The 56291-nt window shown below is 72.5% G+C and carries 53 protein-coding genes, 1 tRNA gene and 8 pseudogenes (1 of these 62 running past the window's edge); 27 read left to right on the top strand and 35 right to left on the bottom strand.

Annotated elements, in window-relative coordinates; translation table 11 throughout:
* On the bottom strand, positions 1-116 hold the 5' end (the start) of the coding sequence (locus BJF79_RS10680; protein WP_262401826.1) for a DUF998 domain-containing protein. 688 nt of this gene lie to the left of the window's left edge; the window shows 116 of its 804 coding nt (coding positions 1-116); the start codon lies at positions 114-116; the stop codon falls past the left edge of the window.
* A 416-nt stretch (positions 117-532) separates the two neighbouring features.
* On the opposite strand from BJF79_RS10680, the pseudogene BJF79_RS59320 reads away from it, so the two are divergent.
* A pseudogene (locus tag BJF79_RS59320) lies at positions 533-1817 on the top strand (KamA family radical SAM protein).
* Positions 1818-1906: 89 nt separating this feature from the next.
* Here the strand turns inward: BJF79_RS59320 and BJF79_RS10670 are convergent.
* From BJF79_RS10670 to BJF79_RS10650, 6 genes are all read right to left on the bottom strand, one after another.
* Complete coding sequence (locus BJF79_RS10670) at positions 1907-3121, bottom strand: tetratricopeptide repeat protein (RefSeq protein ID WP_075896697.1); 1215 nt, start codon at positions 3119-3121, stop codon at positions 1907-1909.
* Between the two features lie 116 nt (positions 3122-3237).
* Positions 3238-3462, bottom strand: coding sequence for a helix-turn-helix domain-containing protein (locus tag BJF79_RS59315; RefSeq protein WP_262401825.1), 225 nt, complete (start codon positions 3460-3462; stop codon positions 3238-3240).
* Positions 3459-4007 carry a hypothetical protein gene (locus BJF79_RS10665; RefSeq protein WP_262401824.1) on the bottom strand — a complete coding sequence of 183 codons (549 nt, stop codon included), beginning with the start codon at positions 4005-4007 and terminating at the stop codon, positions 3459-3461. Before BJF79_RS10665 ends, BJF79_RS59315 begins: the two co-directional genes overlap by 4 nt.
* A 135-nt stretch (positions 4008-4142) precedes the next feature.
* A complete protein-coding gene (locus BJF79_RS10660; RefSeq protein ID WP_075896695.1) occupies positions 4143-4664 on the bottom strand; it encodes a YbhB/YbcL family Raf kinase inhibitor-like protein in 522 nt (173 codons plus the stop codon).
* Between the two features lie 94 nt (positions 4665-4758).
* On the bottom strand, positions 4759-5550 hold the full coding sequence (locus tag BJF79_RS10655) for an ABC transporter ATP-binding protein (RefSeq protein WP_075896693.1): 792 nt from the start codon (positions 5548-5550) through the stop codon (positions 4759-4761).
* The gene (locus BJF79_RS10650; RefSeq protein ID WP_083733325.1) at positions 5543-6514 is read right to left on the bottom strand and encodes an ABC transporter permease; all 972 of its coding nucleotides are present in this window, start codon (positions 6512-6514) and stop codon (positions 5543-5545) included. Before BJF79_RS10650 ends, BJF79_RS10655 begins: the two co-directional genes overlap by 8 nt.
* Before the next feature lie 228 nt (positions 6515-6742).
* On the opposite strand from BJF79_RS10650, the pseudogene BJF79_RS65435 reads away from it, so the two are divergent.
* From BJF79_RS65435 to BJF79_RS10635, 4 genes and pseudogenes are all read left to right on the top strand, one after another.
* Positions 6743-7216: pseudogene (locus tag BJF79_RS65435) on the top strand (hypothetical protein); the annotation flags it as partial.
* 193 nt (positions 7217-7409) lie between these two features.
* A complete protein-coding gene (locus tag BJF79_RS59305; RefSeq protein WP_262401832.1) occupies positions 7410-8285 on the top strand; it encodes a diacylglycerol/lipid kinase family protein in 876 nt (291 codons plus the stop codon).
* A gap of 12 nt (positions 8286-8297) precedes the next feature.
* Entirely contained in the window at positions 8298-8519 is a 222-nt protein-coding gene (locus BJF79_RS10640) for a DUF6158 family protein (protein ID WP_075896691.1), read from the top strand.
* Positions 8520-8694: 175 nt separating this feature from the next.
* The gene (locus BJF79_RS10635) at positions 8695-9558 is read left to right on the top strand and encodes a VanW family protein (RefSeq protein ID WP_075896689.1); all 864 of its coding nucleotides are present in this window, start codon (positions 8695-8697) and stop codon (positions 9556-9558) included.
* Here BJF79_RS10635 and BJF79_RS10630 read toward each other — a convergent pair.
* Positions 9545-10087: a TetR/AcrR family transcriptional regulator gene (locus BJF79_RS10630; RefSeq protein ID WP_075896687.1), complete on the bottom strand. Its 543-nt coding sequence runs from the start codon at positions 10085-10087 to the stop codon at positions 9545-9547. The two genes, BJF79_RS10635 and BJF79_RS10630, sit on opposite strands and share 14 nt — an antisense overlap.
* A 75-nt stretch (positions 10088-10162) precedes the next feature.
* On the opposite strand from BJF79_RS10630, the gene BJF79_RS10625 reads away from it, so the two are divergent.
* Positions 10163-10573, top strand: a complete 411-nt coding sequence (locus tag BJF79_RS10625) for a nuclear transport factor 2 family protein (protein ID WP_075896685.1) — start codon at positions 10163-10165, stop codon at positions 10571-10573.
* 24 nt (positions 10574-10597) lie between these two features.
* On the opposite strand, the gene BJF79_RS55325 is transcribed toward BJF79_RS10625, so the two are convergent.
* Positions 10598-10744 carry a hypothetical protein gene (locus BJF79_RS55325; RefSeq protein ID WP_158079149.1) on the bottom strand — a complete coding sequence of 49 codons (147 nt, stop codon included), beginning with the start codon at positions 10742-10744 and terminating at the stop codon, positions 10598-10600.
* Positions 10741-12330 (bottom strand): serine/threonine-protein kinase, encoded by a 1590-nt coding sequence (locus BJF79_RS59300; RefSeq protein ID WP_075896683.1) that lies wholly within the window; start codon positions 12328-12330, stop codon positions 10741-10743. Before BJF79_RS59300 ends, BJF79_RS55325 begins: the two co-directional genes overlap by 4 nt.
* A 338-nt stretch (positions 12331-12668) precedes the next feature.
* Here BJF79_RS59300 and BJF79_RS10615 point away from each other — a divergent pair, with 338 nt between their 5' ends.
* From BJF79_RS10615 to BJF79_RS10605, 4 genes are all read left to right on the top strand, one after another.
* Positions 12669-13538 carry a hypothetical protein gene (locus BJF79_RS10615; RefSeq protein WP_075896681.1) on the top strand — a complete coding sequence of 290 codons (870 nt, stop codon included), beginning with the start codon at positions 12669-12671 and terminating at the stop codon, positions 13536-13538.
* 205 nt (positions 13539-13743) lie between these two features.
* Positions 13744-15051, top strand: a complete 1308-nt coding sequence (locus BJF79_RS10610) for an FAD-binding oxidoreductase (protein ID WP_262401823.1) — start codon at positions 13744-13746, stop codon at positions 15049-15051.
* Positions 15030-15113: a BBE domain-containing protein gene (locus BJF79_RS59295; protein WP_262401831.1), complete on the top strand. Its 84-nt coding sequence runs from the start codon at positions 15030-15032 to the stop codon at positions 15111-15113. The genes BJF79_RS10610 and BJF79_RS59295 overlap by 22 nt, the downstream gene beginning before the upstream one ends.
* A 27-nt stretch (positions 15114-15140) precedes the next feature.
* Entirely contained in the window at positions 15141-16514 is a 1374-nt protein-coding gene (locus BJF79_RS10605) for an FAD-binding oxidoreductase (RefSeq protein WP_075896717.1), read from the top strand.
* Here the strand turns inward: BJF79_RS10605 and BJF79_RS10600 are convergent.
* Both BJF79_RS10600 and BJF79_RS10595 read right to left on the bottom strand, forming a co-directional pair.
* Complete coding sequence (locus BJF79_RS10600; protein ID WP_075896679.1) at positions 16504-17931, bottom strand: cellulase family glycosylhydrolase; 1428 nt, start codon at positions 17929-17931, stop codon at positions 16504-16506. The two genes, BJF79_RS10605 and BJF79_RS10600, sit on opposite strands and share 11 nt — an antisense overlap.
* Before the next feature lie 150 nt (positions 17932-18081).
* Positions 18082-19125 carry an RDD family protein gene (locus BJF79_RS10595; protein ID WP_075896677.1) on the bottom strand — a complete coding sequence of 348 codons (1044 nt, stop codon included), beginning with the start codon at positions 19123-19125 and terminating at the stop codon, positions 18082-18084.
* A gap of 70 nt (positions 19126-19195) precedes the next feature.
* Between BJF79_RS10595 and BJF79_RS10590 the strand changes: the two are divergent.
* A pseudogene (locus BJF79_RS10590) lies at positions 19196-20189 on the top strand (stage II sporulation protein M).
* A gap of 108 nt (positions 20190-20297) precedes the next feature.
* On the opposite strand, the pseudogene BJF79_RS10585 reads toward BJF79_RS10590, so the two are convergent.
* The 4 genes and pseudogenes from BJF79_RS10585 to BJF79_RS66695 form a co-directional block, all read right to left on the bottom strand.
* Positions 20298-21592 (bottom strand): annotated as a pseudogene (locus BJF79_RS10585) (DUF58 domain-containing protein).
* Complete coding sequence (locus BJF79_RS10580; RefSeq protein WP_075896715.1) at positions 21592-22545, bottom strand: AAA family ATPase; 954 nt, start codon at positions 22543-22545, stop codon at positions 21592-21594. The pseudogene BJF79_RS10585 and the gene BJF79_RS10580 overlap by 1 nt, the downstream one beginning before the upstream one ends.
* 186 nt (positions 22546-22731) lie before the next feature.
* Positions 22732-23883, bottom strand: a complete 1152-nt coding sequence (locus BJF79_RS10575; RefSeq protein WP_083733324.1) for a DUF4350 domain-containing protein — start codon at positions 23881-23883, stop codon at positions 22732-22734.
* Positions 23877-24200, bottom strand: coding sequence for a DUF4129 domain-containing protein (locus tag BJF79_RS66695; protein ID WP_075896675.1), 324 nt, complete (start codon positions 24198-24200; stop codon positions 23877-23879). The genes BJF79_RS10575 and BJF79_RS66695 overlap by 7 nt, the downstream gene beginning before the upstream one ends.
* Between BJF79_RS66695 and BJF79_RS57160 the strand changes: the two genes are divergently transcribed.
* Positions 24114-24491, top strand: a complete 378-nt coding sequence (locus tag BJF79_RS57160; protein ID WP_187356983.1) for a hypothetical protein — start codon at positions 24114-24116, stop codon at positions 24489-24491. The two genes, BJF79_RS66695 and BJF79_RS57160, sit on opposite strands and share 87 nt — an antisense overlap.
* Positions 24492-24570: 79 nt before the next feature.
* Here the strand turns inward: BJF79_RS57160 and BJF79_RS10560 are convergent, their stop codons facing one another.
* Positions 24571-25653, bottom strand: a complete 1083-nt coding sequence (locus BJF79_RS10560; protein ID WP_075896671.1) for a glycerophosphoryl diester phosphodiesterase membrane domain-containing protein — start codon at positions 25651-25653, stop codon at positions 24571-24573.
* 484 nt (positions 25654-26137) lie between these two features.
* Here BJF79_RS10560 and mtrA point away from each other — a divergent pair, with 484 nt between their 5' ends.
* The 4 genes and pseudogenes from mtrA to BJF79_RS59280 all read left to right on the top strand — a co-directional run bounded on the left by mtrA (position 26138) and on the right by BJF79_RS59280 (position 30361).
* Positions 26138-26815 carry an MtrAB system response regulator MtrA gene (mtrA, locus tag BJF79_RS10555; protein WP_075896669.1) on the top strand — a complete coding sequence of 226 codons (678 nt, stop codon included), beginning with the start codon at positions 26138-26140 and terminating at the stop codon, positions 26813-26815.
* Between the two features lie 135 nt (positions 26816-26950).
* Positions 26951-28587, top strand: a pseudogene (gene mtrB / locus BJF79_RS10550) (MtrAB system histidine kinase MtrB).
* Positions 28584-29408 (top strand): annotated as a pseudogene (locus BJF79_RS65430) (GerMN domain-containing protein); the annotation flags it as partial. The pseudogenes mtrB and BJF79_RS65430, both read left to right, overlap by 4 nt.
* Positions 29405-30361, top strand: coding sequence for an LpqB family beta-propeller domain-containing protein (locus BJF79_RS59280; RefSeq protein WP_262401830.1), 957 nt, complete (start codon positions 29405-29407; stop codon positions 30359-30361). The pseudogene BJF79_RS65430 and the gene BJF79_RS59280, both read left to right, overlap by 4 nt.
* Positions 30362-30469: 108 nt before the next feature.
* Here BJF79_RS59280 and BJF79_RS10540 read toward each other — a convergent pair whose 3' ends face one another.
* From BJF79_RS10540 to BJF79_RS10530, 4 genes are all read right to left on the bottom strand, one after another.
* Entirely contained in the window at positions 30470-30673 is a 204-nt protein-coding gene (locus BJF79_RS10540; RefSeq protein ID WP_075896667.1) for a DUF397 domain-containing protein, read from the bottom strand.
* Positions 30674-30697: 24 nt separating this feature from the next.
* Positions 30698-30817, bottom strand: a complete 120-nt coding sequence (locus tag BJF79_RS66690) for a Scr1 family TA system antitoxin-like transcriptional regulator (protein ID WP_410050071.1) — start codon at positions 30815-30817, stop codon at positions 30698-30700.
* Positions 30818-30831: 14 nt separating this feature from the next.
* Positions 30832-31716, bottom strand: coding sequence for a helix-turn-helix domain-containing protein (locus tag BJF79_RS10535; RefSeq protein ID WP_083733322.1), 885 nt, complete (start codon positions 31714-31716; stop codon positions 30832-30834).
* Positions 31717-32167: 451 nt separating this feature from the next.
* Entirely contained in the window at positions 32168-32374 is a 207-nt protein-coding gene (locus BJF79_RS10530) for a DUF397 domain-containing protein (RefSeq protein ID WP_075896665.1), read from the bottom strand.
* A 606-nt stretch (positions 32375-32980) separates the two neighbouring features.
* On the opposite strand from BJF79_RS10530, the gene BJF79_RS59275 reads away from it, so the two are divergent.
* From BJF79_RS59275 to BJF79_RS10515, 3 genes are all read left to right on the top strand, one after another.
* The gene (locus tag BJF79_RS59275) at positions 32981-33343 is read left to right on the top strand and encodes a ComF family protein (protein WP_262401821.1); all 363 of its coding nucleotides are present in this window, start codon (positions 32981-32983) and stop codon (positions 33341-33343) included.
* Positions 33344-34033: 690 nt separating this feature from the next.
* The gene (hpf, locus tag BJF79_RS10520) at positions 34034-34693 is read left to right on the top strand and encodes a ribosome hibernation-promoting factor, HPF/YfiA family (protein WP_075896663.1); all 660 of its coding nucleotides are present in this window, start codon (positions 34034-34036) and stop codon (positions 34691-34693) included.
* 585 nt (positions 34694-35278) lie between these two features.
* Complete coding sequence (locus tag BJF79_RS10515) at positions 35279-35935, top strand: response regulator transcription factor (RefSeq protein WP_316043318.1); 657 nt, start codon at positions 35279-35281, stop codon at positions 35933-35935.
* Here BJF79_RS10515 and BJF79_RS59270 read toward each other — a convergent pair.
* The 11 genes and pseudogenes from BJF79_RS59270 to BJF79_RS10465 all read right to left on the bottom strand — a co-directional run bounded on the left by BJF79_RS59270 (position 35921) and on the right by BJF79_RS10465 (position 45432).
* A complete protein-coding gene (locus tag BJF79_RS59270) occupies positions 35921-36424 on the bottom strand; it encodes a phytoene desaturase family protein (protein ID WP_262401819.1) in 504 nt (167 codons plus the stop codon). The two genes, BJF79_RS10515 and BJF79_RS59270, sit on opposite strands and share 15 nt — an antisense overlap.
* A 61-nt stretch (positions 36425-36485) precedes the next feature.
* Complete coding sequence (locus BJF79_RS59265; protein WP_262401829.1) at positions 36486-37235, bottom strand: SDR family NAD(P)-dependent oxidoreductase; 750 nt, start codon at positions 37233-37235, stop codon at positions 36486-36488.
* Between the two features lie 226 nt (positions 37236-37461).
* Positions 37462-38244, bottom strand: a pseudogene (locus BJF79_RS59260) (alpha/beta fold hydrolase); the annotation flags it as partial.
* Positions 38241-39086 carry a M24 family metallopeptidase gene (locus BJF79_RS10500; RefSeq protein WP_410050070.1) on the bottom strand — a complete coding sequence of 282 codons (846 nt, stop codon included), beginning with the start codon at positions 39084-39086 and terminating at the stop codon, positions 38241-38243. The pseudogene BJF79_RS59260 and the gene BJF79_RS10500, both read right to left, overlap by 4 nt.
* A gap of 83 nt (positions 39087-39169) precedes the next feature.
* Positions 39170-40105: a metal-dependent hydrolase gene (locus BJF79_RS10495; RefSeq protein WP_075896657.1), complete on the bottom strand. Its 936-nt coding sequence runs from the start codon at positions 40103-40105 to the stop codon at positions 39170-39172.
* 178 nt (positions 40106-40283) lie between these two features.
* Positions 40284-41097 (bottom strand): annotated as a pseudogene (gene fdhD / locus BJF79_RS10490) (formate dehydrogenase accessory sulfurtransferase FdhD).
* A gap of 11 nt (positions 41098-41108) precedes the next feature.
* A complete protein-coding gene (locus tag BJF79_RS10485; protein ID WP_262401818.1) occupies positions 41109-41960 on the bottom strand; it encodes a hypothetical protein in 852 nt (283 codons plus the stop codon).
* Positions 41961-42423: 463 nt separating this feature from the next.
* Positions 42424-43200: a trimeric intracellular cation channel family protein gene (locus BJF79_RS10480; protein ID WP_316043317.1), complete on the bottom strand. Its 777-nt coding sequence runs from the start codon at positions 43198-43200 to the stop codon at positions 42424-42426.
* Positions 43197-43421: a DUF3099 domain-containing protein gene (locus BJF79_RS10475; protein ID WP_075896653.1), complete on the bottom strand. Its 225-nt coding sequence runs from the start codon at positions 43419-43421 to the stop codon at positions 43197-43199. Before BJF79_RS10475 ends, BJF79_RS10480 begins: the two co-directional genes overlap by 4 nt.
* A 43-nt stretch (positions 43422-43464) precedes the next feature.
* A tRNA-Sec gene (locus BJF79_RS10470) sits at positions 43465-43560 on the bottom strand.
* A 27-nt stretch (positions 43561-43587) separates the two neighbouring features.
* Positions 43588-45432: an AMP-dependent synthetase/ligase gene (locus tag BJF79_RS10465; protein WP_075896651.1), complete on the bottom strand. Its 1845-nt coding sequence runs from the start codon at positions 45430-45432 to the stop codon at positions 43588-43590.
* Positions 45433-45637: 205 nt separating this feature from the next.
* On the opposite strand from BJF79_RS10465, the gene selD reads away from it, so the two are divergent.
* Genes selD through BJF79_RS10450 form a run of 4 tightly spaced genes read left to right on the top strand, consistent with a single transcriptional unit; the run spans position 45638 to position 48438 of the window.
* Positions 45638-46630: a selenide, water dikinase SelD gene (selD, locus tag BJF79_RS10460; protein WP_075896649.1), complete on the top strand. Its 993-nt coding sequence runs from the start codon at positions 45638-45640 to the stop codon at positions 46628-46630.
* Positions 46631-46679: 49 nt separating this feature from the next.
* A complete protein-coding gene (locus BJF79_RS59255) occupies positions 46680-47042 on the top strand; it encodes a hypothetical protein (RefSeq protein ID WP_262401817.1) in 363 nt (120 codons plus the stop codon).
* A complete protein-coding gene (locus BJF79_RS10455) occupies positions 46958-48172 on the top strand; it encodes a peptide MFS transporter (protein WP_262401816.1) in 1215 nt (404 codons plus the stop codon). The genes BJF79_RS59255 and BJF79_RS10455 overlap by 85 nt, the downstream gene beginning before the upstream one ends.
* Entirely contained in the window at positions 48169-48438 is a 270-nt protein-coding gene (locus tag BJF79_RS10450; RefSeq protein ID WP_075896647.1) for a hypothetical protein, read from the top strand. The genes BJF79_RS10455 and BJF79_RS10450 overlap by 4 nt, the downstream gene beginning before the upstream one ends.
* 13 nt (positions 48439-48451) lie before the next feature.
* Here the strand turns inward: BJF79_RS10450 and BJF79_RS10445 are convergent, their stop codons facing one another.
* From BJF79_RS10445 to BJF79_RS10440, 3 genes are all read right to left on the bottom strand, one after another.
* Complete coding sequence (locus tag BJF79_RS10445) at positions 48452-50338, bottom strand: propionyl-CoA synthetase (protein WP_075896645.1); 1887 nt, start codon at positions 50336-50338, stop codon at positions 48452-48454.
* A 153-nt stretch (positions 50339-50491) separates the two neighbouring features.
* Entirely contained in the window at positions 50492-50905 is a 414-nt protein-coding gene (locus BJF79_RS59250) for a hypothetical protein (protein WP_262401815.1), read from the bottom strand.
* Positions 50854-51945: an MFS transporter gene (locus tag BJF79_RS10440; protein WP_262401814.1), complete on the bottom strand. Its 1092-nt coding sequence runs from the start codon at positions 51943-51945 to the stop codon at positions 50854-50856. Before BJF79_RS10440 ends, BJF79_RS59250 begins: the two co-directional genes overlap by 52 nt.
* A 261-nt stretch (positions 51946-52206) precedes the next feature.
* Between BJF79_RS10440 and BJF79_RS59245 the strand changes: the two genes are divergently transcribed.
* The 4 genes from BJF79_RS59245 to BJF79_RS10415 form a co-directional block, all read left to right on the top strand.
* Positions 52207-53031: a GTP-binding protein gene (locus BJF79_RS59245; RefSeq protein ID WP_075896643.1), complete on the top strand. Its 825-nt coding sequence runs from the start codon at positions 52207-52209 to the stop codon at positions 53029-53031.
* Complete coding sequence (locus BJF79_RS59240) at positions 52977-54179, top strand: SelB C-terminal domain-containing protein (RefSeq protein WP_262401813.1); 1203 nt, start codon at positions 52977-52979, stop codon at positions 54177-54179. Before BJF79_RS59245 ends, BJF79_RS59240 begins: the two co-directional genes overlap by 55 nt.
* An 88-nt stretch (positions 54180-54267) precedes the next feature.
* Positions 54268-55461: an RtcB family protein gene (locus BJF79_RS10420; protein ID WP_075896637.1), complete on the top strand. Its 1194-nt coding sequence runs from the start codon at positions 54268-54270 to the stop codon at positions 55459-55461.
* Positions 55462-55569: 108 nt separating this feature from the next.
* Positions 55570-56291, top strand: a 722-nt coding sequence (locus BJF79_RS10415; RefSeq protein WP_075896635.1) for a hypothetical protein, incomplete at its 3' end; no start/stop codon positions are given.

Here is a 56291-nt window from a genome sequence, read left to right as displayed (position 1 = left end):
GGCCCGTCGCGCCCGTCGCGCCCGTCGCGCCCGTCCGCACGCCGCTTCCCGCGCTCGTCCGGACCGTCCGCGGGGACGGTCGTGCCGACCGTCCCCCGGGCGTTCGCCGAGTCCACCGCACACCCCCTAGCACCGCACGGGTCACGCCAGTATTTCCGAACATCGTCGATGGTGTGACCTGCGCCGCGTTTCCGGACGGTTCCGCGGCGGCCCTGCGGCGGTCCCGCGGCGGTCCCGCGGCGGGCCCGCACCGTCCGCCGATCCGGTGCGCGCTGACGTCGCGTAGTCGTTTACAAGGAGTCCCGCGTCCACGATCATGTCCGGGTGATTTGTCGGGATCCTGACTGACCGGGCTTGCCCCGTACCGTGTATGGGGTATCAATTCGGCAGGAACCGCCCAAGGACTGTTCAATGGGGGTGACTTGCCGGTCCTCTGCTCACAGTCCGTGACGACGCGTCCATCCGGCGCGTCGTGCCCGCCGACAGCAAGGAGTACCAACACGTGACACTGGTGAACGACGCGGCCCCCGCCATGCGATCCACCGGTCGCAAGTTCCGCGCCTTCACGGCGAAGCACCTCGACGAGCTGACCGCTCGTGCCGGGCTTTCGCCGGCACAGCGGCTCGCCACCCGGGCCGTCGCGACCGTCCTGCCGTTCCGGACGAACGCCTACGTCATCGACGAGCTGATCGACTGGACGGCGGCGCCCGACGACCCCATCTACCGGCTCGTCTTCCCGCAGGAGGACATGCTCCCGGCCGGGGACGTCGCGCACCTGTCGGACCTGCTCGCCCGGGAGGCGCCCAAGGCGGAGGTGGAGGCCGCCGCGCACGCGGTGCGGATGAAGCTGAACCCGCATCCGGCCGGGCAGATGGAGCTCAACATCCCGAGCTTCGGCGACGGCAAGATCCCCGGGATGCAGCACAAGTACGACGAGACCGTCCTGTACTTCCCCAAGCAGGGACAGACGTGTCACGCGTACTGCACGTACTGCTTCCGCTGGGCGCAGTTCGTCGGCGAAGCCGACCTGAAGATGGCCGGTGACGAGCCCGCCGCGCTGCGCGAGTACCTGATCGCGCACCCCGAGGTCACCAGCGTCCTGTTCACCGGCGGCGACGCGATGATCATGGGCGAGCCGGTCCTGCGCCGCTACGTCGAGCCGCTGCTGGACCTGGAGCAGCTGGAGTCGATCCGCATCGGCACCAAGTCGCTCGCGTACTGGCCGCAGAAGTTCGTCACCGACCCGGACGCCGACGACATGCTCCGCCTGTTCGAGCAGGTCGTGGAGTCGGGCAAGAACCTCGCGTTCATGGCGCACTTCACGCACCCGCGCGAGCTCGAACCGCTCATGGTCACCGAGGCGTGCCGCCGCATCCGCGACACCGGCGCGGTCATCCGCACGCAGGCCCCGCTGATCCGCACGATCAACGACGACGCGCGGACCTGGGAGACGATGTGGCGCGTGCAGACGCGCATGGGGCTCGTCCCGTACTACATGTTCGTGGAGCGCGACACGGCCCCCAGGACTACTTCGCGGTTCCCCTGGCCGACGCGTACGAGATCTTCCGGGACGCCTACAGCAACGTCTCCGGGCTCGCCCGCACCGTCCGGGGGCCGTCGATGTCCGCCACGCCCGGCAAGGTCTGCGTGGACGGCGTCCTCGACATGTTCGGGGAGAAGGTGTTCGCGCTGCACTTCATCCAGGCGCGCGACTCCTCGCTCGTCGCAAGCCGTTCTTCGCCAAGTACGACCCCGAGGCGGTCTGGCTGGACGACCTCAAGCCCGCCTTCGCGGACCGTTTCCCTTTCCAGGGGTGACCCCGCCGTGGCGTGTCCGCCCCCGGGCGGACACGCCGCACCGCGGCGGGCGAGCCGTCCGAGCCGTCCGATGCCGTGCGCGGGTCGGCTCAGCCGCCCGAGGCGAACGGGTGGCACTCCTCGATGACCGCCGCGACGCCGGGGTCGACGAGGCGACGGGGCGGAGCCGCAGCACCACCCCGCGCAGCCAGTCCGCCAGATCGGCGGCGAGGGCCGCGTCCGTCCCGCCGTGGACGTCGCGCGCCAGCCACAGCAGCGCGCGGGCCCAGTCCGGGCCGAACCGCCGAGGCCGTGCCGCATCTCCTGCACCTGCTCGGCCGAGGCCGCGGCGAACATGTAGTGCGCCTCCAGCGCGAGGACGGGCGCGACGTCCTCCGGCACGTCCCCGCGATCGGCGGCCAGGGCCGCCGCCGCGCGGGCGAGGAGGGGGCGGCGGGCGGCAGCGCCTTCGCCGGGGCGCGCACGGACGTCATCCAGCCCGCGGCCGTCTTGTCGCCGGGGTCGGTGAGCACCGCCTCCAGCGAGTACGTCAGCGCCCCCTTCCCGAGCCCCGCGCGCGCCTTCTCGATCGCCTGCCGCAGCGTGATCCGCGGCGGCGCCGCGAACGTCGCCTCCGCTTCCGCGAGCGCCTCCGGCCAGGACCGCCGCAGCTCGCGGATCAGCTCGTCGGCTTCCCGCGCCCGCCCGTCCGCCCGCAGGTGCACGGCCCTGCGCGCCGTCGCCGGGCCCCGCGCGGGCCCGGCCGGTCCCGCGGCCTGCACCGCCATGTCGTCCACCTGGAGGGCCAGATGCAGCCGCCCGCCCGCCGCGTGCAGCTCCGAGGCGATCGCGGTGGCGCGGCGGAAACGGTCGATGTGCGTCGATCCGTTCACCGATGAATTGATTTCGGATGACTTGTTCAAGTACTGCCGGACGGCGCCGTCCGCCGAGGCGACCGCCAGGTCCGGATCGCCGAACCGGCGCAGGACGTCCGCGTTCACGACGAGCGCCCGCCCGTAGTCCAGGAAGAGCGGCGAGAGCGGCCCGGTCGCCGCCGCGGCGTCGTAGCCCGTCAGCGCCTCGTCGAGGGTGAGGACGGCCGACGCGCCGCGGCCCGCCGCCGCCTGGGCCTCGCCCTTGCAGCGCAGGACGTCCAGGAGCAGCCCCAGCCGCGCGGCGGGCGCCGCCCGGCAGGCCTCCTCGGCCGTCTCCAGAAGCCCGAGCGCCGCGTCCGCCCGCCCCAGCCCCAGTGCGCGCTCGGCGCCCTCCAGCATGCTCGCCGGATCGTGCCGGTCCGGCCCGCGCCGCCGTGTGAACCAGGCCATGGCCCGTCCCCCGTCCGTCCGCTCCCGCCCTAATGATCAACGACGGGTGAACCGCCGTAAACGGGAGAAAACGGCCATGTGTGGACGGGGACGGTCCGTTTCCGGCCTGGCCGCTCTCAGATGCGGCTCGCGCGCGGGACGGTGCGCCCCGGCGTGTGCCCGTACTCCTTCGTGTACGCCGTGATGAACGCCGACGGGCTGGCGTACCCGACGAGCGGCGCCACCTGCGTCACCGGGGTGAAGCACAGCAGCACCCGGGCGGCGAGCAGCCGCTGCTTGGTGCGCCACTGCGTGTACGGCATACCGAACTCGCGGACGAAGTCGCGCTGCAGCGTCTTCACGCTGACGCGCAGCCGCTCCGCCCACTCGTCCAGGTGCGTCTGTCGGCCGGATCGCGCCACAGGGCCCGCGCCACGGTCAGCGCCACGCCCGTCCCGGACGGCGCCCACACCGGCGGGGTGCCCAGCCCGGCCAGGATGCGGCGGCGCGCGGCGAACGCGGTCGCCTCGTCGCAGTCCCGGTGGGCGATCCGCACGATCAGCCGCGCCGCCTCGCCGTCGATCGGCACCGGACCGGCGCGCAGCGCCGTCAGCTTCGCCGGGACCTCCCGCAGGCAGATCCGGTAGACGGTCTGCCGGTCGCCCGCCCGCACCTCGTGGCTCACCGCGCGCCGCACCCAGTACGCCTCCCGGGGCGCGGTGATGAACCCCTGGGACGTCGCGAGCGGCCCGTCCGGCGACCAGTACAGCTGGTGCAGGAAGTCCTGCCGGCTCTCACCGAAACCGATCCCGCCCGACGAGCGGTACTTCAGCACGAGCACGCCGCCCGGGTCGCCGAGCCCGTACCCGTACTCCTCGCGGTCCTGTTCCCGACTCCAGGTCGACACGGCCCCGTCCTCTCGCTGGCGTGGCGAAGCACCAGCATCTCGCGGCCGCGGCGAGGGAATCAGCGAATTCTTCCGCAGGGTGGATGTCCGTTCCCGCCACCGGGTCCGGGGGCGCCCCGGACCCGGGCGGGGGCGTCAGCTTCCGTATTCGGGGACGAGCACGGCGCGGGCGATGGTGTGCGCGGTGATGTTGAACCCCACGACGGCGGGAGCCGTGTCGGCGTCGAGGCCGAGGGACTCGACGTCCAGCGCGTGCACGGTGAAGACGTAGCGGTGCGGGTCGCCGGGGGGCGGGGCCGCGCCGCCGAACGCCTTCACCCCGTAGTCGTTGCGGGCGTGCACGCCGACCTTGGCGTCCTCGGTCCCGGCGCCGGTCTGCAACTCGATGACCTCGGCGGGCACGTCGAACAGCGACCAGTGCCAGAACCCGCTGCCGGTGGGCGCGTCCGGGTCGAAGCAGGTCACCGCGAAGCTCTTGGTCTCGGCGGGAAAGCCCGACCAGCGCAGGTGCGGGGACTTGTTCCCGCCGGAGAAGCCCCAGTCGTCGAACACGTGCGCGTCGCCGAGCGGCTCGCCCTCGGCGACGTCGTCGCTGGTGACGGTGAACGACGGGACCTGCGGCAGGAACTCGTGCGGAAGCGGCGGCTTGGCGGCCATCGCGACCTCCTCGTGAGACGGATCTTCGTGTCGGTCCATCTCTACCAGCCGCGGGCGGCCCGAGCGCGGCGCGCCGTCGCTTCCCGGTCGCCCGTTACTTCCCGGTCGCTTCGGTGTATGCGGAGATGACCTCTTCCGGCGGGCCGTCCATGCGCATCTTGCCGTCGTCGATCCACAGGACGCGGTCGCACATCTCCTTCACCGTGTCGAGCTGGTGCGCGACCAGGAAGACCGCCCCGGCCTCCTTGCGCAGCTCGTCGATGCGGCGCTTGCTCTTCTTCTTGAACTTGGCGTCGCCGGTGGCGAGGGCCTCGTCGATCAGCAGCACGTCGTGCGTCTTGGCGGCCGCGATCGCGAACCGGAGGCGAGCGCCCATACCGGACGAGTACGTCCGCATCGGGTACTGGATGAACCCCTCCTTGAGCCCGGCGAAGTTCACGACCTCGTGATACTTCGCCTTCGTCTCGGTCGGGGACATTCCCATCGCCAGGCAGCCGAGGACGATGTTGCGCTCGCCCGTGAGGTCCTTCATCAGCGCGGCGTTGACGCCGAGCAGGGACGGCTGCCCGTCGGTGTAGACGCCGCCGCTGTGCGGCGGCAGCAGGCCCGCGATGGCCTTCAGCAGCGTCGACTTGCCGGAGCCGTTCGTGCCGATGATCCCGACGGCCTCGCCGCGGTAGGCGACGAACGACAGCCCCTTGATCGCGTGGATCTCGGTCATCGTCGGACGGTTCTGCCGCCGCAGCACGCGGGAGAACGCGCTCGCCGCGTTGCCCTTGCCGCCCGCGCCGAACACCCGGTAGACGATGTGCAGGTCGTCCACGACGACGATCGGCTCCCGGGCGGGGTCGATCTCGACCTCGTTGCGGACCTTGGTGTCAGCCACGGCCGTAACGCTCCTCGGCACGGTAGAAGAAGTAGAAACCGCCGATCAGCATGGCGACGGCCCAGCCGACCGCGTACAGCCACAGCTGGCCCATGGACGTCATGCCCAGGCCGGTCTCGACGTAGTTCCGGTACTCGCCCAGCAGTGCGTGCCTGCTCAGCTCCAGGAACACGTACGCGGGGTTGGCCTGGAGGATCTCGCCGAGCCACGGGTGGTTGTTCAGCAGATCGGCGCGTTCCATCAGTTGCGGCAGGCTGAAAATGACGCCCGACGCGTACAGCCAGGTACGCATGACGAACGGGAGCAGCTGCGTGATGTCCCGGTTGAACGCCCCGAGCCGCGCCATCACCATGCTGATGCCCACGTTGAACATCAGCTGGAGCATCAGGATCGGGACGAACAGGAACATGTAGAGCGTCAGCGGCTCGCCGAACGCGATGATGATCCCGAACAGGACGATCAGCGACAGCAGCAGCTGCTGCAGTTCGACGACCGCGATCGCGAGCGGCAGCGTCGCCCGCGGGAAGTGCAGCGCCCTGATCAGCGACAGGTTGTCGCCGACCGACTTGGACCCCGCGGTGACCGACCGCTGCGTGAACCCGAACAGGAAGACGCCCGTCACCAGGAACGGGATGAAGTCCGGGATGCCGCGGTCGAGCTGCAGCAGCAACCCGAAGATCAGGTAGTAGACGGCCGCGTTCAGCAGCGGCGTCAGCACCTGCCACACCTGGCCGAGGCGCGAGTCGCTGTACATCGAGATGTTCTTCGCCGAGGCGAAGGCCCAGATGAAGTTGCGTCTGGCCCACACGTCTCGGATGTACTTGCGCAGCGGCGGACGTGCCGCGCTCTGCCTCAGCCCATGCCGTGCGGCGTAGTCGGACAGCTTCTCGTTCACGTGAGGAGGCTCCGCGATCGTGCCGACCGACTCGCCACCCGGGGAACCGAGCCGTTCCGGGTGACTCATGCCGGGAAGCTTATTGCAGTCGAAGATGCCCGAGTGACGTTCGCCCGCATGTGACCCCCGATTTGAGATCTTCCCGGAATCATGTCGCGCCTTGGGGGATACCCGAGGGATGCGCGTCAACCACTCGAGGGCTCCCTCCGGCCCGTCCGGAGCCGCGCAGAACGCGTCCCGGCCGACGCCCCGGCCCGTGTCCGCGGTCGAGCATAGACCCCGGCGCCGCCGCCGGCCGTGGGTACTGCGGCGGCTGGGCCGCGCCGACCGGTGGGCGTTCGACCGCGTCGCCGCCGCGCACCTGCCCGGCCTGGAGTACGTCCTGCCCCGGCTGTCCCGGTTCGCCGACCACGGCGTGCTCTGGTTCACCACCGCCGGCGTCCTCGGCCTCGCCGGACGGCCCGCGCTGCGGCGCGCCGCGCTGCGCGGGGCCATCGGGATCGCCGTGGCGAGCCCCGCGGTGAACATCATCGGCAAGCACGCGTTCCGCCGGAAGCGGCCCGTCGTGGACCTGGTCCCGCCGATGCGGATCCGCTGGAAGCTGCCGACCTCGCACGCGTTCCCGTCCGGCCATTCCGCCTCCGCCGCCGCGTTCGCGACCGCGTGGCGCTGGAGGCCCCCGCCGCCGTGGCCGCGCCCGTCGCGGCGACCGCCGCCGCCGTCGCGTTCGCCCGCGTCTACACCGGCGCCCACTATCCGGGCGACGTGCTCGTGGGCGTCGGCATCGGCGCGCTCGCCGCGCTGCGGCGCGCGCGGTGTCGGCCCCGCGCCCGCCCGCGGCCCGCCTCGGCCCCGGCCGGCGCCGCGGACGAGCGGCGTCGACGCCGAGGGCCGCGGGATCGTCGCGGTCGTCAACGCGGGGTCGGGCGACGGACCGTCCGGGATCCTGCCGACGTCCACCGACATGACGGTCGGGCTCCTGGAACGCGAGCTGCCCGCGGCCGAGATCGTCCGGCCGGCCTCGGAAGACGACATCGACAAGGTGCTCGCGGAGGCCGCGGCCCGCGCCGATGTCCTCGCCGTCGTGGGCGGAGACGGCACCGTGAACGCCGGCGCGCGCGCGGCGCTCACGCACGACGTGCCCCTCCTCGTGGTGCCCGGCGGCACGTTCGACCACTTCTCCCGCGCGTACGGGATCGAGAGCCCGGCGGACGCGATCGCGGCCTACCGCAACGGACGTCTGGGCCGTGTGGACGTCGGCTCCGTGCAGAGCACGGACGAGGAGCAGCTGTTCCTCAACACCGCGAGCTTCGGCGCCTACACCGAGATCGTCGACCGGCGCGAGCGCCTCGAACGGCGGCTCGGCAAGTGGCCCGCGCTCGCGATCGCCGCCGTCCGCACCCTGCGCCGCTCCCAGCCGGTCGAGCTGGACGTGGACGGGCACCGGCGGCGCGTCTGGCTCGCGTTCGTGGGGAACTGCGTCTACGGCACGCCCGGCGCCGCCCCGTCCTGGCGGAGCCGGCTCGACGACGGCCGCCTCGACATCCGCGTGGTCGCGACGGGCCGCCGGGTGCCGCGCGTCCGCGCCGTCGCCGCCGTCCTGGCCGGGCACCTGCCCCTCATGCCCGGCTACCGCGCGTGGCACGCCGGGGGATTGGAGCTGTGGTCGCCCGCGGGCGGCTGCGCCTCGCCCGCGACGGCGAGGTGTCGACGATGGCGGGCACCATCCGCTTCGCCAAACACCGCCGGGCCCTCGCCGTCTTCCGCCCCGCCGAGTGAGCCGCGGGGGGTCCGAATGGCGGGTGTACGTCCGGGTAGGGGACGGGAACGCCGCTACTAGGAGGTACAGGCGATGACGATGGGAATCGACCCGCGGGAACTCCCCGACGACGACCTGTTCCGCGAGCTCGGCCATCTGTACGAGACCCGCTTCGAGACGCTCCGGCACGCGTCCGATCAGGCGTTCGAGGAGCACACCCGGCGGACGAACGAGCTGGAGGGCGAGTACCTTCGCCGCCGTCCGGCCCGGGAGGTCGACCCCAACCGTCTCCGCGAGGGCGCCCGCGCGCGCTGACGCGTCCGTCCCGTCCGTCCAGGCGTCCCACCTGGAGATCAACGTGCGCGTAGGGTGCGTGCGTTTTCCGCACGGAGTTCTCGAATAGAAGGTAAAGGCGGCCGGTTCGTCCCCATCGCGTCCGGCAGGCTCCCGTCCCGGGGTCCCGACCGGGGATCCGCGGGGGGTGTGAGCTGTGGGACGGACCCGGCGCCGTCATTACCGCCGGTACCGCGCGGACCAGCGGGCGCTGCGCGACCATGTCCGGCGCTGGTGGCCGTTCGTCGTCGGCGCGCTCGTCGCCAACGGCATGATGGTGGCGACGTACCTGTGGGCGCCCGGCGAGCCCGCCGCGAGAGCGGTTCCGGTCCCCGATCGCGCCGCCGTGCGGCGGGCGGTCCCGGTGGAACGCCCGATGAGCACCTTCACGACCCGTTTCGAGCGGGGCGAGCCGCGCGTCCGCAACATCGAGATCGCGGCCCACCGGCTGGACGGCGCGGTCGTGCGGCCCGGCGCGACGTTCTCGTTCAACGAGGTCGTGGGCCCGCGCACCCGCGACCGCGGCTACGTCCCGGCGCCCGTCATCATGGGGTCGCGCCTCGTGAAGGACATCGGCGGCGGCATCTGCCAGGTCAGTTCGACCCTCTACAACGCGGTCTTCCGCGCCGGGCTCGACATCCGGAAGGCGCGCGCGCACACCATGTGGATGCCCGAGTACCCGGACGGGCGCGAGGCGGCCGTCGCCTACCCCGACCTCGATTTCAGCTGGCGCAACGACACCGGTGACTCCGTCCGCATCGAGGTCGCGTACACCGACTCGTCCCTCACCGTCAGCCTGTGGGGCGAACGCCGCTACGACGTCCGGTCGCGGACGTCCGGACGCTACGACCGCACCCCGTACGGCACGGCCGTCGGGCACGGCAGCAGGTGCGTGCCCACGACCGGCCGCGAGGGGTTCGAGATCGACGTCTGGCGCGTCCTGCTGGAGGACGGCCGCAAGGTGCGCCGCGAGAAGTACCACACCGAGTACCAGCCGCAGCCCGAGGTCACGTGCGTGTGACCCTGCTCCGGACCAGGGCTTCGGCGGCCGCCCCGGCCGTCGCCGCCGCGCCGGGGTCCCGGGTCATCGCGGCCGACACGATGGCGCCGTCCACCAGCATCACCAGTTGCGCGGCCAGCACGTCGTCCTCGACCAGTCCGTGCAGGAACCGCCGCAGCCGTTCCTTGTGCGCGCGCGCAGCGGCCGCCACCGGTGCCGTGCCCTCGCCCAGTTCGCCGTACGCGTTGATGAACGCGCACCCGTGGAAGTCGTCGCTCGCGAACCACTCGCCCAGCCAGTCGAAGACGGCGGCGACCGGGTCGTCCCGCGTGGCGACGTAGCCCTCCAGGGAGGCGGTCCAGCGCAGGTCGCGCCGCTCCAGATACGCCGTCACCAGCGCTTCCTTGGAGGGGAACGTGCCGTACAGCCGCTTCAGCGAGACGCCCGACGCCGTCCGCAGCTCGTCCATGCCGACCGCCTGGACGCCCCTTCGGTAGAACAGCGACTCGGCGGCGTCCAGCAGCCGCGTCTCGGCCTCCTGCCGGTCCATGCCCCTCCTTGCGTAGAGAACGTGCGTTCTCTAGGGTAACTGGAGAACGCTCGTTCTCTGGAAAGGACATCCGTGATGCGACCGCCGCTTCCGCCGTTCACCGAGGAGACCGCCCGGGCCAAGGTCCAGGCCGCCGAGGACGCCTGGAACACCCGCGACCCTGAACGCGTCGCCCTCGCCTACACCGAGGACTCCGTCTGGCGGAACCGCGACGAGTTCTTCACCGGCCGCGACGCCATCAAGGGCTTCCTGCGCCGCAAGTGGGACCGCGAACTCGACTACCGCCTGCGCAAGGAGCTGTGGGCCTACACCGGAAACCGCATCTCCGTCCGGTTCGAGTACGAGTGGCACGACGCGGACGGCCGCTGGTGGCGCAGCCACGGCAACGAGCAGTGGGAGTTCGCCGACGACGGCCTGATGCGCCGCCGCGAGGCCAGCATCAACGACGTCCCCATCGACCCGTCCGAGCGCCGCCTGGTCGGGTGAGAGCGGTCGCGCGCCGTGCGGGTCCTACGCGTCCGCGGGGCCCTGCCACACCTTCAGATCGATGGTCACGTAGCCGTCGCCGACCTCTTTGACGGTGACGACGCCGAGCAGGCTCGTATTGGTGTAAACGCACCATTTCGACCCATTGGGGGGTTCGCCCACGTTGTTCATGTACTTCGTATTGGCGTGGCAGGTTTCATAGGTGGGCGACTGTCCGCTTTCGATCGGACCGAATTTGTTGTCGCCCGCCAGGTAATACCCGTCGTAGTGGAGATCGCCGTCCAGGTTCTCCTCGGGGCGCGTCGGTTCGTCGGTGAAGAAGATCCCGTAGCCGGACGTGATGTCGATGCCCTCGTACTCCGCGATGAAGGTGCCGGGCGGTTGCGCGCCCGCACCGCCGCCGCCCGGTGACGGGCTCGTCCCCGCGGATTCGGTGGGGTCGCCGTCGACCGGGGCCGACGGCGCCGGGCTGGGGGGGCAGGGGCCGAGGTCGAGGGAGCCGGATTCACCGGAGCCTCGGTCTGCGTCGGTTCTACGGTGTTGCCGCGCTCGGAGGCGGACGGCGGATCGTCCTCCCTCGTCACGAAGAGCGCGGCCGCGACGAACACCACGAGCAGGACGGCGACGACGGCTCCACCGGCCAGCAGCAGCGTCTTCTGGTTGCCGCCCGGCGGCGGGGCGGGCGGCCCCGGCTGCGGGTACCCGTACGTCCCCGGCGGCGGGGTGCCCGGCGGGACGCCCGTGGGCGCACCGGCGACCGTCTGCCCGGGAGCGACCGTCTGCCCGGGGACGGGCGTCGTCCCGACGGGCGGTGGCGGCGGGGCCACCGGGTGGCCGCCCGTGTTCGCCTGCCGCCTGGACGGGTCGGCGGGAACCGCCTCGTAAGCCTGCAGAACCGTTGTGACCGGCTCGGGCAGCCACTGCTCCGGGGGCGCCGCCGGACGGTCCGCGGTGAGCTCGTTCAGGATCGCCTCGGGCGTCGGACGGTCGGCGGGTTCCCGCCGCAGGCACCGTTCGACGAGCGACCTGAGTTCGTCCGGGCAGCCGTCGAGGTCGGGCTCGTTGTTCGCGATCCGGAACATCACGGCCTGGGGCGGGCCGTCGCCGAAGGGGCTGCGGGCCGTCGCGGCGAAGAAGAGCAGGCAGCCGAAGGCGAAGACGTCCAGGGCCGGGGTGGCGGAGCTGCCGTGGACCTGCTCGGGCGCCATGTAGTGCGGCGACCCGACGACGCCGCCCGTCCGGGTGAGCGGGGTGGCGTCTGCGGCGCGGGCCACGCCGAAGTCGATGACCCGGGGGCCGTCGGCCGCCAGCAGGACGTTCGACGGCTTCAGGTCCCGGTGCACGATCCCGACGCGGTGGATGACCTGCAGCGCCTCGATGACCCCCGCGCCGAGCGTGCAGAGCGTCCCCACGGGCAGCGGCCCGGACTCCTGGACGGCCGCGGCCAGCGACGGTCCCGGGATGTGCTCGGTCGCCAGCCAGGGCATCGGGCCGGCCGTGTCCGCGTCGATGACGGGGGCCGTGTAGAGGCTCTTGACGCGCTGGGCCGCGGCGACCTCCTGCGTGAATCTCCGGCGGAACTCCGGGTCGTCGGCGAATTCGGGCCGGACGACCTTGATGGCGAGGCGCCGGCCGCTCTGCGTGGCGCCGAGGAAGACCCGCCCCATGCCGCCCGCGCCGAGCCGTGCGATGACACGGTATCCGCCGATTTCGTGCGGATCGTCGTGGGCCAGTGCCTCGTAAATCCTGGATTCCACCCGTGCCTCCCACTGTTTCGCAGAATCGAATAGTAGAGGGCGGCTCGGTGATGATCGTCGCGCGCGGACGAGTTCGTTCCCGAAACGGGCAAATGCCCCGTATTTGTGTTGCCGTAAAAGGGAAATGGGGCGTCCGAATCCGGTGGTTCTGTGATGGTGTTCTGGCGGTGCGGCCGAACTCCGGGCTCGTCCGGAACGTGTCGGACGGGTGCGATAAGTTCCTTGCCTTCGTGATCATTGGTCCAGTGGAGGACGCCATGTACGGGTCGGGGACGCCGCCTCAGCCGCCGGGGCCGCCCGGTCCGCCGGGGCCGTATCCAGGGCCGACGCCCCCGCCGGTGCGGGCCAAGACGTCGCCGTGGGTGTTCGTGGTCGCGGCGGTGGGCGGCGTGTTCGTCCTCGGCGCCGTCATCGGGTCCGTCGTGCTGGCCTCGCAGCCCTCGGCGCCGGAAGGCACCGTGAAGGCCGATCAGTGCATCGGCGTCCGGTTCGACATGCAGGGGAAGCAGAGCTCCTACCAGCAGGTGCCGGTGGCCGAGCGGGTGTTCTGCGACGACCCGAAGGCCAAGGCGAAGGTCGTCCAGGTCGTGGCCGAGTCCGGGAGCGCCGGGATGTCCTCGTCGCCCGACTGCCCCGCCGGGGCGGACGGCGTCGCGCGCGTCCGTACCGGCGAGGAGACGCAGGGACGGACGCCGACGGCGGTCTGCGCGCGCAACCTCGACGGCCCGCACCCGGGCGATCCCGGCGTGGGCGGGGCGATGATCGGCGTCGGCGACTGCGTGACGTCGTCGATCGCGTTCGGCAGCGAGACGCCCTGCACGGACAAGGAGTCGTACGCGAAGGTCGTCGCGCGGGTCGACACGGCGAAGGAGTGCCCGTCGACCGCGCTGGAGACGATGGAGCTCAAGTCGTTCGGCGGCGACGTCGCCCGGCCCGTCCTGTGCCTCGGCGGCCAGGGGCTGATCGTCACGTCCGGCGAGTGCATCCAGGACCCGAAGTTCGCGATCGGCGGGCTGAAGACGGCGTCCTGCGACTCCGAGCAGGCCGTCGCCAAGGTGCTCGCCCGTACCCGGACCGAGGGGGAGTGCCCGAAGGGCACGACCCACAACCTCGAAGCCGAGGACAAGGAGAAGGCGCTGCTGCCGATCATGTGCGTGAAGAAGCTGCGGCCGACCTTCGACGAGCGGATCAACGCGCTCGGCAGCTGACCCGCACGCCCGAAGGCGTCCCCTCGCATGTCCTTTCACCTGCGGCTTCTCGGTTTCCGAGGAGCCGCAGGTCTTTCTCATCCCCGGGCCGGAAGCGCAGAATGAGGAGTGCGTGACGGCCCGGCAGGGCGGCGGAGATGTCCGCTCGCGCGAACGTCCCGAACCCCTCGCTTCCTACAGCGGATCCTGGACGAGAGGGACGAACATGACCACTCACATCGATCCCGGCCTGCGGACGGACTTCGCGGGCGAGGTCATACTGCCCCGCGACCCCGGCTACGACGAGGCGCGGACGCTGTTCAACGGGATGATCGACCGGCGTCCGGCGGTGATCGCGCAGTGCGCGAACACCGATGACGTGGCGCGGGCGGTCGGGTTCGCGCGGGAGCGCGGGCTGGAGGTGTCGGTCCGCGGCGGCGGGCACGGTGTCGCGGGGAAGGCGCTGGTGGACGGCGGTCTGGTCGTCGACCTGCGGATGCTGAACTCGGTGACCGTCGACCCGGACGCCCGGACGGCCCGCGTCGGCGGCGGCGCCGTCATGGCCGACCTCGACCGCGCGACCGGGGAGTACGGGCTGGCCACGACCGGCGGCCGGGTCTCCACGACCGGTGTGGCCGGGCTCGTCCTCGGCGGCGGATCCGGCTGGCTGGAGCGCAAGTACGGGCTGACCTGCGACAACCTGATCTCGGCCGAGCTGGTGACGGCGGACGGACGGCACGTCCGGGCGAGCGGGGAGGAGAACCCGGAACTGTTCTGGGCGCTGCACGGCGGCGGCGGGAACTTCGGCGTCTCCACGTCCTTCACGTTCCGGCTCCACCCGGTGGCCACGCTGGGCCTCGCGATGCTGCTGTGGCCGCCCGAGGCCGGCCCGGACGTCGTCACGGCGTTGCGCGACTTCATGGAGGCGGCGCCGGACGAGATCGGCGGCGGCGCCGAGTACATGCTCGCCCCGCCCGCCGACTTCGTCCCGGACGACCTGGCCGGACGGCTCGCGCTCGGCGTCATCGTCACCTGCGTCGGCACGGAGCCGGAGATGCGCGCCATGATCGAGCCGATGATGGGGCACGGACACGCGGGCGGGATGCTCGCGGAGATGCCGTACACGGCCGTCCAGTGCATGGACGACGACCGGCCGGGGCTCCGGAACTACTGGAGCGCGCAGCACGTGCGCAAACTCCCGGACGAGGCGGTGGCGCGCTACTGCGCGCTCGCCGACGGCATGATCGTGCCGTCCGGGTCCAGGCACACGCTGTTTCCGCTGGGCGGCGCGGTCGCGAGCGGGCCGTCCGAGTACCCGATCCCGTGGCGGGAAGACCCGTGGGTCGTGCACCCGCTGGCCTTGTGGGAGGACCCCGCCGACGACGTCCGCGCCAAGACGTGGGTACGGGACGTCCGTACGTCGATGGAGCAGTGGTCGACGGGTTCCCTCTACCTCAACTTCATCGGGGACGAGGGGGCGAACGCGTCCGGGAGGGCTGGGGCGACGAGAACATGCGGCGCCTCGCGGACGTGAAGAAGCGCTACGACCCCGACAACGTGTTCCGCCACAACCAGAACATCGAACCGGCGGCCTGAATCCGCGACGGCGCAAGGGGGATGCGCATGACCACCCATACGGAAGCCGACCTGCGCACGGGTTTCGCGGGTGCGGTGATACTGCCGGACGATCCCGGCTACGACGAGGCGCGGACGCTGTTCAACGGGATGATCGACCGGCGTCCGGCGGTGATCGCGCAGTGCGCGAACACCGATGACGTGGCGCGGGCGGTCGGGTTCGCGCGGGAGCGCGGGCTGGAGGTGTCGGTCCGCGGCGGCGGGCACGGTGTCGCGGGGAAGGCGCTGGTGGACGGCGGTCTGGTCGTCGACCTGCGGATGCTGAACTCGGTGACCGTCGACCCGGACGCCCGGACGGCCCGCGTCGGCGGCGGCGCGACGATGGGCGACCTCGACCGGGCCGCCGCGGAGTACAGCCTCGCCACGACGGGGGGACGCGTCTCCACGACCGGTGTGGGCGGGTTCGTCCTCGGCGGCGGATCGGGCTGGCTGGAGCGCAAGTTCGGGCTGGCCTGCGACAACCTGATCTCGGTCGAGTTGGTGACGGCCGACGGGACGCACCTGCGGGCGAGCGAGGAGGAGAACCCGCGGCTGTTCTGGGCGCTGCACGGCGGCGGCGGGAACTTCGGCGTCGCGACCTCGTTCACGATGCGGCTGCACCCGCTCCCGGCAGTCTCCGTGGCGCTCCTGCTGTGGCCGGTGGAGGCCGGCCCAGAGGTCCTGGCCGCCTACCGGGACTTCATGAAATCCGCACCAGACGAAGTGGGCGGCGGAGCCCTGTACTTGACCGCGCCACCGGAAGAGTTCGTTCCGGACGAACTCGTGGGACGCCGCGTGTTCGCCTTCCTCGTGACCTACACGGGGACGGGCTCGAAGGCCAACGCGGTGATCGGGCCGATGGCGCGGCTCGGGCACGCGGGAGGCATGCAGGCGGAGATGCCGTACTCGGACCTCCAGTGCATGCTCGACGACCCGCCGGGCTACCGGAACTACTGGTCGGCGGAGCACCTGCACTCGTTCCCGGACGACGCCGTGGCGCGCTTCTGCGAGACGTCCGCCGACATGGTGATCCCGTCGCCCTCCCAGCAGGTCCTCTTCCCGATGGGCGGGGCCGTCGCCAGGGGACCCGAATACCCGATCCCCTGGCGGAAAGACCCCTGGGTCGTGCACCCGTTCGGGTTGTGGGAGAACGCGGCGGACGACGCGCGCGCCGTCGCGTGGGCGCACGGCCTGCGCGAGGCCGTGCGGCCGTGGTCGACCGGCGCCGTCTACCTGAACTTCATCGGCGACGAAGGGACCGACCGCGTCCGGGAGGGCCTGGGGGAGGAGAACCTCCGGATGCTCGCGGAAGTGAAACGGCGGTACGACCCCGACAACGTCTTCCACTACAACCAGAACATCAGGCCCGCCGTCACGGCTTGACGGTCACGGTGTGGGTGGTGCTGCCCGGGTCCGCCCACACCGACAGGACGTGGCGTTGCGCGTCCCACCGGTACTTCCAGGTGCCCTCGGGGTCGGTGGACGTCACGACGGGGGAGTCGGCCGGGAACCAGATCTCGGTCGGTCCGGAGGCCCCGCTGCGCGCGCGCCAGCCGACTGTGAGCGACGTCCCGTCGTAGGAGATCTCGGTGGGGGTACCGGCGACGGCGCGCGGGTAGGGGCGCGCGAGGAGTTCGGCGAACAGCGTCGGGTTCCCGTCGCCGTCCGTCGGCCCGGCGCCGCCCGGGTCGCTGGACCAGTACGCCCAGCCGATGCCCAGGTCGTCGGCCATCTCCAGCCATTCCCCGGTGAACTTCGCGGCGCCCGGCGCGTCGGCGGGCATGCCGCCGACCTCGCCGAGCCACATCGGCATGCCCAGCCGCCGCGCGGCGGCCGGCATGTTGCGCTTCCACAGCAGGAACTGGGCCTTGACCAGCAGTTCGGTGAACCCGTCGTAGGAGCCGCCGATGTCGACGCCGCCGGGGTAGAAGTGCGGCGCGAAGACGAGGCGGGGCTCGCCGGGACGCGGGTCGCGCAGCGTCCCGAGGGACGTCTCGGCGCCCTCGTTCGGGCCGAGGGCCTGCGGCTCGACGAAGATCCAGTTGTCCCGGTCGACCTCCCGGATCGCGTCCACGATGCCCTGGTAGAACGGCGTGAGGATCGGCCCCTCGAAGAAGCCGAACTGGCGGGTGCCGCCGAACGGCTCGTTGTAGAGGTCGTAGCCCAGTACGGCGGGGTCGTCGGCAAAGCGCTCTGCGACGTGCCTCCACATGGCGGTATACCGCTGCTTGAGTTCCGGGTGCTCACCCGTGTTGTTCCAGAAGTGGTCGTAGGCGCGGATGACGGCGGGCTGTACGTAGGTCAGCACCCAGGGCGTCTGCGGGGTGCAGGGCAGGTCGTCGGTGTACGTGGCCCAGGCGGGGGCGCCGTTGCCCGACCCCTCGCATGCGGCCGGGCCGTAGATGTCCTGGTGCATGTCCAGGATCACGTGCATGCCTTGTTCGCGGTACCAGGAGACGCGCTCGGCGACGTCGTCCAGGTACTCGTCGTCGTACCGGCCTGGCTCGGGCTCGATGTTCTTCCACTGGATCAGGTACCGGACGGAGTTGCTGCCCAGTTCGCGGGCCTCGCGCACGACGTCCGTACGGTCGATCCAGGGAAGGCCGCTGGGGCCCTTCGCGCTGCTCGCGGTGTTGAGGCCGTGCAGGATCAGCGTCCGGCCGCGGTCGTCGACGATCGTTCGCGGCGGCGCCTGTTCCGCGTGCGCGGGCGCCGCGGGGAGGGCGGGGACGGCTCCGGTGGCGGCTCCGGCGGCGAGCGCGCTCGTCAGGACGGTCGTGAGGGTGATCCGGGCGCGCATGCGACCTCCAGAACATGAAATCTGTTCGGATATTAGGAGGTGCGCGGGAGCGACGGAAGTGGGAGAAGTGCACAAGGACGGCGCGCGAAACGGGCGCGAACTGCCAAACGGCGCGCGACGTCCCTGCTCGGCGGCCGTCCGCCCCGGCCGTCAGCCCTGCGGGTACGGCGGGTACGGCTGCTGCGGCCCCGCCGGGTACTGCGGCCCCGGCCCCGGCAGCGGCCGGCCGGGCGGGGCGTTCAGGTAGCCCTCGTACGGCCCCGAGCCGTAGTTCTGCGGCGGCAGGAACGCCGGGCGGCCCGCCTCCGGCGCGCTGAACGGCGGCGGCGCGGGCGGCCCCTGCGGTCCCGCGCCCGGCCCCGGCGGCGGTCCCGCCATCGCCATCACGGGCGCGGGCTGCGCGCCCGGCCACTGGACGGGCAGGCCCAGCCGGCGCATCCGGCGGGCGCGGCGCTCGGCCAGCCGCCACTGCTCGCGGTGCCGCCGTTCCGCCAGGACGGCCGACAGCATGATCTCCGGCCGGCCCGGCGGCGGCGGTGGGCTCACGACCGCGGCGACGTCGCCCGCGATCCGCTGCCCGAGCGAGTCGCGGACGTCCGTCCGCAGCTCCCAGAACCGCGACAGGTACTGCCGCGCGGTCATCGCCAGCTCGTCGGAGAGCATCGACAGCTCCAGCGTGCGCGCCCAGGGGATCAGATGCGCGGGCATGATCGCGACCGGCCGGAGCAGGCCGGACCCCGACCGCTCCTGGATGACGACCGTGCCCGCGAACATGTCGCCGAGCCGCTTGCCCCGCCGGTTGCAGAACGAGGCGATGAGCGCGGGCGAGCCGTAGAGCGTCCAGAACTCGATGAAGCCCGCCAGGGCGCGGACGAGCGCCTGCCGGAACCGGATCGGGCCGCCGTCGTCGCCGACGACCCGCAGGCCCAGCGCCATCTTGCCGAGCGTGCGCCCGCGCGTGAACGTCTCGGACGCGCACGGGTAGCCGACCAGCACGGCGACGGTGGCCAGCAGCGACAGCCCGATCGCCCACGCCTCGTCCGCGACGAGCGCGGTCGCGCTCGCGACGTAGACGGCGATGTTGAGGATCGCGACCTGCAGCACCAGGTCGATCAGCAGGGCGCAGCCGCGGCTGGCCAGCCGCGCGACCCGGATGTCGAGCGCGACGGCCTCGCCGGTGACGAGTTGGCCCATGTGCCGATCCTCCAATGCAGGGGCTTGTCTATTTTGCCGGTTCGGCGGGGAGACGCGTTAGTCTCCCCGGGTGGACGTCGACGCCTATGTGGCCGCGCACAACCCCGACTGGAACCGCCTCGAACACCTCATCAACCGCGGGCGGAAGCTGACCGGTGCCGAAGTGGACGAGCTCGTCGAGCTCTACCAGCGCACCGCGACGCACCTGTCGGTCGTCCGGTCCAGTTCGCCCGACCCGGAGCTGGTCGGGCGGCTGTCGTCGCTCGTGGCGCGGGGCAGGGCGGCCGTGGCGGGCCCCCAGCGCGCTGTGGCGGGACGTGTCGAGGTTCGCCACCGTGACGTTCCCGGCGGTCGCCTACCGGTTGCGGTGGTGGTGGCTGGGCAACGCGGTCCTGGGCAACCTGCTGGCTCTCGCCCTGGCGATCTGGGTGGTGCAGAACCCCGAGGTACAGGCGTCCGTGGGGGCTCCCGACGAGATCCGTCAGCTCGTCGAAGAAGACTTCGCGAACTACTACACCGAGCACTCCGCGTCCTCCTTCGCGTTCCAGGTGTGGATCAACAACGCGTGGGTGTCCGCAGTAGCGATCATCTTCGGGATCCTGCTCGGCATACCCACCGTGTACGTCCTGCTGATGAACCAGGTGAACCTGGGGCTCACCGGCGGGCTGATGTTCGCCCACGGCAAGGGCGACATCTTCTTCGGACTGATCCTCCCGCACGGCCTGCTCGAACTGACCGCCGTGTACCTGGCGGTCGCGGGCGGCCTGAAACTGGGCTGGACGATCGTGGACCCGGGGCGCCGCACCCGTGGCCAGGCCCTCGCCGAGGAGGGCCGGGCGGCCGTGAGCATCGCCATCGGGCTCGTCGCGGTCCTGTTCGTCTCGGGGCTGATCGAGGGGTTCGTCACGGGCTGGGTGCACGTGACCTGGCTGCGCGTGTCGATCGGTGTGGTCGCCGAGCTGGCGTTCCTCGCGTACGTGATCGTCCTCGGCAGGCGGGCGACCCGGCGGGGCGAGACCGGCGACGCCGAACTGCGGCCCGACCTCGCGCCCGTCGCGGGCTGAGCGGCCGATCGGCCCCGCCGGGGTCCGCAGCCGCTCGCAGGGCCGGGGACGGCCCCCGGCCCGTGCCCGAGTGCCGCACGGCGCCGCTCGTCCACCGCGCGGCCGTCTTCAGAGCCGTCCGGCGGCCTTGAGGGCCAGGTAGGCGTCGGCGAGGGCCGGCGCGATCTCCTCGGGTCGAGCGCGTCCACGACCTCCACGCCGTGCCCGCGCAGTTCCGCGGTGAGCCGACGGCGTTCCCCCCGCGCGCGCTCGGCGGCGGCCGCGTCGTACACCGACGCCAGGTCGCCGCGACCGGCGGCCATCTCCCCGACCCGCGGATCCGACACCGCCGCGATCACGACCAGGTGGCGGGCGGTCAGCTGAGGCAGCAGCGGCAGCAGCCCCTCCTCGATCGCCGCCGTGTTCAGCTCGGTGAGCAGCACGACCAGGCACCGCTGCCGCACCCGCGCCAGCAGCGTCGACACCATCCCGGCGGCGTCGCATTCGAGCAGTTCCGGCTCCAGCGGCGCCATCGCGTGCACCATCGCGGGCAGCAGGTCCGTCCGGGACGAGCCCTCCACCCGGGCGCGGACCCGCCGGTCGTAGGCCAGCATGTCGACGCGGTCGCCCGCCCGGGACGCCAGCGCGCCCAGCAGCAGCGCCGCGTCCATCGAGCAGTCCAGCCGCGGGACGTCGCCGACCCGGCCCGCCGCCGTCCGCCCGGTGTCCAGCACGAGGTAGATCCGCCGGTCCCGCTCCGGCCGCCACGTCCGGACGACCACGTCGGCGCGGCGCGCGGTGGCCCGCCAGTCGATCGAGCGGACGTCGTCGCCGTCCACGTACTCGCGCAGCGAGTCGAACTCGGTGCCCTGCCCGCGGATCTGCGCGACGTGCGCGCCGGTCAGCTCCCGCAGCCGCGCCAGCTTCGCGGGCAGGTGGCGGCGCGACGGGAACGCCGGCAGCGCCCGCACCGTCCACGGCGCCCGCCGCGACAGCTGCCGCGCGGCCAGCCCCAGCGGGCCGACCGAGCGCACCACGACCGTCACGGCCTCCCGGTCGCCGCGCCGGGTCGGGGTGAGCGTCAGCTCCACGCGGCGCCGCTCCCCGGCCGGGACGTCCACGTCCGCCGTCCGGGGCGCCGCCCCCGCGCTCGGCGGCCACACGTCCCGCAGCCGGGCCTTCAGCCGCCGCCTGCCGAGGTTCTCCACCGTCAGCGTCACCCGCGCCGACTCGCCCAGCCGCACCCGCGCGTCGCCCGACCGGTGGAACCGCAGCACCCGCACGTTGCCCGCGAGCGCCAGGTCGGCGGCCACGCCGAGCAGCAGGACGCCCCACAGCGCGAACAGCGTCCACCAGCTCGGCAGCAGGATCGGGACGAGCGCGCCGAGCAGCGCCAGCAGCCCCAGCCGTCCGGTCAGCGCCATCAGCGCGGCGCGGGGACGTGGGCGAGGATGCCCTCCAGCACGCCGTCCGTGGTCGCGCCCTCCAGCTCCGCCTCCGGACGCAGCGCCACGCGGTGCCGCAGCGTCGGCCGGGCGAGCGCCTTCACGTCGTCCGGCGTCACGTAGTCGCGGCCCGACAGCCACGCCCACGCGCGGGACGTCGCCAGCAGCGCCGTCGCGCCGCGCGGCGACACCCCGAGCTGCAGGGACGGGGACTGGCGGGTGGCGCGGCACAGGTCCACCACGTACGCGGCGACCTTGGGGTCGAGGTGGACGGCGCGCGTCGCGGCCCGTCCGGCGGCGAGTTCGGCCGCGCCCGCGACCGGCTTGACCTCCGACAGGTCGCGCGGGTCGAACCCGGACGCGTGCCGCTGCAGCATCGAGATCTCTTCGTCCCGCGTGGGGACGGGCACGGTCAGCTTGACCAGGAACCGGTCGAGCTGGGCCTCGGGCAGGGGGTACGTGCCCTCGTACTCGATGGGGTTCTGCGTCGCGCACACGACGAACGGGTCGGGCAGGGGGCGCGCGGAGCCCTCCACCGAAACCTGCCGTTCCTCCATGGCCTCCAGGAGGGACGCCTGGGTCTTGGGCGGGGTCCGGTTGATCTCGTCGGCGAGCAGGAGGTTCGTGAAGACCGGCCCCTCGCGGTACTCGAACTCTGCGGTGCGGTTGTCGTAGACGAGCGAGCCCGTCACATCCCCCGGCATCAGGTCGGGAGTGAACTGCACGCGCTTGAAGTCCAGGTCGAGCGCCCGCGACAGCGTCTTGATCAGCAGCGTCTTCGCGGTGCCGGGGACGCCCTCCAGCAGCACGTGCCCACGGCACAGCAGCGCGATCACCAGGCCCGTCACCACGGAGTCCTGCCCGACGACGGTCTTGGCGACCTCGCCGCGCAGCGCCGCGAGCGCGGCCCGGGCCGTCTCGGACTGCCGCAGCGCCTCCGCGGAGGGCCGCGCGGCGTCGGGCGGCGTGTCCTGCACCGCCGCGGGCCCGGTGCCCGGCTCGTCGCCGGGCCAGCCGCCCTTTCCGAGGTCAACAGGGTGGTTCACGACTCGCGTACCTGCCTTTCCAGGTCGTCGAGGACGTCGGCGAGGGCGAGCAGCCCGGCGTCGTCCACGGGTTCAGGACCGTACAGGGCACCGCCCACGACCGCCTCCGGATGGGAGGTGCGGCCCGCGACGGCCGGGACGATCTGCTGCGCGGCGGCCGGGTCCTGTGCGGCCGAGCGCGGCAGCCCCAGCAGCGGGACGAGCCGTTCGCGAGCGCCGCGCGCAGTGCGTCCGCCGCCCGGTCGCGCGGGTGCGGCTCGCGCGGTACAGGCGGGCGCGGCCCTCGACCGTCTCGGCGGAGCGGACCACGACCGGCAGCGCCTCCGCGACGACCGGGCCGAGCCGCCTGGCCCGCCACAGCGCGACCAGCAGCACCGCGACCAGCAGCTCCAGGAAGAACAGCTTCACCCCGAACGGGAGCAGATCGGTCAGCGACTTCCCGCCCGCAGCGGTGCCGGGCTCGGGAAGCTCCGGCATCAGCCACACGGTGTGGCGGCCGAACCCGGCCAGGTTGATGCCGAGCGCGGCGTTGCCCTCCTCGTCGAGGGTCTCGTTGATGAGCGGAGCAGTCGACCCCAGGACGGTGACGGTCTTGTCGGGCTGCCGGACCTGTACCAAGCGCGCGCCGCCCGCTTCCGGGTAGCAGGCGTCCGTGCCGCCAGACGGGGCGCCGGGTTCGATTTCGTAGAGGAAGGACTCGTTGAACGAGACCGGACCCGCCAGGCGCGTGGCCAGGAGGTCGCAGTCGGGGGTGTCCACGTCGGAGAACGTGTTCGCCACCAGACCGACACCGGGGGCCAGGTCGTTCAGCACGTAGGACGTGGGCTGGACGAGAAGTAGGTTCGCCTGGGACGCGCGCAGGATCGTGAGGTCCTCGTCGGTGAGCCGCTCCGTGTGCGTCACCACCAGCGTGGTGCCCGGGTTGTACCCGACCATGGACGGGTCCACGTTCCGTGCGATCTCCACCCTGGTGCCGTTCTGCGCCAGGATCGCGGCGAGCGCCCGGCTGCCCTCCGGCTTCGGCGACTCCGGATCGAGCGTCGTCGCCGACGTCGACGGGCGCAGCGCGGCCAGGATCACCGCGATCACCCCCATGGCGAGGAGCGCCGCCAGGATCCCGCGCGACGCGCGCCAGCGGCGTCCCGCGACCTGCCGGGCGGACGGCTCGCCCGCCGCCGCGCCGGTTCCGGCGCCCGGTCCGGCGGGCGGTGCCTGCATCACCATCGCGGCCCCCCATCCTCGTCGGCCTGCCCGGCCGGGACGGGCCCGTCGGACTCCAGCGGCGCCGGACGGGCCGCGCGCAACCGGTCGTCCAGGTCCTTGACCTGCGCGTACCCGTCGGCGGTGCCGGGACGGTCGCCGTACCAGACGTCGTCGAAGGTCCGCACCGCGGCGCGCAGCGCGTCCGCGAGCACGGCACCGCCGCGCCCGCCTCGCCCGCCAGCTCGTCGGCGGTGCGGCCCGGCCGCGGCCCGAGGACGGCGCGTTCCTCCAGGTCGCGCGCCACCGCGCGGATCCGCGCGCGGATCGCCTCGGCCCACCGCCCGGCCGCCGCGAGCCGCTCGGCGGCCGTCCGGTGGTCGAGCGCCGTCGCGGGCCGCGTCTCGTCCAGCAGCGCCCCGCGCCGCGAGCGCGGGTTGCGGCGCCCCCACATCAGCCAGGCGGCCAGCGCGATCGCGGCCGCCAGCACCAGCACGATCACCAGGATCGAGAGCATGCCGCTGCCGCTGCCCTGCGGCTCGCCGCCCGGCGCCTGGTTGAGCAGCTCGCGCAGCCAGTCCTGGAAGTCGTGCCACGTCCGTTCCAGCCAGGAGGGTTCCTCCCGCTGGTAGATCTGCTTCTCCAGCTCGCGGCGGGCCATCTCCCGGGCCTGCTCGCGGTCGGCCGGATCGAGGAGCGAGGAGCCGAGCATCAGAGAGTCGCCCCCGTTTCGTTGGCGGGACGCCACAGTGCGATGAAGGGGTCTTCTTCGCTTTCCTGCGCATCAAGGCTCTGGCGGGTGTCCTTGGAGGAGGAAGCGGAGGAGGCCGTCCGCTGCATGCGCACTTCCAGGTCGAATCCCTCCCGGCGCATCCGCTGGTCCATGTAGAGCATCGCGATGACGCCCGCGTCGAACGGCAGCACGACCGACCACGCCACGATCCGTCCGGCCGTGTCGACGGCCAGCGCGCCCAGCGTGTCGCCGCCGTCCCCGAAGAACACGAGCTGCGCCACGATGAAGGGGATCCGCAGGGCGAAGAGCCCCATGAAGACGGTCACCAGCAGGGCCAGGAGGAGCGCGCCGCACAACCGCCACCAGCGGCCCTTCGTGAGGGCCCGCGCGCGCTTGAGCGCACCCCCCACGGTGCGTCGCTCCAAGACGACCGCGGGAACCGCCTGCACCAGCAGCACGTAAAGCCACACCATCAGAGCGAACCCGACGGAGAACCCCAGGATCGCGGCCGCCACCACCAGCGCCGGGTGCGCCCCGGCCGCGGCCAGCAGGACGAACGGGACGACCGGCACCGCGACCGCGAGCAGCGACACGCCCATCACGGTCGCCGCGGTGCCCACCAGCCGTCCCAGCACCGGACGGGCGTCGCGGAGCGGGGAACCGGCGCCGCGGTGCGGAGACCGGTCGTCGCGCGGCGGCCGCGGCGGGACCGGCATGCCCAGCAGCTCCCGCCCCAGCAGCGGCGCCAGCAGCCCCGCCAGCAGCAGGATCCCGAACCCCGACAGCACCAGCAGCAGCACGTTCAGCGTCGCCTGCGCCCCGAGCGAGCTCAGCAGGACGTCCGGCGTCGTCTCCTCCCGGGCGTCGTCGCCGATGAAGAAGAACGCGACGATGGACCCGGCCACCTGGATCACCGCCGCGACCGTCGCCGACATCCCCAGGATCACCCGGGGGCGGCGCCGGATCCCGGCGATCACGCCGTCCAGCAGCTCCGAGATCGACATGGGGCGGAACGGGACGGCCTCCTCCACGGCGGCGTCCCGGCCGTCCGGTCCCGGCATGGCGGCTCCCTGCGATCTCGGCGACGATCTGCGGCGATCTGTTCTGCGATCTCTGCGGCGGGCCCGGCGGGCACGTGCGGGGCGAGGGCCCGGTGCCTCCACCGGGTGCGTCCACCGCGTGCGTCCGGTCAGGTCATCCTGTCATGGCCGCAATGCCGGGTTCACCGTCATCGCAGGGCCCGGACGGCGATCCGCCCCGCGACACGCCGAACCCGGTGTTGAAATCCGCCGATTCCGGGCCGTTCCCGCGCCGTTTTCCACAGCCCCCTTGACAAACCCGGCACTGTATAAGGAGCGCATAAGGCGGTGCCCCGCCGCGAGGCGAGGGCGGCGCCGGGCGCCGGACGCGCGGCCACCCGGCTCCGGGGAGTCATGTACGAGGCAAACGCAGGTAACCTGGCACGCCAAGGCATATCTCTCCGCGGCTAGGTGGGAACCGGCGCGTCGCCTTACTCCACCGAACCCCGACTTTGCGATGAGGGCCATGAGAGGACGTGTACTGGTCGTCGACGACGACCTCGCGCTCGCCGAGATGCTCGGCATCGTGCTGAGAGGCGAGGGCTTCGAGCCCTCCTTCGTGCACGACGGCGACAAGGCGCTCGAGGCGTTCCGGGAGACCCGCCCCGACCTCGTGCTGCTGGACCTGATGCTGCCGGGCGCCGACGGCATCGACGTCTGCCGGCAGATCCGCGCCGAGTCGGGCATCCCGATCGTCATGCTGACCGCCAAGAGCGACACCGTCGACGTCGTCCTCGGGCTCGAATCGGGCGCCGACGACTACATCGTCAAGCCGTTCAAGCCCAAGGAGCTGGTCGCGCGCGTGCGCGCGCGCCTGCGACGCACCGACGAACCCGCGCCCGAGACCCTGCAGATCGGCGACATCACCATCGACGTCGCCGGGCACTCGGTCAAGCGCGGCGACCAGCACATCCCCCTCACCCCGCTGGAGTTCGACCTCCTGGTCGCCCTGGCCCGCAAGCCGCGCCAGGTCTTCACCCGCGAGGTCCTTCTCGAGCAGGTGTGGGGCTACCGGCACGCCGCCGACACCCGCCTGGTCAACGTGCACGTCCAGCGGCTCCGCGCGAAGATCGAGAAGGATCCCGAGCGCCCGGAGATCGTCGTGACCGTGCGCGGTGTCGGCTACAAGGCCGGACCCGCCTGAGGTGCCCGCCTGACCCACCGCCGGTTCGACTCCCCACCGGCCCGATCCCTCCGGTGACACGACGATGATCCTCCGTTCGTCCGGCCGTCCGACCGGCCCCCCGCCCGGTACCGCGCGTCGCCCCGCGGGCTCCTCATGAACGTCTCCTTGAGGAGCGCGGGGCGGTTCGCGCGGCGGATCCTGGGCACCCTCCGACGGCTCCTGCGCGGAGCCGTCCGCCAGGCGTTCACCCGCTGGCGCCGCTCGATCCAGGTACGGGTCGTCACCTCGACCCTGTTCATCTCCGGGATCGTCGTGGTGATCCTGGGCGCGTTCCTGATGCAGCAGGTGTCGTCCGCGCTGATGGAAAGCAAGGTCAAGGCCGCCCGGCTCCAGTTGGACGAGGGCCTGGGCCAGGTCCAACGCGACCTGGGGAACTCCTCGGGGAACGGCAGCAGGCTGAACTCCACGATCGACCGGCTGCGGTCGAGCAGCGGACCGTCCGGCCTGTACGAGGTGTACATCCGCGACACCAACGAGCAGTACTTCGACGGGTACGCCACCAACGAACTGCGCGAGGCGAGCGTCCCGAAACGCCTCCGCGAGGAACTCGCGAACGCCCCCGCGGGCACCCGCGCCTACACGTACGGCGAACTCTCGTACATCGGCGACCGTCCGTCCGAACGCGGCCTCATCGTGGGCGGACGCACCGGCCAGTTCGAGCTGTACTACCTGTTCTCCCTGGAGCAGGAACAGGAAACCCTCACCACCGTCGAACGCTCCCTGGTCGGTGTGGGGATCGTCCTCGTCCTCCTCCTGGCCGCGATCGCCTCCCTGGTGACGCGCCAGGTCGTCATCCCCGTCCGGCTCGCCGCGCAGGGCGCCCAGCGCCTCGCCGCCGGACGGCTCGAAGAGCGCATGCGGGTCCGGGGCGAGGACGACCTCGCCCGCCTCGCCCGCTCGTTCAACGAGATGGCCGAGAACCTCCAGGAGAAGATCCGCGAACTGGAGGACCTGTCGCAGGTGCAGCGCCAGTTCGTCTCCGACGTCTCGCACGAGCTGCGCACCCCGCTCACCACCATCCGCATCGCCGCCGACATGCTCTACGAGAACCGCGACACCTTCGGCGACGCCGCCGTCGGCCGCTCCGCCGAACTGCTGCAGAGCCAGCTCGAACGGTTCGAGGCCCTGCTCGGCGACCTGCTGGAGATCAGCCGGCACGACGCCGGCGCCGCCACCCTGGACGCCGAGTCGCTCGACATGCGCGACCTCGTGCTCCGCACCGTCGGCGACATCCAGGGCCTCGCCGAACGCAAGGGCAGCAAGGTCGTCCTCCAGTTGCCCGGCGAACCCTGCATGGCCGAGGTCGACCGCCGCCGCGTCGAGCGGATCCTGCGGAACCTGCTGGTCAACGCCGTCGAACACGGCGAGGGCGAGGACATCGTCGTGTCCGCCGCGGCCGACCGCGACGCCGTCGCCGTCGCCGTCCGCGACCACGGCGTCGGACTGAAACCGGGGGAGGGACAAATGGTCTTCGACCGCTTCTGGCGCGCGACCCCGCGCGCGCACGCACCACCGGCGGCACCGGCCTCGGGCTGTCCATCTCCCGCGAGGACGCCCAGCTCCACGGCGGCTGGCTCCAGGCGTGGGGCGAACCGGGGCACGGCTCCCAGTTCCGGCTGTCGCTGCCCCGCGTCGCGGGCGAGGAACTCCGCGGCTCCCCGCTCCCGCTCGTCCCGCCCGGTGCGGGCGACGCCCGTCCCGTCTTCGCGGAACTGGAGGCCGGCGAATGAACCGCCTGCTCGGCCTCACCATGCTGTGCGCCGCCGTCCTGGTCTCCGGCACCGGCTGCGCCGGCGTCCCCAGCGGCGGCCAGGTCGTCACCGGCATGCCCGCCGAACGCGCCGAACGCGTCGACGACCCGTACGTCCGGCTCGTCCCCGTCGAACCCGACCCCGAATGGGGCCCGGCCGAGATCGTCTCCGGTTTCCTCGCCGCGTCCGCCGGTTTCGACGACGACCACCGGGTCGCCAAGGAGTACCTCGGCGCCAAGACCCGCTGGGACCCCGGGCCCCGCCCGTTCGTCACGGTCCTGGCGGACCGGATCATCGCGCCCCAGGTCGTCCAGGCCGAGGGCGGGCAGGCGACCGTCCGGATCACCGGCGAGCAGCTGGGCACCATCACCTCCGACGGCCAGTACACCGCCGCCCCCAAGGACCTCGACGTCACCTTCCAGCTCGCCAGGACCGCGCAGGGCCCCTGGCGGATCACCGGCCTGCCCGGCGGCGACAAGGCCGGCCTGATCCTCAGCAAGGACGACGTCGAACGCGCCATGCGCACCGTCAACCTGTACTTCTTCGCCCCCGATCGGCACACCCTCGTCCCCAACGGGATCTTCCTGCCGGTCGTGAACCGCCAGACGCTCCCCACCCAGCTCGTCCGGGCGCTCCTCAGCGGCCCCACGTCCTGGCTGAACGGCGCCGTCCGCAGCGCCTTCCCCGCCGGGACCGAACTGCGCGGCCCCGTCGCCATCGACAACGACGTCGCCACCGTCGACCTCACCGAGGCCGCCCACGGCGGCGACATCGAACGCATGTCCGCCCAGCTCGGCTGGACGCTCCGGCAACTGTCGGAGATCCAGCGCTGGCGGCTGCGCATCGACGGCGAGACCGTCACCGCCGACGGCATGGGCTCCACCCAGTCCGTCTACGCCTGGCCGGAGAACTCGCCGGACGGCCCCGACGCGAAGGACAAGGGCCACCAGAACGCCTACCTCGTCGGCGAGTCCGGCGCCCTCGGCACGCTGCGCGGCGACCGCCCCCACCCCGTCGCCGCGACCGTCGGGCACCTGTCCCGCCCGGCCGTGTCGCCCGACTACGGGGAGGTAGCCGGGCTCAGCCAGGCCCGCGACCGGCTCGTCGTCGCCGCACCCGTCACGAACGCGGCCGTCCCCCGCGTCCTGCTGACGCCCGCGACGGCGCCCGCTTCACCGCACCGTCCTGGAGCCCCGACGGCACGCTGTGGACGGTGGAGAGCACGTCCGAGGGGTCCGACCTGTGGGTGCGCCGCCCGGGCCAGGGGGCCGTCCGCGCCGCCCACTGGGGCCTCAGCGGACGCGAGGTCCTCGCCTTCCACGTCGCCCGCGACGGGGTCCGCGCCGCCGTGATCGTCCGCATCGACGGCCGTCCCCAGGTGCAGATCGGCCGCATCGCCCACGCCCCCGACGGCACCCTGGACGTCGGCGCGTTCCTCCCCGTCAGCTCCGAACTCCAGGACGCCGTCGACATCGCCTGGCGCGACTACGGCACCCTCGCCGTCCTCGGCCGCGCCAAACGCGACTCCCAGACGCTCCCGTTCCTGATGCCCGTGAGCGGCAGCGCCATCACGTCCCTCGGCGTCGGCTCCCTCGGCGAACCCGAGACGATCACCGCCGCCCCCGGCGCGCCCGTCCTCATCGGCACCCGCGCCGCGGGCGAGCAGAAGATCTGCCGCCAACGCTCACCCGCGAACACCTACAGCCCCTGGATCTGCTCCACCGCGGGCCGAGACCCCTCCTACCCCCGCTGACCCGAACCGCCGTGCCAACGACCGTCAGGTCGAAAAGACGCGTATAAGCAATTTCTTCGCAAATCGCGATGCCCCGGCCGGCGGAGAGGCGGCGAGTAGACGTCTAACTCACGATAGATCGAACCGACCGCCACGCACATCGGATACGAATTGAACCCAAGCTTCTGGTCTGCACGAGAGATGGTTTGTGTCTGGGGCTTTGCTGTCGCGTACTCCGATGGTCGCTACCAGTCCGGCCACCTCAACACACTCCCCGGTGCCGCCGCTATAGCTGCTCTTCCGCCACCGCACCTTGGTTGGCCTTGCGTCCATGAGGGGCGGCTCCCTTCGGGTGAACTAAATCGTATCTGCCGCGAGGGAGCGGATTAGTGCTCGGGTGTCCTTGGGGGAGAGCGCCGCTGCTCGGAGGCGGTCGAATGCGTCGCTGTAGGTGTTGAGGTCCTCCGGTTCCTTCATGATCAACGCACTGGTCATGGTCTCGATGTAGACGGCCCCAACTCGTTCGGTGCGGGAAATCCATAGAGCCAGAATGACCCGACCATCGCCGGATGCTCTCCGGCTGAGAACGGGAGAACCTGAAGTTCGACGTTGCCCCTGCTGCGCTCTTTGGTGAGGCTCCGCAACTGAGTCGCCATGATCGCGTTGCTTCCGACAACATGGCGGATCGCCGACTCGCTGAGGACGACCCAGAGCCGGGGTGCCTCCTTTTCTTCCAGGAGTGCTTGGCGCGCGAGCCGGATTTCTACGCGCTCGTTGACGATCTCCTGTGAGTCCGTGGGGCACGCCGCGCGGATCACGGCATGTGCATAGTCCGGTGTCTGAAGGAGACCAGGGATGAGCGCCTGTGAGTAGGCGCGGATCAAGGAGGCTTCGGTTTCGATGCCGATCATGGTGCGGGTTTCGGTCGGCAGGGTCGTCGTGTACGACTCCCACCACCCTCGCTCCTTCGAGCGGCGCGCCATCTCCACGAGTTCGCGAACCTGCTGAGGGTCATCTACCCCGTAGAGGTCCAGAAGCTTCCGGACGTCTGCCGCGCTGATCCCGATCTGCCGGTTCTCGATGCGTGACAGCTTCGACCCGGGCCAACCGAGCCGTCCCACAACCTCTGTGATCGACATCTGCAGGTCGGTCCGTATTCGTCGTAGTTCGGAAACAAGCGGCCCCGGGCCGGTGATGGCACACCGCGTCCCAGGGCCTTGGCTCGGCTGCGGAGGAGTCGAACCCTGAACAACGTATGAATCCCCCACCTCCTTCGAGGCGTGGCGGCCGGTGGCGCGCAGCGCCGGAGGTAATCGTCCGCCGGGTGCGCCTGCCGGCCGATCTGGCGGCGGCGCCGGTGGAACTGGGGTGGGCATCGCGGCCGGTCCTGGAAGTGAACGGCGGCGTGGCGTTGTCGGCGGTCATCGGCCGTCGCATCGTGACAGTGGCGGCGGTGCAGGACGGGCGGGGCTCGTGGGCCTACGCCTGGGGCGGGTCGGTGCGATACCCGGCCGGCGCGGACGCCGAGATGACGCGGCGGGCGGCGTTGGCGCTGGCCGGGGCGCGCGGTGACGGCGGCGCTGTAGGGCGGCGGAAGCCGCGAGCGGATCCCGGCCGCGAACGGTCCACGCCTGGACGGGTGCAAGCGCGGGGCGCGTTCATGCGCCAAAACCCCTGGTACTCGCTGACCCGACCAGCAGGAACCCGGTCGGTGAGGGTGATCGCAACGGCGCCGCCCCCGCAGCGAGCCCAAACTGGTCGGGAAGCAAGAAGAGCCTCCGCCGACGAGACGGTCAGAGGAAGCACTCGGCGGGTGGGCGCCCTAGCTCACGAAAGGTCGAACCGGCCGTCTCGCACTTCGGCGACGAGCGCTGCCCACATGTCCGAGGTCAGGGACAGATGTCCCCTCTCCGGGGCTTTGCTGTCGCGGAGACCGATCTTCGCTGAGAGGTCGGCGACTTCCACGCAGTTGCCGTTCTGCCCGCTCCGCGAACTCTTGCGCCATGCGGCACGGGACACGGTCATGGAATCCATCCCGCACGCCCTTCCAGTCGGCGTCATCTGGTTGCATCTGCCATGCGCCGGATCAGTGTTACAGACTCGTCCTACCTGCGAGCAGGTGTTGCCGAGGGGTGGTGATACCTGCGGGAGCGGGCGGATGACGGCTTCCAGTATTGCGCCCACTTGGTGGCTGACCTGCGGAAATGCCCACGCCATGAACGAGGTCGGGGCGAGTTATCCACAGGCAGAAGAATTCCTGCCCTCCCCGCGACCGGCCGGGCATCGTCGATGACATGAACCTGCTGACGACGATCCTCGACATGGTCCTCCCCGAGAGCTGCGCGGGCTGCGGCCGTCCGTCCGTCCTCCTCTGCTCCACCTGCCTCCTACCCCTCCAAGCCCCCGCCCGCCGAGGCCCCGCGCCCCAAGGCGTCCCACGCCCCTTCACGGTGGCCGTCTACGAGGGGCCCGTGAAAGCCGTCCTGTCCGCCTACAAGGAGCAAGGCCGCGCCCGCCTGGCCACTCCGCTGGGCGAAGCCCTGGCCACCGCGATCCAAGCCGCCCTCCCCAAACCACGACCCACAACCACCTCTGGGGCGGGCCCCGAGCCTCGTAAACGGGGCCCCGACAACCGTGTGGGTGGTGTGGGTGCCTTCGGGGCGGCGGGCGCTGCGGCGGCGGGGGCGGGACGCGACGGAGGACGTGGTGCGGAAGGCGGTGCGGCGCCTGCGAGCGGAAGGTGCGGCGCTCACGGCGGTGCACGCACTCCGCCAACGTCGTGGGGTGGCCGACCAGGCGGGCCTCACGGCGGCGCAGCGGGCGGCCAACCTGCGGGACGCCATCGTGGTGCGGGTACCGGTGGCCGGGCGGCGGATCATCCTCGTGGACGACCTGGTGACCACCGGGGCGTCGCTCTCCGAAGCGTCCCGGGCCCTGCGCGCGGCGGGAGCGGAGGTGGTGGGGGCGGCCACGGTGGCGATGACCCCGCGACGTCGTGGGTGAATGGTGACTTTCTTCACGTATGACCGAAAAATCGGTAGGTAGTTACCTAGCGTGTTCGGTCTCCGGCATGGACGGACGCCGTCCCCGGGAGCCACGGAAGTGAAGCTCGCCGAGAGGAGTAGAAATTACGCAAACTCACCGACGGGCCAGGGTGATCTGACCTGCGGCGGAGACAGGCGCGCGAACCCCGTGCCCAGGGGGGATCACGGCTCGTGACAGCGCTCCGGAGGGCTCGCGGGACGTTGCTGCGGCGATCACCGATGACGGACCGTGAGTTTTTCCTCGCTCCACCCCCCTGACATTCGAGGCGTAAGGGGTTAGCGTTCTTGACATGGCACCCGCCCGGGTCCGTGGTTGCGTCGGATCGCAGCGTTCCTTGGGAACGCGGCAGACGATCCGGCTAGCCGATGCCAGGCGCAGGCGAAACGGCCCACGTAAGGCGACTTCTCGTCGACCGATCACGGTGCGCCTTAGAGGTAAGTCCTGCCCCGTCGGGGGATCCGACATCCCCCGAACCGGGAGAAGGGCAGTAGTGGCGAGAGCGCCGCGAGCCCCTCAGCAGGCGGATGTGGGGACGAAGACCAGGTCGGCCGGGCGGGTGCGACCCACCGTGCTGTGGCGCCCGGACCGGGGACGTCAGGGCCCCCGGTCCGGGCGAAAAACGCAACCGGGCGAAGGGGGGAGTCCCGCGTGGACATCACCGTGAGGGGCCGGCACACCGATGTGGGCGACCGGTTCCGCCGGCACGTCGACGGCAAGCTGGCCAAGATCGAGCGGCTCAACCAGAAGGTCATCCGCGTGGATGTGGAGGTGTCGGAGGAGCACAACCCGCGTCTCGCCGACCAGCGCGAGCGAGTGGAGCTGACGATCCGCTCCCGGGGCCCGGTGATCCGGGCCGAGGCGGCGGCCGACGACCGTTACGGCGCGCTCGATCTGGCGCTGGACAAGCTCGAGTCGCGGCTCCGCCGCGACGGTGAGCGCCGCAAGAGCCACGGCGGCAAGGCGCGCGCCAAGCTCGCGACGATGGAACCGATCCCGGAACCGCCGCTCCCCGCGCCGGAACCGGCGCCGCGCACGGAACCCACGGCCGTCCAGGAGCGGCCCGATCCGGAGACCGCGGTCTCGACGGACGAGAACATCGTCCCGATCCCGATGGAAGGCGACGGGCCCGTCGTCGTCCGCGAGAAGTTCCACCGGGCCGAACCGATGGGCATCGAACAGGCGCTGTTCGAGATGGAACTCGTCGGGCACGACTTCTACCTGTACCGGGACAAGACCGACGGCCGCCCCTCGGTCGTCTACCGGAGAAGAGGCTGGGACTACGGAGTGATCAGGCTCGTCGAAGAGTGATGCGTTACTCGCGTCACGTGACCGCCCGAACCATGTCATGATCTAGAAAGGCGTACAGCCGATCCGCGGGCCGGTGGCCCGGGGCGGGACGGGGCGCGGCCGAGTGCCGCCGCCCGACCCGTCCGGGCCACCGCCCCGTGTCGGCGCCCGGAGACGCACCGGGAACCTCTTCGTGGCCCGCGGCAGTTCTCCGGAAGACACCCGAACGAAATCCCCCTGATCCGCCCTCGGACCCTTTAGGTTCCCGAGGACGACCCGAACCGCAGATTCGATCGGAGGCGACCGCGACGGCTCGATCCCGGGACCAGGCCCGGCTTCGCCCGGGCGCCACCGTGGGCCCGGACACCGAGCGACACCGCACTTTCACCGGGGGCGACCCCGGACCCCGCACCGTTCCGGACCACCCCGGAACAGACCCTCCGGTAATCCCAGATCACCCAAAGTGAAAGGGGGAAGCGGCGTCTCCTCCACGCCGCGACTCAGGTGAGCGAGAATCCCGAGGCTCGCAGCTCCGCGGCGGCACCCCGTCGGGCCGGCGCCGGCGCGACCTCTGCCGACCGGGAGGCCGGGCAGTCGGCCGACCCGATCCGCGTGCTCATCGTCGACGACCACGCGCTGTTCCGTCGCGGTCTGGAAATGGTCCTCCAGGAGGAGGACGACATCGAGGTCATCGGCGAGGGCGGGGACGGGCACGAGGCCGTCGAAATGGCCGGCGACCTGCTGCCCGACGTCGTCCTGATGGACATCCGGATGCCCCGCCGCAGCGGCATCGAGGCGTGCACCGCCATCAAGGACGCCGCCCCGAGCGCGAAGATCGTCATGCTGACGATCAGCGACGAGGAGGAGGACCTCTTCGAGGCCATCAAGGCCGGTGCGACCGGCTACCTCCTCAAGGAGATCTCCATCGACGAGGTCCCGCAGGCCGTCCGCGCCGTACACGGCGGCCAGTCGCTGATCAGCCCGTCCATGGCCTCCAAGCTCATCACCGAGTTCGCCTCCCTGGCCAAGCGCAGCGAGGAGCGCACCCAGCAGGTCCCGGCACCCAAGCTCACCGACCGCGAGATGGAAGTCCTGCGCCTGGTGGCCCGCGGCCTCGGCAACCGTGAGATCGCCCGCGAGCTGTTCATCTCCGAGAACACGGTCAAGAACCACGTCCGCAACATCCTGGAGAAACTCCAACTGCACTCCCGGATGGAGGCCGTCGTCTACGCCGTCCGCGAAAAACTCCTAGAAATCACCTGACCACCCGGCCTCCACGCCTAAACCCGGCCCCAGCCCACCCCCAGGCTCGCGCCCGCCCCTCCCTGCCCCACCCCGGGGCGTGGGCCCACACCCGCACTCGGGCCCATCCCCCGAGGCCTCTGGGCCCGCCCCGTGCACCTCTGGGTCGCGACGCCACCCCGCCCACGTTACACCCGGCTCACGGTCCCGTTCCAGGACGGCGCAGCGCCCGTCCGGCAGCGGATGGGCCAGCACCGCCGGGGCGTGCCGCCACCGCAGCCCGTGCCGCTCCAGTTCGAGCGCACGCATCGCCGGGGACGCCACGCCGAGCGGGTAGAAGGCGCTGCACAGGTCGCTGACGTAGTCCGGACGGACGCCCCGGTCGCTGCGGACCGCCCCGCCGGGTTCGGGCTGCGCCTCCAGCACCAGCACGTCCCAGCCCGCGTCGGCCAGCACGTTCGCCGCGACGAGCCCGTTCTGCCCCGCCCCGACGACAACGGCGTCCGCCATGCGAATCCCCTCCCGGAGATCACCCTAAAGCCGCGCCCGCCGGGCCGCCGGGGCCGGGCGGTCAGTCGATGTTCAGGCGGGCGAGGAGGCGCATGGTGCCGGGGGAGACGCGGGCGAGGAGGCGGGCGGCGTGCGCCTCGGCCGCGACCGGTACCACGGCGCGGTCGTCGCGGACGGCGGCGACGATCCGTTCGGCGACCCCTGCGGGCTCGAAACCGCGCAGCGCGTAGGCGCGCGTCGCGCGGTCGCGGCCCGCGGCCTGGGCGGCGTCGTCGCGGCCGACGAAGCGCGCCCGTCCGGTGATCCCGGAGTCGACGATGCCGGGGCAGATCGCGCTGACCCCGATGCCGGCGCCCTTCAGTTCCGCGCGCAGGCACTCCGACAGCATCAGCACGGCCGCCTTGCTCGTCGCGTACGCGGGCAGGGCGCGCGACGGCGCGAACGCGGCGGCCGACGCGGTGTTGACGATGTGGCCGCCCTGCCCGCGCTCGATCATCTGCGCCGCGAACAGCCGCGATCCGTGGATGACGCCCCACAGGTTGACGTCCAGGACCTGCTGCCAGTCGTCGGCGGTGTGGTCGAGGAACGGCCCCGCCATGCCGATCCCGGCGTTGTTGACGACGACGTCGGGCACCCCGTGGTCGCGCAGGACGGACGCGGCGAAGTCCTCCATCCCCTTCGCGTCCGCGACGTCGACGCGGACGGCGTGGGCCGCGGGGCCGGACCGTCCGGCGAGTTCGGCGGTGCGCCGCGCCTCCTCGACGTTCAGGTCGGCGGCGACGATCTCCGCGCCGCGCGCGGCGAACGCCAGCGCGGTGGCGCGGCCGATGCCGCCGCCCGCCCCGGTGACGACGACGAGCGAGCCCTCGAAGGGGCGGCGGTCCCCGGCGACGCGGGCCCGGCGCAGCCCGCGGGACTCGGCCGCGGTGAGCGGCCCGCCCGCCGCGCCCGCGGCGTGTTCGGCGATCCACCGCGCCGACGGCGTCCGGATGGCTGCGCGGCACCCAGTGCCCGGCCCGGACGGTCCGCAGCGACAGGTTCGGGACCCGTTCGGCCAGCCCGCCCACCAGGTGCGGCGACACGAACAGGTCGCGGGTCGGGACGATCACCTGCGTCGGCTCGTCGGTGCGGCGGTCGAGGGGGCGGCGCAGCCGCGCCGCCATGTTCGCCCGGTAGAGCCCGACCCCGGCCGCGCCGTCGCGCGGCAGCGTCCGGGCGGGGTGGCCGGGACGGGCGGGGACGCCCTCGCCGACCTCCAGGGCGCGGGTGAACGCCCGGGAGATCCCGGCGCGCCACAGCGCCTCGGGCAACAGCGGGGTCTGGAAGAAGTAGATGTACCAGGACCGCATGCCCTGCGCGGCCGCGCGCCGCAGGGCGCGGGGGGTCGGGCGGCCGAACGCGCGGCGCGTCCATTGGCCGACGTGGTCCAGGCAGGGCCCGGAGATCGAGGTGAACGAGGCGAACCGGTCCGGCATCGTGCAAGCCGCCTCCCAGCTCTGGATCGATCCCCAGTCGTGCCCGACGAGGTGGACGGTCCGGCCGGGCGCGGCGGCGTCCAGCACCGCCCGCAGGTCGGCCATGAGGTGCTCGAAGGCGTAGTGCTTCGCGCCGAACGGACGCGACGACGCGCCCGCGCCGCGCACGTCGTAGCGGACGACGTGGAAGCGCCCGGCGAGCCGTTCGGCGACCTCGTCCCATACCGCGTGCGTGTCGGGGTAGCCGTGCACGAGCAGGACGGTCGGGTTCGACCGGTCGCCCTGCTCGTAGACGGCGAGGTCGACGCCGTCGCCGCGCACCCGCCGCCGGGTCGGTTCGCTCATCGGGCCGCCTTTCGCCGCGCCCACCGGCGCACATGGGGGAGATCGTCGTCGAGCCAGTAGGCGTCGTCGTCGGTGACGACGAGTATCTCCTCGAACTTCACGCCGACGCCGCGGAACCCGATGTGCGGTTCGACGGCCCACAGCCCGGGCGTCGGCGCGTGCCGCGACTGGGCGCCCCCGTTCCACAGCGGCGACCGGCCCTTGACCCGCTCGGTGACGAGCTCGCGGCCGATCGTCTGCAGGAAGCGGACGCCGAAGGGGAACCCGACGCGCTTGGGCAGGACGCCGCCGATGACGCCGACCTGGTGGCCGATGACCCGGCCGGGGTACTTGCGGTGCCGGTTGCGGTGCCCCTGCCGCTCGATGAGCGCGTCCACCTCGGCGTAGACGTCGGCGAACGTCCGCCGCTCGCGGACGAGGCGCAGGATCAGCGTCCGGTATTCGGCGAGGTCGGCGTCGACGCGGTCCCAGATCGGGTTCTCGCCGAGGACGCCGCCGTACCCGATGTCGGCGCAGTAGCCGTCCTTCACCGGCGCCATGTCGAGGACGTACGGCATGCCCTCCTCCAGGCGGGTCCCGCTCGGGAGGAACTGGGTGGGGACGCGGAAACCGGTGAATGCGGACCGGTCGCCGAACCAGGCGAACGGCGTGTGCAGCCAGTCGTCCACGCCGTGGGCGCGCAGCCACCGGCGCATGCGGCGGCACGCGTCGCGCTCGGTCACCCCGGGTTCGAGGGTGGCGGCCACCTCGTCGGCGCACGCGTAGGAGAGCCGCTGGACGGCCCGGAATCGCTCCAGCTCCGCGGGATCGTCGACGCGGGCGAGCGCCACATTATTGGACACGATGTTAATTAAGCGCCCGCGGGCCTCCCCGGTCAAGAGGGACCCGCGTGACGCTCGCCACGCGCGTCCGGCGGCGGACCCGCTCAGTACGGGTCGTAGCCCGCGGCCCGGGCGGCGGGGGAGCGCATCAGGTAGTCGAGCGCCTGCGGCGTCGAGCAGACCTTGGACGGGTGGTGGCCCGGCCGCAGGTAGACGGGGGCCTCACCGAGCAGCAGCCGGAAGATCCCCGGGACGTGCCCGAGCCGCACCGACCGCCGGTAGGCCCGCACGACGCGCAGCGGGGTGATCCGCTTCTTGACCGTCGGGTCCTGCTTGAGGAGGTAGAGCGACCCGCCGATCAGCGCCCAGTACAGGAAGAACAGCGACACCACCCACGCCGCGACGCGCGTCGGGTACCGGCCGCCCATGGCCTTGTAGACGTCGAACACCACCGACCGGTGCTCGACCTCCTCGGCGCCGTGCCAGCGCAGCAGGTCCAGCATCACGGGGTCGACCCCGGACTTCTCGAACCGCTCGTTGTCCATGATCCACTGGCCGAGGACGGCGGTGTAGTGCTCGATCGCGGCGACCGCGGCGAGCTCGAAGCGCAGCCGGCGCCGCCACGCCCGCGGGTTCTTCTCCTTCAGCGCCGCCATCTGCGCGGGCCGGTCGGCGTTCCCCTTCGCCGCCGGGCCGGTGATCTTGGAGACGTCGATGCCGTTGCGCTCCAGGATCTCGTCGAGCACGCCCTGGTGGGAACGGGCGTGCACCATCTCCTGCCCGATGAACCCCTTGATCTCCTCCAGCAGCCGCTCGTCCTCGATGTGCGGCCGAGCGTCCTTCACCGCCTGGATGAACCATTTCTCGCCTTCGGGCAAGACGATGTGGAAGGAGTTGATGATGTGGGTCGCGACGGGGTCGCCCGGCACCCAGTGCAGCGGCGTCCCCGACCAGTCGAACGTGACGCGGCGAGGTTTGATCGGGGGGTGACGCTCGTCGATCCCGGACGCGGGGTCGCGGTCCGTCAAGGGCCTCGTCATTCCCTCTCCTCTCTTTCGTCGCGGGGCGTGCGCGCGTCGCAGCGCGAGAGGACGAGTCAACTCGTTCCGGCCCGCGCTTTCTTGGGAGCGGACCAACAAGTTACCGCTTGGTTTTGCGCGGCGGGTGACAACCGGCCGGTCACCGGGACCGGTTCCGGACGCCCGCTCCGGCGTGTCGTCAGACGGTGACGCGTTCGGCGCCGGTATAGACGTTCATCGTCTCGCCGCGCAGGAACCCGACGAGCGTCATCCCGGCGTCCTCGGCGAGGTCGGCCGCCAGCGAGGACGGCGCCGACACCGCCGCCAGCACCGGGATCCCCGCGGTCATCGCCTTCTGCGTCAGCTCGAACGACGCGCGTCCGCTCACCATCAGCACCCGCCCGCTCAGCGGCGGCTCCCCGCGGCGCAGCGCCCAGCCGATCACCTTGTCGACGGCGTTGTGCCGCCCGACGTCCTCCCGGACGGCCAGCAGCCCGCCGTCGGCGTCGAACAGGCCCGCGGCGTGCAGCCCGCCCGTCCGGTCGAACACCCGCTGCGCCGCGCGGAGCCGCTCGGGCAGCGCGGCCAGTCGTCGCGGCGGTGAGCCGCACCGGATCGCCCGCGACGTCGTGCGGGCGGGCGGCGCGCAGCGCCTCGATGCTCGCCTTCCCGCACACCCCGCACGCGCTGGTGGTGGCGAACGCCCGCACCATCGACGCGTCCGGCTCCGGCACGCCGGGCGCCAGCGACACCTCCAGGACGTTCTGCTCCGCGGTGTCGGCGCAGTACCGCATCGCCGCGAGGTCGGCCGCCGCCGAGATGATCCCCTCGGCCGCCAGGAACCCGGTGACCAGGTCGAAGTCGTTGCCGGGGGTGCGCATGGTGATCGTCAGCGGCCGCCCGGCGACGCGGATCTCCAGCGGCTCCTCCACCGCGAGCGTGTCGGGCCTTCGCCCGCGCGCCCCGCCGGTGCTCAGCCTCAGTACCGGCCTGCGCACGGTGATCCGCCCCATGACCGAAGACGTTACCGTTCCTGAACAGTGTCCAGGAGTGGGTTTTGCACCCATCGTCTGGTTCTGTGCGCGTCCCGAACGGTGTTGGATGCACTGGTCGCCCGCGTTCTTGGTCCCGTCCGGGGGCGTGCATCGTGTGCATGCTCCGGGCCGGGGTGGCGGGGTTCCTCGCGTCCGGGGGTTTCCGGTTCGGTCTGGACGGTCCGATGCCCCGCACGATCGCTCCGGTCGTGCGGGGGCGGTGCCGTCCGTCGCCGGATCGGATGCCCCAGGGCGCGTCGCCCGACCGCGATGCTCGCCGCATCGTGCCGGGAAACCTCACGGTGGGGGGCGGTCATCGGCTGCCGCCAATGCTGCGCACCCCACTTGCTGGTGTATGCGGGGTCGACGGCCACGTCGGCGCCCCGGTGGGCGAAGGCGGCCTGGGCGGACAGGACGTAGCGGCCGTGCGCCGCGTTGGTCAGAGCGGCCAGCGGGGTGGGCAGCCGGATCGACACTTCCCCCTCGGGGGTGACGCGGATGGTCTCGTTCCCCAGCTTCTTGCCCGATTCCCCGTCGGCCTGCAGGAACGACCGTCCAGCCTCCCATCGCTCCTGCCACCCTTCGACGGGGAGCCCGGCCTTGTCCAGGTAATGACGTCCATTCAGCAGGCGGCGTCCGCCCCGAACCACGTGCACCGTTCCGGTGTCCCGGTCGGCCCGCACGGCCGCGAGCCGATCTTTCAACATCCCCAGCCTGCGGGACTTGTGAAACCACTCCGTGCGGGACCGGTATCCGCCCGGCGTGCGCCCGGTGCCTTTCTCGCCGAGCGGCAGTGCCAGCCGCCGCTCAAGCGTCCGCACACCCGCCTCGAAACTCTCCACATGTGCCTGCTGGCACCGGCGGGCCAGGGCCCACTGATCATGCGACGCCTGGGTGAGGCTCCGGGCCCACCGCGCCGACGACTCGGCCGTCAACCCCCGCTTGCGGGCGGCCCACCGCTCCGCATCATGTTCCGCGCCATCGGCGCACCGGGTTTTCAGGTCCCGGGACGTCAGGGAACCCAGATGCGCGCCGACCGCCCGCAGTACTGTCTCGTCCTCCGGGGTGAGGCCCTTGAAACGGGTACGGATCGCTACCCCGGACGGGCCTGCCGCCACGAACGGTGGCGCAAGCGTTCGCACTCCGCCCCCGTCCGGCCCGCCGGGACGGCCCCGCTCGCCGGATCCGGGCCCGCCGTGGCAGGTTGCCGCGTCGGTGACCACGCCACAATGAACAACAGAACGCGACATAATCAGTACTTTAAGTGACTGATCTCGAACATGCAATCAATCTTCTGTGGAGTGCCTATCGTCGTGCGTGAAGGTTTTTTCCGTTCACTTCGAGAGCCCGGATGCAGGGGCCACCGCCACATGACGGCATGCGAAACCCTCTGGCATATGGATATTCCCGGCCCTCCATGAGCACTCGCTCCGTCACCGGTTCTACCCCGGATCGTCCGAGATTCCGCGCGGGCGGGGAGCCCGCCAGCCGTACCGCATCGCCAGCACGCGCAGCGCGAACGCCAGGACGGCCGCGCCCGCGGTGAGCGCGCCGCCGTGCAGGCCCGCCGCGTCGCCCGCCGCCACCGCTCGCGCCGAGCAGCGCGGGCAGCGCGTACAGTTGCCGGTCGTACAGCACGGCCGGGATCTGCCCGCTCAGCAGGTCGCGCAGGGCGCCGCCGCCCACCGCCGTGACGATGCCGAGCAGCACCGCGTGCACCGGCGACAGCCCGTACGCCAGCGCCTTCACGGTGCCGGTCGTGCAGAACAGCGCGAGACCGGCGGCGTCGAACAGCATGATCCCCGGCATCAGCCGCCGTACCTGCGGATGCCAGAAGAACACCAGCGCCGCCGCGGCCAGCGGGACCAGCACGTAGCCGAGGCTGGTGAACGCGGCGGGCGGCACCGCGCCGATCATCAGGTCGCGGACGATCCCGCCGCCGAGCCCGGTGATCTCGGCGAGCACCACCAGGCCGACGATGTCGAGCCGCTGCCGGACGGCCGTGAGGGCGCCCGAGACCGCGAACACGAACACGCCCGCCAGGTCCAGCAGCCAGGCGACGTCGGTGAGCCGTTCGGTCACGCCGTCCCGCCGCGCCGGTCGTCCCCGCCGTGGACGTCCTCGTCGCGGCTTTCGACGTTCCGGTTCGCGACGACCGCGGCGAAGGGCGGGATGATCATCGCGACGACCGACATCGCGATCGCGGCGGGGACGGAGAAGTGCCGGACGACCGCCCACGCGAGGACGAACAGCGTGAGGCACGTCCCCATCATGATCGCGTACGCGATCCGCCGCCGTCTCATGCCTTCACGTTACGTCTTGCGTCGCCGGGGCGGACGGGGGAGATGGCGGAGGCGTACGGGAATCGAACCCGCCGTCCCGAGATGCTCGGGACCGTCGACTTTGAAGGTCGGGGAGGCCACCAGGCGCTCACACGCCTCCGCTTCCGATCATAGGGGGCCGGGTGCGTCAGGACGCGTACAGCCCGTCGATGGCCGAGTCGTACTTGGCGTGGACGACGCGGCGCTTGAGCTTCAGGGTCGGGGTGAGCTCCTCGCTCTCGGCGGTCCACTCGGCGGGCAGCAGGCGCCACTTCTTGACCTGCTGGACGCGGGCGAGGCGCTCGTTGGCGTCGGCGACGGCGCGGCCGATCTCCTCCAGGACGACCGGGTGCTCGGCGAGCGCGGCCAGGTCGGTCTGCTCGATGCCGTGCGCGGCGGCCCAGACGGGGGCGACCTCGCCGTCCAGGGTGACCAGGGCGACGACGTAGGGGCGCCGGTCGCCGTAGGCGAGGGCCTGCCCGACGAGCGGGTGCTCCTTCAGCATGTTCTCGATCATCGAGGGGGCGATGTTCTCGCCGCCCGCGGTGATGATCAGTTCCTTCTTGCGGTCGACGACGCGCAGGAACCCGTCCTCGTCGAGCTTGCCGACGTCGCCCGTGCGGACCCAGCCGTCGGCGTCGATGAGGTCGGCGGTGGCCTCCGGGCGGTTGAGGTAGCCGGGGGTGCAGGTCGCGCCGCGCACGAGGATCTCGCCGTCGTCGGCGAGCTTCAGCTCCACGCCGGCGAACGCGCGCCCGACCGTCCCGAGCTTGAACGAGTCGGCGAGGTTCGCGGTGATCGCGCCGGTCGTCTCGGTCATCCCGTACGCGTCGAAGATCTTCAGGCCGAGCCCGGCGAAGAACCGGGCGACGTCCTCGGGCAGGGGCGCGGCGGCGCTGGACGCCTGGCCGACGCGGTCGAGGCCGAGCATCGCCTTCATCGGCGTCAGGACGGCCTTGTCGGCCTGCTCGAACGCGGCGGTGATCTCCGGGGTGAGGGTGTTGCCGAACTCCTGCGCGGTGACGTAGGCGCGGCCCGCGTCGAGGGCGGCGGCGACGGCGGCCTTCTTCGCCTCGTCCTGCTCGGCGGCCAGCACGGCCTGGATGCCCGCCATGATCTTCTCCCAGATGCGCGGGACGCCGAAGAACGAGTGCGGGCGCACGTGGCCGAGGATGGCGGTGAGCTGCGTCGGGTCGGCGCAGAAGTGGACGTGCGAGGCCAGCCGGATCGGCAGGTAGTAGCTGAGGACGCGGTCGGCGATGTGCGCGAACGGCAGGTAGGAGACGCCGCAGGGGTTCTCGGGCAGCACCGAGCTGTTCTGCACCATCGCGGCCTCGTGCAGCACCATCGAGTGGGTGATCAGCACGCCCTTGGGGTTGCCGGTGGTGCCGGAGGTGTACAGCAGGGTGACGGTGTCCTCGGGCTTCACCGCGCGCCAGCGGCGGTCGATCTCCGCGGGGTCGGCGGCGAGGGTCGAGCGTCCGAGTTCGGTGAAGTCGTCCCAGGTGATGAAGCGGTCGTCGTCCGCGGGGCAGGCGGCGGCGTCCACCACGACGATCTTGCGCAGCTCGGGCAGCCGGTCGAGGGCGGGCAGCCAGCGGGCGAGCTGGTCGCGGCCGTCGAGGACGGCGTACTTCGCGGCGCAGTCGCCGGCGACGAACGCGATCTGGTCGGCGGCGAGCGTCGCGTACACCGTGGTGGGGATCCCCCCGGCGTGGACGGCGCCGAGGTCGGCGAGCACGTGCTCGGACCGGTTCGGCATCATCAGCGCGACGACCTCGCCCGGCCGCAGTCCGAGGGCGGCGAAGCCCGCCGCCGTCTCCAGCGCGCGGCCGCGGGTGTCGGCCCAGGTGAGGGTGCGCCAGCCGGCTCCGTCGCGCTCGGAGTAGGCGGGCCGGTCGCCGTCCCGTTCGACGGTCTCGGCGAGTTCGCCGCAGACGGTCCGGCCCTGCAAGGACCGGTCGAGTTCCGCGCGCTGCTCCTGGATGCCCATGTCGCCCCTCGTGTCGGTGTCGATGCCGAAGTAAGTGATGACTTGCAGACCTGAATCGCACCATGCCGAACACTGTTCGGGCAAGGGGTTCGCGGGTTCTTCCCGCAGGTGGAGGCCGTTCGTGATCGTCCGGTGATCGCTGGGTGATCGATCCCGTACCGTCCGGTTGTTGATCATTTGCGGTGGTTGTGCATTAAATTTCCCGGTGACCCCCCTCGCCCGCACCGCACGCCTCACCCAGTACGCCCACGGCGGCGGCTGTACCAGCAAGATCCCGCCGGGCGAGCTGGAACGCGTCGTGGCCGGGCTCACCGGCGGCGGTGCGCCGCTGCTGGCCGGCGGCGAGGACGGCGACGACGCCGCGGCGGTGCGGATCGCGGACGGGCGGGCCGTCCTGTCCACCGTCGACTTCTTCCCCCCGGTCGTCGACGACCCCTACGACTGGGGCCGGATCGCCGCCGCCAACGCGCTGTCGGACGTGTACGCGATGGGCGGCGAGCCGCTGCTGGCGCTGAACCTGCTGGCCTGGCCGGGCGACCTGCTGCCCGGCGACCTCGCCCGCGAGGTCCTGCGCGGCGGCCGCGACGTCGCCGCCGCGGCGGGCTGCGCCATCGCCGGCGGGCACAGCGTCGACGACCCCGAACCCAAGTACGGCCTCGCCGTCACCGGCGTCGCCGACCCGGACCGGCTGCTGCGCCTGAACGCCGGCCGCGCCGGGACCCCGCTGACCCTCACCAAACCGCTCGGCCTCGGCGTCCTCAACGCCCGGCACAAGGCGACCGGCGAGACGTTCCCGCAGGCCGTCGAGACGATGACCGAGCTGAACGACGCCGCCGCACGGGCCGCACTGGACGCCGGCGTCCGGTGCGGCACCGACGTCACCGGGTTCGGGCTGCTCGGCCACCTGTTCAAGCTGGCGCGGGCGAGCGGCGTCACCGCCGTCGTCGACGCCGCCGCCGTCCCGTACCTGGACGGCGCCCGCGCGGCCGTCCGGGACGGGTTCGTCCCCGGCGGCACCCGCCGCAACCTCGCGTGGGTGTCGCCGCACACCGGTTTCCGCCGGATCGGCGAGGAGGAACGGCTCCTGCTGGCCGACGCGCAGACGTCCGGCGGACTGCTGGTCGCGGGCGAGATCCCCGGCGCCCCGGTGATCGGCGAACTGGTGCCGCGCGGCCGCCGCGCGCTCGTGGTGCGGTAGCCGATCTTTGGGTAGGACCCCCGTCGCGATGATCGGGGGGGAGGGTCGCATGGCGGGTATGTCCGTCCGCGGGGAGCGCACGTTCTTCGGCCATCCGTGGGGACTGGCCACCCTGTTCTTCACCGAGATGTGGGAGCGGTTCAGCTTCTACGGGCTGCGCGGCATCCTCGTCCTGTTCCTCATCGCACCGCCCGCCGAATCCGGCCTCGACATGGAAGAGGGGACGGCGAAGGCCCTCCTCGGCGTCTACATGTCGATGGTCTACTTCGTCGCCCTGCCGGGCGGCTGGATCGCCGACCGGATCCTGGGCGCCCGCCGCGCCGTCCTGTGGGGCTGCGTCGTCATCATGCTCGGGCACGTCTCGATGGCGATCCCGGCGGCGCCGCGACCGTCTACCTCGGCCTCCTGCTGATCATCATCGGCACCGGGCTGCTCAAGCCCAACATCTCCACCATGGTCGGCAAGCTGTACGAGGGGCAGGACGACGCCCGCCGCGACGCCGGGTTCTCCATCTTCTACATGGGCATCAACATCGGCTCCCTCGCCCCGTTCCTCGTCGGCTGGCTCGGCGAGAAGGTGAACTGGCACGCCGGGTTCGGCGCGGCCGCCGTCGGCATGGCGATCGGGCTCGCGCAGTACGTGCTCGGCTCGCGGCACCTGCGCGGCGTCGGCGACGTCCCCGGCCACCGGCTCACCCCGGACGAGCGCCGCACGTTCGTCCGGTACGTCGCCGCCGGCCTCGCCGTCGCCGCGGTCGTCGTCGCGATCCTCGCCGGGATCGGGGAGCTGACCGTCGACGCCGTCACCGTCGCGCTGACCGTGCTCGCGCTCGTCGTCCCCGCCGTCTACCTCGGCTACCTGCTGCGCAGCCACGAGGTCACCGAGGACGAGCGGGCGCGGCTGCGCGCCTACGTGTGGCTGTTCGTCGGCGCCGCCGTCTTCTGGATGATCTACGACCAGGCGCCCGGGCCGCTGAACGTCTTCGCCGACGAGCACGTCGACCTGAACTTCTTCGGCTGGCGGATGCCGACGAGCTGGACGCAGAACATCAACCCCATCCTGATCATCTGCTTCGCCGGGGTGTTCGCCTGGCTCTGGACGACCCGGTTCGGGCGCCGCGTCAGCACCCCGCAGAAGTTCGCGTTCGCGCTCGTCATGGTGGGCCTGTCGTTCGTCGTGATGTCGATGGCGGCGGCCGCCGCCGACGGAGGCCGGGTCACGATCGCGTGGCTGGTCGCCGTCTACCTGCTGCAGGTGTTCGGGGAGCTGTCGCTGTCGCCGGTCGGCCTGTCGGTCACCACCCGGCTGGCGCCGCACGCCTTCGCCAGCCAGATGATGGGCGTGTGGTTCCTGGCCACCGCGGCGGGCGACGCCGTCGGCGGGCAGGTCGCCCGCCTCGAGGACGCCTGGGGCGACGTGGCGTACTTCCTCACCCTCGGCCTGTTCACCATCGTCGCGGGCGCGGCGCTGTTCGCGTTCGTCCGGTCCCTGCGCCGCCTGATGGGCGAGGAGCACGCCCCGCCCGCGACGGGAGGGCCGTGACCGTCGCGGGGAGCATCGCCGCCATCGTGCTGGGCGCCGCCGTCGGCGCCCTCGGCCGGCTGATCACGCCCGGCCGGCCGAGCATGCCGGCGTGGGCGACGATCGCGGTCGGCGTCGTCGCCGCCTTCGCCGGGACGAGCCTGTTCGGCCTGTTCGGTCCCGACGACGCGGCCTGGAGCGTCGGGCAGGCGGCGGTGCAGGTCGGCACCGCGGTCACCGCCGTGATCCTGGTCGTCGCCTGCTGGCCCGCCGGCGGCGGACGCTGAACCCCGGCGAAGGCTAGGAACCCGCCGGGTTCAGCACCGGGCGCAGGCCGTCCAGCACCTCGGGGTCCTCGATCGTGGACGGCACCGTCACGTCCCGTCCGTCGGCGATCCCGCGCATCGCGGCCCGCAGGATCTTCCCCGAGCGGGTCTTCGGCAGCGCCGGGACGACCGTGACCTGCTTGAGCGCCGCGACCGGCCCCACCTGGTCGCGCACCAGCCGCACCAGCTCCGCGGCCAGCTCCGACTCCTCGGCCAGGACACCGCTCTTGAGCACCACCAGCGCGCGCGGCACCTGCCCCTTGAGGTCGTCGCGCACCCCGATGACCGCGCACTCGGCGATCGCCGGGTGCGCCGCGATGACCTCCTCCATCGTCCCGGTGGACAGCCGGTGCCCCGCCACGTTGATCACGTCGTCGGTGCGGCCCATCACCCACACGTAGCCGTCGTCGTCGATACGGCCGCCGTCCCCGGTCAGGTAGTAGCCCGGACGCTCGTCGAGGTAGGCCTCGACGAACCGCTCGTCGTCCTGCCACAGCGTCGGGAGCGTCCCCGGCGGCAGCGGCAGCCGCAGCGCGATGTCGCCGTCCTCGCCGGGCGGCAGCGGCGCGCCGTCCGGGCCGAGGATCCGCACGTCGTAGCCCGGCACCGGCACCGACGGCGACCCCGCCTTCACCGGCATCGGCTCCAGCCCGCGCAGGTTCGCCACGATCGGCCACCCGGTCTCGGTCTGCCACCAGTGGTCCACCACGGGACGGTCCAGCATCCGCTCCGCCCAGTGGCAGGTGTCGGGGTCGAGACGTTCCCCGGCCAGGAACAGCGCGTCGAACGCCGCCAGGTCGCGCCCGGCGAGCAGCTTCCCGTCCGGGTCCTCCTTCTTGATCGCCCGGATCGCCGTCGGCGCCGTGAACAGCACCTTCACCCGGTGCCGCTCCGCCACCCGCCAGAACGCGCCCGCGTCGGGCGTCCCCACCGGCTTGCCCTCGTACAGGACGGTCGTGCAGCCGGTCAGCAGCGGCGCGTACACGATGTAGGAGTGCCCGACGACCCACCCGACGTCCGACGCCGCCCAGAACACGTCGCCGGGGCCGACGCCGAACACGTTCTCCATCGACCAGCGCAGCGCCACCGCGTGCCCGCCGTTGTCGCGGACCACGCCCTTCGGCCGTCCGGTCGTCCCCGACGTGTACAGGATGTACAGCGGATCGGTGGCGGCGACGGGGACGCACTCGGCGGGCTCGGCGCGCGCGACGGCCTCGTCCCACGCCACGTCCCGCGGCCGCTGCAGGTCGCCGTGCAACTGCTCGCGCTGCAGGATCACGCACCGCTCCACCTTGTGCCGGGCCAGGTCGAGGGCCTCGTCGAGCAGCGGCTTGTACGGCACCACCCGCGCGCCCTCCACGCCGCACGACGCCGACACCACCGCCTTCGGGCGGGCGTCGTCGATCCGGACGGCCAGCTCCCGCGCCGCGAACCCGCCGAACACCACCGAGTGCACCGCGCCCAGCCGGGCGCACGCCAGCATCGCGATCACGGCCTCGGGCACCATCGGCATGTAGACGATCACCCGGTCGCCGCGGTCGACGCCCTGCGCGCGCAGCGCCCCCGCGAACCGCGCCGTCAGCTCGGTCAGCTCCCGGTAGGTGTAGGTCCGTTCCGTCCCGGTGACCGGGCTGTCGTAGATCAGCGCGGCCTGGTCGCCGCGGCCCTCCTCGACGTGCCGGTCGAGGGCGTTGTCGCAGGTGTTCAGCTCGCCGCCGGTGAACCACCGGTAGAACGGCGGCGCCCCGTCGTCCAGGACCCGGTCCGGCGGGACGAGCCACCGCACGTCCCGCGCCGCCAGCCCCCAGAACCGGGTCGGATCGGCGATGCTCCGTTCGTACGCGGCGGCGTAAGCGCCCATGTGGTCCTCCCGTCGCGGGTCCCCCGGCCCCGAACCGCGTGTCGGGGCGCTCCGTCGGCAGGGCCGCACCCCTATAGGGCATGGAACCGGAGCCGTTCGTCAAGGCCCCGCGCCGCCAGAACCGGCCCTCCGTCCGCCGGACCGGACGGCCGGTCAGAACCCCGCGCCGTCCCGGGGGTAGCGCAGCGCGTTCCCGAGCGCGACGAGCGCGGCCAGCACCGAACCCGCCCCGACGATCCAGAACGACAGCTCGTACGCGCCCAGCCGCGGGACGTCGGAGCCGCCGATCACCATCCCGGCCAGGATCGCGGCGGTCACCGCCCCCGCGATGCTGCCGCCGCCGGTGCGGACCAGCGAGTTGATGCCGCTGGCGATCCCGCTGCGGTCCATCGGGACGTGCTGCACCGCGAGCGTCCCGAGCGCCGCGTACGCCACCCCGAACCCCAGGCCCTGGACGCCGCTGAAGATCAGCATGTCGATCCCGCGAGTGTTGAACAGCGCCAGCCAGAAGTAGCTCAGCCCGGCGATCGCGACCCCGCCGCGAGCGTGTACGCGGGACCGATCCACGCGGTGATCCGCCCCGACTGCGTCGACGACAGCAGCATCGTCGCCGTGCTCGGCAGCATGTACAGGCCGACGTCCAGCACCGTGCCGCCCAGCCCGTACCCGACCAGCTCCGGATCGGCCTGGACGAACGACGCGATCAGCGTGAACGCCGCGAACATCGAGAACCCGAGCAGCGCGGACGCGACGTTCGCCGACAGCGACCGCGCCCCCACCAGCAGCGACAGCCGCACCAGCGGCTCGCGGACCCGCAGCTCCACGGCCGTCCACACCGCGCACAGCACGACCGCCCCGCCGAACAGGCCGAGCACCCCGCCCGACGTCCAGCCCCACGCGTTGCCCTGGCTGATGCCCAGCAGCAGGCACCCCAGCCACCCCGCGAGCAGCATCGCGCCCGGCACGTCCGGACGGCCGCCCGCGCGGGCCCCGACGTCGCGCGCGGCCACCGAGACCAGCACGAGACCGGCGACGCCGAGCGCCGCGGAGATCCAGAACACCGGACGGTGGCTGGCGGTGCGGTCGGCGATCAGCCCGGTCACGATCATGCCGATGCTGCCGCCGACGCCCATCGTGGCGCTGACCACCCCGATCGCCGTGGTGATCCGCTCGCGCGGGAACGTGTCGCGGATCATGCCGATGGCGAGCGGGACCAGCGCCGACGACACGCCCTGCAGCGCCCGTCCCGCGATGAGCGTGCCCAGCGAACCGGACGCCGCGCACAGCACCGACCCGGCGATCAGCAGCACCAGCGCCAGCAGCACCATCCGCTTCTTGCCGTACATGTCGCCGAACCGCGTCAGCAGCGGGGTCGCGACCGCGCCCGCCAGCAGCGACGCCGTGAACACCCACGTCACCGCGGTGACCGACGTGTCGAAAGTGACCATGAGGCGCGGCAGCAGCGGGATCACCAGGGTCTGCTGCACCGACACGACCATCCCGGCCGCCGCGAGCGCGACCAGCGTCAGCATCGTGTGCGCGGGCGCGGCGGGCCGTCCCGTCCGCGCGGCGGCTTTGCTGGGGACGTCGGTGGGCGCGCCGGTCATGGGGGTCCTCCAGACGCTCCGGGCAAAGCGGGCACCCGGCACTGTAATTATCAAAACTAAGTATTAGCACTGGCCTCGAAGTGACGATCGGGCGGCGTCCGGTTTCGACTCCCACATCCGGAAAAGTCGGTGCGGTGATCTACGCGACGCCACGGGCCCGGCCATTCCGGTTTCGCGACTGGCACGAACGTCCTTAGGGTTGCCTTCCGTGGACCCCGCTTTCGTGGATGTTCGTCTGCACGACCCCCTCCGGACCGCGTGATGCAGGTCCTCGCCACCGCCGGCCATGCCGCGCACGGCAAGTCCTCGCTCGTGCGCGCCCTGACCGGCATGGAGCCCAAGGAGCCCGGCCCGGCGCTGACCGGCACCGCGTGGACGCGGCTGCCGTCCGGACGCCGCGTCGCGTTCGTGGACGTCCCGGGGGACCCGCGCTCGGTCCCGGCCGTCCTCGCCGGGCTCGCGCCCGCCCCCGCCGTACTCCTGGCGGTCGCGGCCGACGAGGGCTGGCGGCCGCAGTCGCAGGAGCACCTGGAGGCCGCCGCCGCGCTCGGCGTCCGCAACGGCGTCCTGGCGATCACCCGGGCGGACGTCGCCGACCCCAAGATCGCGCTGCGGCAGGCCCGCGACCGCCTCGCCGGCACCGCCCTCGCCGCCGCCGAGGCGGTCGCCGTCAGCACCGTCACCGGCGCCGGGACCGCCGAGCTGGCCGCCGCCCTCGACCGGCTCGCCGGCCGCCTGCCCGTCCCCGCCCCGGACGCGCCCGTCCGGCTGTGGGTCGACCACGCGTTCACCGCCGGACGGCAGAGCGTCGTCACCGGCACCCTCGCCGCCGGGACGGTCCGCGTCGACGACGAACTGCTCCTGATGCCCGCGGGCGAACGCGTCCGCGTCCGGACGATCGGCTGCGCCGGCGAACCCCGCGACGAGATCGGCGGCGTCTCCCGCGTGGTCCTCACCCTGCGCGACGCGGGCCGGGTCGCGCCCGGCATGGCCCTGGTCGCCCCCGGGCCGGATGGTCGCCGACCACCTGCGTGGACGTGCGCACCCGCTTCGGCGAGGCGTCCGGCCGGCTCGCCCGCCGGATGACCCTGCACATCGGCTCCGCCGCCGTCCGCGTCGCGCTGCGCCCCTCGGCCCCGACACCGCGCGCCTCACCCTCACGCCCGCCTGGCGCTGCACGTCGGCGACACCGGCGTCCTGCGCGACCCCGAGCGCCGCGCCATCGCGGCGTCAGCGTCCTCGACGTCCGCCCGCCGACCCTGGTGCGGCGCGGCGCCGGCGCCGCCCGCGCCCGCGAGCTGGCGTCCTGGCCCGACCGCCCGGACGGCGCCGTGGTGCTGCGCCGCCACGGCGTCCTGCGCCGCGCCGAACTCGCCGGGATGGGCTGCGCGATCCCCGCCGACGCCGTCGCCGCGGGCGGCGACTGGATCGCCGACCCCGCCCACTGGGACACGCTGCGCGACCGCCTCGGCCGCCGCGACCGCCCGGCACGCCGCCGACCGCCCGGGCCCCGGCCTGCCGCTGGAGACCGTCCGGCTCCGCCTCGGCCTGCCCGCCCGCGAACTGGTGACCGCCCTGGCCGCCCCGCCCCTGCGCCTGGACTCCGGCCGCGTCTACCGGCCCCCGCCCCGAACCCCCCGACCAAGCCGCCCACGCCGAGTGGCTCGCCCCGCCCGCCCGAGTCGCCCACCTGGAGCGAGCCGCCCGCGTCGAGTGATGCGCCTGCGGCGAGCGAACTGCCTGCCTCGGGTGAGGCGCCCACGTTGGGTGAGGCGCTCGCGTGGAGCGAACTGCCTGTGGCGGGAGAATCGTCGGTCCCGGGGGAGTCGGCTGCTTTCGGGGTGTTGCCTGCGCTGATGTGCCGGGACGCGTCCGGATCGGGGGGCGGACGAGCGGGTGGGGGAGCCCGCGTGGGCGGGGGCGGTCGCGCGGTTGCGGCGTCGACCTCGCCGCGGGACCCGTTCGGTGCGCCGGCCGCCGGACGGCTCGCCGAGCTGGGCCTGACCGGGGACGCGCTGGCCGGTGCGGCCCGCGCGGGCGCGGTGCTGCGGCTGGGCGACGAGGTCGTCCTGCTGCCCGGCGCCGACCGGGAGGCGCTGCGGATCCTGTCGGCGCTGCCGCAGCCGTTCACGCCCGATCAGGCGGGTGCGGCGCTGCCGGCGTCCCGGCGGGTCGCCGTCGCGCTGCTGCGCCACCTGGACGGGCTGGGGCTGACCGAACGCCGCAGATCCTGACGCGGTCGCGGGGAAAACCCGTTGAAACCGAACCGGCGGATCTGGCGTCATAGATCACGGTTCGGATCCCCCCGCAGAAGGAGAAGGAATGCCGTACCAGACTCTCAAGGGCGGCCGCGTTCCGATCCGGATGTGGACCGACCCCGCGACGGTCGAGGACCAGGCGCTCGACCAGCTCCGCAACGTTTCCGCGCTGCCGTGGATCGAGGGCCTCGCGGTGATGCCGGACGTCCACTACGGCAAGGGCGCGACGGTCGGCTCGGTCATCGCGATGCGCGACGCGGTGTCCCCGGCCGCCGTCGGCGTCGACATCGGCTGCGGGATGAGCGCCGCGAAGTCGACGCTGACCGTGGAAGACATGCCGGACGACCTCGCGGGCGTCCGGTCGCGGCTGGAGCGCGCGATCCCGGTCGGGCGCGGCTCGCACGGCGAGGCCGTCGACCCGTCCGCGCTGCCCGGCCTGAAGATGCGCGGCTGGTTCGACTTCTGGAAGCAGTTCGAGGACCTGCACCCGGCGGCGCAGGCCAAGTTCGGGCGCGCCCGCCAGCAGATGGGGACGCTCGGCGGCGGCAACCACTTCATCGAGCTGTGCGCGGACGACGACGGCGCGATCTGGCTCGTCCTGCACTCGGGGTCGCGCAACATCGGCAACGAGCTGGCGGCGCGGCACATCGAGGCGGCGCAGAAGCTGCCCCACAACCAGGACCTGCCCGACCCCGACCTCGCGGTGTTCCTCGCGGGCACGGTGAAGATGGACGCCTACCGGCACGACCTGTTCTGGGCGCAGGAGTACGCGCGCCGCAACCGGGCGGTCATGATGGCGCTCGCGCAGAACGTCGTGACCCGCCGGTTCGGCGAGAAGCGCTGCCGGTGGGAGCAGGCAATCTCCTGCCACCACAACTACGTGGCGGAGGAGGAGTACGGCGGCGTCGAGCTGCTGGTCACCCGCAAGGGCGCGATCCGCGCGGGCGCCGGCGACCTCGGCATCATCCCGGGCTCCATGGCGACCGGGACGTACATCGTGCGCGGCCTCGGCAACGAGACGGCGTTCAACTCCGCGTCGCACGGCGCGGGCCGGAAGATGAGCCGCAACAAGGCCCGCAAGAACTTCACCGTCGAGGACCTCGTCGAGCAGACCAAGGGCGTCGAGTGCCGCAAGGACGGCGGTGTCGTCGACGAGATCCCCGGCGCCTACAAGGACATCGAAGAGGTCATCGAGGCGCAGTCCGACCTGGTGGAGGTCGTCGCCCACCTGCGCCAGCTCGTGTGCGTGAAGGGCTGACGCGATGACGGGCGGGGCGGTGCAGCGGCCGGGCAACGCGCGGCACGCGGGCGACGGCATGAAGCTGCACCGCCGCGCGTCCGGCTGGACGGCCGCGGGCACACGGTCGTGGGGCTCCGGCCGGGGACGGCCGTGCGGTTCGGCACGAACCGGTTCCACGAGACCTGGCACGTGCTGTCGGACCAGCACGGCGCGCGCGTCCTCGGCCGGTTGCTGTGGGGCCTGTCGTACCAGGCGCGTCCGGGGACGCTGCTGGTCGTCGACGGGGAGTTCCTCGTCCCGACGCCGTTCGACGCCGACCCGCCCGACCCGATCGTGATCGTCCCCGGCTGGTGCACCTCGTTCGGACGGCGGGCCGCCCGCGACCTCGCGCGGCGGCGGCCGTCGCGGGCCGCCCCGGACGGGACGGTCCGGTGGCGCACGCCCGGCCTGGACGCCGCGCTGCGCGACGAACCGGACTGGGTCGAGGAGTCCTGGCGGTGGCCGGAGGCGGGCCGGGTCGAACGGACGCACGGGCTGATCGCGCTCGTGCCGTCCACGCCCCGCGAGGCGCGTCTCTGGGCGCTGTCCGCCGCGGGCCTCGACACGTCCGGCCGGTACGGGATGGACTACACCTACCTGGGCAAATGGGACCACGGGTTCTCGGGCGAGATCCAGGTGTTCCGCGACTTCCACCGGGACGTGAGCACCGCGCGGCGGGCCCGCGCGGAGATCCTCGCCGGGCCCGGCGCCCCCGCCGACGGCGACGAGCTGCGCCCACTGGATCTGGCGGCGGCACGGCGCGATCGGCCGCGGCCGGTCCCGCCGCGTCCGCAACTGCCGCCCGCTCG

The organism is Actinomadura sp. CNU-125 (assembly GCF_001942465.1).
Classification (GTDB): domain Bacteria; phylum Actinomycetota; class Actinomycetes; order Streptosporangiales; family Streptosporangiaceae; genus Spirillospora.
Note: the sequence above shows the minus strand (reverse complement) of the source record. Positions and strands in the feature narration are given on the sequence as shown.

Coding starts and splice junctions, on each gene's coding strand:
- BJF79_RS10420 (WP_075896637.1), top strand. CDS start 54,268: ATGCCGTACCAGACTCTCAAGGGCGGCCGCGTTCCGATCCGGATGTGG.
- BJF79_RS59245 (WP_075896643.1), top strand. CDS start 52,207: ATGCAGGTCCTCGCCACCGCCGGCCATGCCGCGCACGGCAAGTCCTCG.
- BJF79_RS10610 (WP_262401823.1), top strand. CDS start 13,744: ATGACCACTCACATCGATCCCGGCCTGCGGACGGACTTCGCGGGCGAG.
- BJF79_RS10660 (WP_075896695.1), bottom strand. CDS start 4,664: ATGGCCGCCAAGCCGCCGCTTCCGCACGAGTTCCTGCCGCAGGTCCCG.
- BJF79_RS10445 (WP_075896645.1), bottom strand. CDS start 50,338: ATGGGCGCTTACGCCGCCGCGTACGAACGGAGCATCGCCGATCCGACC.
- BJF79_RS66690 (WP_410050071.1), bottom strand. CDS start 30,817: ATGAAGGAACCGGAGGACCTCAACACCTACAGCGACGCATTCGACCGC.
- BJF79_RS10605 (WP_075896717.1), top strand. CDS start 15,141: ATGACCACCCATACGGAAGCCGACCTGCGCACGGGTTTCGCGGGTGCG.
- BJF79_RS10630 (WP_075896687.1), bottom strand. CDS start 10,087: ATGGACCGGCAGGAGGCCGAGACGCGGCTGCTGGACGCCGCCGAGTCG.
- BJF79_RS10535 (WP_083733322.1), bottom strand. CDS start 31,716: ATGCCCACCCCAGTTCCACCGGCGCCGCCGCCAGATCGGCCGGCAGGC.
- BJF79_RS10440 (WP_262401814.1), bottom strand. CDS start 51,945: ATGACCGGCGCGCCCACCGACGTCCCCAGCAAAGCCGCCGCGCGGACG.
- BJF79_RS10560 (WP_075896671.1), bottom strand. CDS start 25,653: ATGCCGGGACCGGACGGCCGGGACGCCGCCGTGGAGGAGGCCGTCCCG.
- BJF79_RS10670 (WP_075896697.1), bottom strand. CDS start 3,121: ATGGCCTGGTTCACACGGCGGCGCGGGCCGGACCGGCACGATCCGGCG.
- BJF79_RS10495 (WP_075896657.1), bottom strand. CDS start 40,105: ATGACGAGGCCCTTGACGGACCGCGACCCCGCGTCCGGGATCGACGAG.
- BJF79_RS59305 (WP_262401832.1), top strand. CDS start 7,410: ATGACGGTCGGGCTCCTGGAACGCGAGCTGCCCGCGGCCGAGATCGTC.
- mtrA (WP_075896669.1), top strand. CDS start 26,138: ATGAGAGGACGTGTACTGGTCGTCGACGACGACCTCGCGCTCGCCGAG.
- BJF79_RS59255 (WP_262401817.1), top strand. CDS start 46,680: ATGGCGGGTATGTCCGTCCGCGGGGAGCGCACGTTCTTCGGCCATCCG.
- BJF79_RS10625 (WP_075896685.1), top strand. CDS start 10,163: ATGCGACCGCCGCTTCCGCCGTTCACCGAGGAGACCGCCCGGGCCAAG.
- BJF79_RS10465 (WP_075896651.1), bottom strand. CDS start 45,432: ATGGGCATCCAGGAGCAGCGCGCGGAACTCGACCGGTCCTTGCAGGGC.
- BJF79_RS10530 (WP_075896665.1), bottom strand. CDS start 32,374: ATGGATTCCATGACCGTGTCCCGTGCCGCATGGCGCAAGAGTTCGCGG.
- BJF79_RS10650 (WP_083733325.1), bottom strand. CDS start 6,514: ATGAGTCACCCGGAACGGCTCGGTTCCCCGGGTGGCGAGTCGGTCGGC.
- BJF79_RS10475 (WP_075896653.1), bottom strand. CDS start 43,421: ATGAGACGGCGGCGGATCGCGTACGCGATCATGATGGGGACGTGCCTC.
- BJF79_RS55325 (WP_158079149.1), bottom strand. CDS start 10,744: ATGAACAACGTGGGCGAACCCCCCAATGGGTCGAAATGGTGCGTTTAC.
- BJF79_RS59270 (WP_262401819.1), bottom strand. CDS start 36,424: ATGGCGGACGCCGTTGTCGTCGGGGCGGGGCAGAACGGGCTCGTCGCG.
- BJF79_RS10540 (WP_075896667.1), bottom strand. CDS start 30,673: ATGGACGCAAGGCCAACCAAGGTGCGGTGGCGGAAGAGCAGCTATAGC.
- BJF79_RS10595 (WP_075896677.1), bottom strand. CDS start 19,125: ATGGGCCAACTCGTCACCGGCGAGGCCGTCGCGCTCGACATCCGGGTC.
- BJF79_RS10575 (WP_083733324.1), bottom strand. CDS start 23,883: ATGGTGATGCAGGCACCGCCCGCCGGACCGGGCGCCGGAACCGGCGCG.
- BJF79_RS10600 (WP_075896679.1), bottom strand. CDS start 17,931: ATGCGCGCCCGGATCACCCTCACGACCGTCCTGACGAGCGCGCTCGCC.
- BJF79_RS59295 (WP_262401831.1), top strand. CDS start 15,030: ATGCGGCGCCTCGCGGACGTGAAGAAGCGCTACGACCCCGACAACGTG.
- BJF79_RS10640 (WP_075896691.1), top strand. CDS start 8,298: ATGACGATGGGAATCGACCCGCGGGAACTCCCCGACGACGACCTGTTC.